This is a genomic window from Streptomyces sp. ISL-100, assembly GCF_018614615.1.
Taxonomy (GTDB): Bacteria; Actinomycetota; Actinomycetes; order Streptomycetales; family Streptomycetaceae; genus Streptomyces.
On record NZ_JAGGOK010000005.1, the window covers coordinates 56,315 to 109,615 of the forward strand.

General features: G+C 71.2%; 49 protein-coding genes (1 of these 49 running past the window's edge). 33 read left to right on the forward strand and 16 right to left on the reverse strand.

The window, feature by feature from the left end:
• The 5 genes from cobN to cobI all read left to right on the forward strand — a co-directional run.
• A protein-coding gene (cobN, locus tag J7E89_RS03700) for a cobaltochelatase subunit CobN (RefSeq protein ID WP_214968250.1) crosses the window boundary here: on the forward strand, positions 1–2,973 show its 3' portion. It extends 693 nt beyond the left edge of the window; only the last 2,973 of its 3,666 coding nucleotides appear in the window; its start codon lies off the left edge, out of view; its stop codon occupies positions 2,971–2,973.
• A gap of 124 nt (positions 2,974–3,097) precedes the next feature.
• The gene (locus J7E89_RS03705; protein WP_214968253.1) at positions 3,098–5,104 is read left to right on the forward strand and encodes a putative cobaltochelatase; all 2,007 of its coding nucleotides are present in this window, start codon (positions 3,098–3,100) and stop codon (positions 5,102–5,104) included.
• Positions 5,104–5,703 carry a cob(I)yrinic acid a,c-diamide adenosyltransferase gene (gene cobO / locus J7E89_RS03710; protein WP_214968255.1) on the forward strand — a complete coding sequence of 200 codons (600 nt, stop codon included), beginning with the start codon at positions 5,104–5,106 and terminating at the stop codon, positions 5,701–5,703. The genes J7E89_RS03705 and cobO overlap by 1 nt, the downstream gene beginning before the upstream one ends.
• Complete coding sequence (locus J7E89_RS03715; protein WP_214968257.1) at positions 5,697–7,124, forward strand: cobyrinate a,c-diamide synthase; 1,428 nt, start codon at positions 5,697–5,699, stop codon at positions 7,122–7,124. The genes cobO and J7E89_RS03715 overlap by 7 nt, the downstream gene beginning before the upstream one ends.
• 5 nt (positions 7,125–7,129) lie before the next feature.
• On the forward strand, positions 7,130–7,867 hold the full coding sequence (gene cobI, locus J7E89_RS03720) for a precorrin-2 C(20)-methyltransferase (RefSeq protein ID WP_214968366.1): 738 nt from the start codon (positions 7,130–7,132) through the stop codon (positions 7,865–7,867).
• Positions 7,868–7,872: 5 nt separating this feature from the next.
• On the opposite strand, the gene J7E89_RS03725 is transcribed toward cobI, so the two are convergent.
• Entirely contained in the window at positions 7,873–8,598 is a 726-nt protein-coding gene (locus tag J7E89_RS03725) for a ZIP family metal transporter (protein WP_214968259.1), read from the reverse strand.
• A 91-nt stretch (positions 8,599–8,689) separates the two neighbouring features.
• Between J7E89_RS03725 and cobM the strand changes: the two genes are divergently transcribed.
• From cobM to cobC, 6 genes are read left to right on the forward strand one after another with little or no spacing between them, the layout of a single operon-like run.
• On the forward strand, positions 8,690–9,553 hold the full coding sequence (gene cobM, locus J7E89_RS03730; protein ID WP_214968262.1) for a precorrin-4 C(11)-methyltransferase: 864 nt from the start codon (positions 8,690–8,692) through the stop codon (positions 9,551–9,553).
• Positions 9,550–10,848, forward strand: coding sequence for a precorrin-6y C5,15-methyltransferase (decarboxylating) subunit CbiE (gene cbiE / locus J7E89_RS03735; RefSeq protein WP_214968265.1), 1,299 nt, complete (start codon positions 9,550–9,552; stop codon positions 10,846–10,848). The genes cobM and cbiE overlap by 4 nt, the downstream gene beginning before the upstream one ends.
• Positions 10,845–12,686: a precorrin-3B C(17)-methyltransferase gene (cobJ, locus tag J7E89_RS03740; RefSeq protein WP_214968267.1), complete on the forward strand. Its 1,842-nt coding sequence runs from the start codon at positions 10,845–10,847 to the stop codon at positions 12,684–12,686. The genes cbiE and cobJ overlap by 4 nt, the downstream gene beginning before the upstream one ends.
• A complete protein-coding gene (locus tag J7E89_RS03745) occupies positions 12,686–13,297 on the forward strand; it encodes a precorrin-8X methylmutase (protein WP_214968269.1) in 612 nt (203 codons plus the stop codon). The genes cobJ and J7E89_RS03745 overlap by 1 nt, the downstream gene beginning before the upstream one ends.
• Positions 13,294–14,214 carry a sirohydrochlorin chelatase gene (locus J7E89_RS03750; RefSeq protein WP_214968272.1) on the forward strand — a complete coding sequence of 307 codons (921 nt, stop codon included), beginning with the start codon at positions 13,294–13,296 and terminating at the stop codon, positions 14,212–14,214. The genes J7E89_RS03745 and J7E89_RS03750 overlap by 4 nt, the downstream gene beginning before the upstream one ends.
• Entirely contained in the window at positions 14,198–15,259 is a 1,062-nt protein-coding gene (cobC, locus tag J7E89_RS03755) for an Rv2231c family pyridoxal phosphate-dependent protein CobC (protein ID WP_214968274.1), read from the forward strand. Before J7E89_RS03750 ends, cobC begins: the two co-directional genes overlap by 17 nt.
• A gap of 652 nt (positions 15,260–15,911) precedes the next feature.
• Here cobC and J7E89_RS03760 read toward each other — a convergent pair.
• A complete protein-coding gene (locus J7E89_RS03760) occupies positions 15,912–16,850 on the reverse strand; it encodes an SCO1860 family LAETG-anchored protein (RefSeq protein ID WP_251060062.1) in 939 nt (312 codons plus the stop codon).
• Between the two features lie 196 nt (positions 16,851–17,046).
• Entirely contained in the window at positions 17,047–18,138 is a 1,092-nt protein-coding gene (locus J7E89_RS03765; RefSeq protein WP_214968279.1) for an amidohydrolase family protein, read from the reverse strand.
• A gap of 106 nt (positions 18,139–18,244) precedes the next feature.
• Between J7E89_RS03765 and J7E89_RS03770 the strand changes: the two genes are divergently transcribed.
• The 5 genes from J7E89_RS03770 (at position 18,245) to thpD (ending at position 22,877) form a co-directional block, all read left to right on the forward strand.
• Entirely contained in the window at positions 18,245–19,351 is a 1,107-nt protein-coding gene (locus J7E89_RS03770; protein ID WP_214968282.1) for an aminotransferase class V-fold PLP-dependent enzyme, read from the forward strand.
• A 304-nt stretch (positions 19,352–19,655) separates the two neighbouring features.
• On the forward strand, positions 19,656–20,189 hold the full coding sequence (gene ectA / locus J7E89_RS03775; RefSeq protein ID WP_214968284.1) for a diaminobutyrate acetyltransferase: 534 nt from the start codon (positions 19,656–19,658) through the stop codon (positions 20,187–20,189).
• 50 nt (positions 20,190–20,239) lie between these two features.
• Complete coding sequence (gene ectB / locus J7E89_RS03780) at positions 20,240–21,508, forward strand: diaminobutyrate--2-oxoglutarate transaminase (RefSeq protein ID WP_214968286.1); 1,269 nt, start codon at positions 20,240–20,242, stop codon at positions 21,506–21,508.
• A 52-nt stretch (positions 21,509–21,560) separates the two neighbouring features.
• Positions 21,561–21,959, forward strand: coding sequence for an ectoine synthase (locus J7E89_RS03785; RefSeq protein ID WP_214968288.1), 399 nt, complete (start codon positions 21,561–21,563; stop codon positions 21,957–21,959).
• A 3-nt stretch (positions 21,960–21,962) separates the two neighbouring features.
• The gene (thpD, locus tag J7E89_RS03790; RefSeq protein WP_214968290.1) at positions 21,963–22,877 is read left to right on the forward strand and encodes an ectoine hydroxylase; all 915 of its coding nucleotides are present in this window, start codon (positions 21,963–21,965) and stop codon (positions 22,875–22,877) included.
• 96 nt (positions 22,878–22,973) lie between these two features.
• On the opposite strand, the gene J7E89_RS03795 is transcribed toward thpD, so the two are convergent.
• Positions 22,974–24,044, reverse strand: a complete 1,071-nt coding sequence (locus J7E89_RS03795; RefSeq protein WP_214968292.1) for an alkene reductase — start codon at positions 24,042–24,044, stop codon at positions 22,974–22,976.
• 118 nt (positions 24,045–24,162) lie between these two features.
• Here J7E89_RS03795 and J7E89_RS03800 point away from each other — a divergent pair, with 118 nt between their 5' ends.
• A complete protein-coding gene (locus J7E89_RS03800; RefSeq protein ID WP_214968294.1) occupies positions 24,163–24,666 on the forward strand; it encodes a MarR family winged helix-turn-helix transcriptional regulator in 504 nt (167 codons plus the stop codon).
• Positions 24,667–24,746: 80 nt separating this feature from the next.
• Here the strand turns inward: J7E89_RS03800 and J7E89_RS03805 are convergent, their stop codons facing one another.
• Both J7E89_RS03805 and J7E89_RS03810 read right to left on the reverse strand, forming a co-directional pair.
• A complete protein-coding gene (locus J7E89_RS03805) occupies positions 24,747–25,808 on the reverse strand; it encodes an aminotransferase class V-fold PLP-dependent enzyme (protein WP_214968296.1) in 1,062 nt (353 codons plus the stop codon).
• A gap of 70 nt (positions 25,809–25,878) precedes the next feature.
• A complete protein-coding gene (locus J7E89_RS03810; RefSeq protein WP_214968299.1) occupies positions 25,879–26,544 on the reverse strand; it encodes a DsbA family oxidoreductase in 666 nt (221 codons plus the stop codon).
• Between the two features lie 194 nt (positions 26,545–26,738).
• Between J7E89_RS03810 and J7E89_RS42000 the strand changes: the two genes are divergently transcribed.
• Complete coding sequence (locus tag J7E89_RS42000) at positions 26,739–27,353, forward strand: MFS transporter (RefSeq protein WP_308315319.1); 615 nt, start codon at positions 26,739–26,741, stop codon at positions 27,351–27,353.
• On the opposite strand, the gene J7E89_RS03820 is transcribed toward J7E89_RS42000, so the two are convergent.
• Positions 27,256–28,785 (reverse strand): aldehyde dehydrogenase (NADP(+)), encoded by a 1,530-nt coding sequence (locus J7E89_RS03820; protein ID WP_214968302.1) that lies wholly within the window; start codon positions 28,783–28,785, stop codon positions 27,256–27,258. The genes J7E89_RS42000 and J7E89_RS03820 overlap by 98 nt on opposite strands.
• 127 nt (positions 28,786–28,912) lie before the next feature.
• Between J7E89_RS03820 and J7E89_RS03825 the strand changes: the two genes are divergently transcribed.
• From J7E89_RS03825 to J7E89_RS03850, 6 genes are all read left to right on the forward strand, one after another.
• Positions 28,913–29,683 carry an IclR family transcriptional regulator gene (locus J7E89_RS03825; protein ID WP_214968310.1) on the forward strand — a complete coding sequence of 257 codons (771 nt, stop codon included), beginning with the start codon at positions 28,913–28,915 and terminating at the stop codon, positions 29,681–29,683.
• Position 29,684: 1 nt separating this feature from the next.
• Entirely contained in the window at positions 29,685–30,176 is a 492-nt protein-coding gene (locus J7E89_RS03830; RefSeq protein ID WP_251060063.1) for a GNAT family N-acetyltransferase, read from the forward strand.
• 79 nt (positions 30,177–30,255) lie between these two features.
• Positions 30,256–31,296 (forward strand): hypothetical protein, encoded by a 1,041-nt coding sequence (locus J7E89_RS03835; protein WP_214968312.1) that lies wholly within the window; start codon positions 30,256–30,258, stop codon positions 31,294–31,296.
• Positions 31,293–32,534, forward strand: coding sequence for a histidine kinase (locus J7E89_RS03840; protein ID WP_308315320.1), 1,242 nt, complete (start codon positions 31,293–31,295; stop codon positions 32,532–32,534). Before J7E89_RS03835 ends, J7E89_RS03840 begins: the two co-directional genes overlap by 4 nt.
• Positions 32,531–33,199 carry a response regulator transcription factor gene (locus tag J7E89_RS03845; protein ID WP_214968314.1) on the forward strand — a complete coding sequence of 223 codons (669 nt, stop codon included), beginning with the start codon at positions 32,531–32,533 and terminating at the stop codon, positions 33,197–33,199. The genes J7E89_RS03840 and J7E89_RS03845 overlap by 4 nt, the downstream gene beginning before the upstream one ends.
• Positions 33,200–33,284: 85 nt before the next feature.
• Positions 33,285–34,736 carry a penicillin-binding protein 2 gene (locus tag J7E89_RS03850; RefSeq protein WP_214968317.1) on the forward strand — a complete coding sequence of 484 codons (1,452 nt, stop codon included), beginning with the start codon at positions 33,285–33,287 and terminating at the stop codon, positions 34,734–34,736.
• 18 nt (positions 34,737–34,754) lie between these two features.
• Here J7E89_RS03850 and J7E89_RS03855 read toward each other — a convergent pair whose 3' ends face one another.
• Positions 34,755–36,113 (reverse strand): S28 family serine protease, encoded by a 1,359-nt coding sequence (locus J7E89_RS03855; RefSeq protein WP_214968319.1) that lies wholly within the window; start codon positions 36,111–36,113, stop codon positions 34,755–34,757.
• Between the two features lie 170 nt (positions 36,114–36,283).
• Between J7E89_RS03855 and J7E89_RS03860 the strand changes: the two genes are divergently transcribed.
• From J7E89_RS03860 to J7E89_RS03870, 3 genes are all read left to right on the forward strand, one after another.
• The gene (locus J7E89_RS03860; protein ID WP_214968321.1) at positions 36,284–36,781 is read left to right on the forward strand and encodes a SigE family RNA polymerase sigma factor; all 498 of its coding nucleotides are present in this window, start codon (positions 36,284–36,286) and stop codon (positions 36,779–36,781) included.
• 141 nt (positions 36,782–36,922) lie between these two features.
• Positions 36,923–37,207, forward strand: a complete 285-nt coding sequence (locus J7E89_RS03865) for a hypothetical protein (RefSeq protein ID WP_214968323.1) — start codon at positions 36,923–36,925, stop codon at positions 37,205–37,207.
• An 88-nt stretch (positions 37,208–37,295) separates the two neighbouring features.
• The gene (locus tag J7E89_RS03870; protein ID WP_214968325.1) at positions 37,296–38,546 is read left to right on the forward strand and encodes a mannosyltransferase family protein; all 1,251 of its coding nucleotides are present in this window, start codon (positions 37,296–37,298) and stop codon (positions 38,544–38,546) included.
• Here the strand turns inward: J7E89_RS03870 and J7E89_RS03875 are convergent.
• From J7E89_RS03875 to J7E89_RS03885, 3 genes are all read right to left on the reverse strand, one after another.
• A complete protein-coding gene (locus J7E89_RS03875; protein ID WP_214968327.1) occupies positions 38,515–39,732 on the reverse strand; it encodes a Cmx/CmrA family chloramphenicol efflux MFS transporter in 1,218 nt (405 codons plus the stop codon). The genes J7E89_RS03870 and J7E89_RS03875 overlap by 32 nt on opposite strands.
• A gap of 81 nt (positions 39,733–39,813) precedes the next feature.
• The gene (locus tag J7E89_RS03880; protein WP_214968329.1) at positions 39,814–40,395 is read right to left on the reverse strand and encodes a TetR/AcrR family transcriptional regulator; all 582 of its coding nucleotides are present in this window, start codon (positions 40,393–40,395) and stop codon (positions 39,814–39,816) included.
• 37 nt (positions 40,396–40,432) lie between these two features.
• Positions 40,433–41,050, reverse strand: coding sequence for a TIGR03086 family metal-binding protein (locus tag J7E89_RS03885; RefSeq protein WP_214968331.1), 618 nt, complete (start codon positions 41,048–41,050; stop codon positions 40,433–40,435).
• A 393-nt stretch (positions 41,051–41,443) separates the two neighbouring features.
• On the opposite strand from J7E89_RS03885, the gene J7E89_RS03890 reads away from it, so the two are divergent.
• The gene (locus tag J7E89_RS03890) at positions 41,444–42,643 is read left to right on the forward strand and encodes an MFS transporter (RefSeq protein ID WP_308315321.1); all 1,200 of its coding nucleotides are present in this window, start codon (positions 41,444–41,446) and stop codon (positions 42,641–42,643) included.
• On the opposite strand, the gene J7E89_RS03895 is transcribed toward J7E89_RS03890, so the two are convergent.
• Both J7E89_RS03895 and J7E89_RS03900 read right to left on the reverse strand, forming a co-directional pair.
• Positions 42,609–43,787 carry a hypothetical protein gene (locus J7E89_RS03895; RefSeq protein ID WP_214968336.1) on the reverse strand — a complete coding sequence of 393 codons (1,179 nt, stop codon included), beginning with the start codon at positions 43,785–43,787 and terminating at the stop codon, positions 42,609–42,611. The two genes, J7E89_RS03890 and J7E89_RS03895, sit on opposite strands and share 35 nt — an antisense overlap.
• Positions 43,784–44,755: a 5-dehydro-4-deoxyglucarate dehydratase gene (locus J7E89_RS03900; protein WP_214968338.1), complete on the reverse strand. Its 972-nt coding sequence runs from the start codon at positions 44,753–44,755 to the stop codon at positions 43,784–43,786. The genes J7E89_RS03895 and J7E89_RS03900 overlap by 4 nt, the downstream gene beginning before the upstream one ends.
• 275 nt (positions 44,756–45,030) lie before the next feature.
• On the opposite strand from J7E89_RS03900, the gene J7E89_RS03905 reads away from it, so the two are divergent.
• From J7E89_RS03905 to J7E89_RS03915, 3 genes are read left to right on the forward strand one after another with little or no spacing between them, the layout of a single operon-like run.
• The gene (locus J7E89_RS03905) at positions 45,031–45,840 is read left to right on the forward strand and encodes an NAD(P)-dependent oxidoreductase (RefSeq protein ID WP_214968340.1); all 810 of its coding nucleotides are present in this window, start codon (positions 45,031–45,033) and stop codon (positions 45,838–45,840) included.
• A 44-nt stretch (positions 45,841–45,884) separates the two neighbouring features.
• Positions 45,885–46,103 (forward strand): hypothetical protein, encoded by a 219-nt coding sequence (locus J7E89_RS03910; protein WP_214968343.1) that lies wholly within the window; start codon positions 45,885–45,887, stop codon positions 46,101–46,103.
• A 43-nt stretch (positions 46,104–46,146) separates the two neighbouring features.
• Entirely contained in the window at positions 46,147–47,364 is a 1,218-nt protein-coding gene (locus J7E89_RS03915) for a TerD family protein (RefSeq protein WP_214968344.1), read from the forward strand.
• Between the two features lie 19 nt (positions 47,365–47,383).
• Here the strand turns inward: J7E89_RS03915 and J7E89_RS03920 are convergent, their stop codons facing one another.
• Positions 47,384–47,611 (reverse strand): hypothetical protein, encoded by a 228-nt coding sequence (locus tag J7E89_RS03920; RefSeq protein WP_028814330.1) that lies wholly within the window; start codon positions 47,609–47,611, stop codon positions 47,384–47,386.
• A gap of 857 nt (positions 47,612–48,468) precedes the next feature.
• Between J7E89_RS03920 and J7E89_RS03925 the strand changes: the two genes are divergently transcribed.
• Positions 48,469–49,356, forward strand: coding sequence for a protein kinase (locus J7E89_RS03925; protein WP_214968346.1), 888 nt, complete (start codon positions 48,469–48,471; stop codon positions 49,354–49,356).
• Here J7E89_RS03925 and J7E89_RS03930 read toward each other — a convergent pair.
• Positions 49,322–50,764 (reverse strand): alkaline phosphatase PhoX, encoded by a 1,443-nt coding sequence (locus J7E89_RS03930; RefSeq protein WP_214968349.1) that lies wholly within the window; start codon positions 50,762–50,764, stop codon positions 49,322–49,324. The two genes, J7E89_RS03925 and J7E89_RS03930, sit on opposite strands and share 35 nt — an antisense overlap.
• A gap of 104 nt (positions 50,765–50,868) precedes the next feature.
• On the opposite strand from J7E89_RS03930, the gene J7E89_RS03935 reads away from it, so the two are divergent.
• Positions 50,869–51,675 carry an SDR family NAD(P)-dependent oxidoreductase gene (locus J7E89_RS03935; RefSeq protein WP_214968352.1) on the forward strand — a complete coding sequence of 269 codons (807 nt, stop codon included), beginning with the start codon at positions 50,869–50,871 and terminating at the stop codon, positions 51,673–51,675.
• 144 nt (positions 51,676–51,819) lie between these two features.
• Here J7E89_RS03935 and J7E89_RS03940 read toward each other — a convergent pair whose 3' ends face one another.
• Positions 51,820–53,256 carry a hypothetical protein gene (locus J7E89_RS03940; RefSeq protein ID WP_214968374.1) on the reverse strand — a complete coding sequence of 479 codons (1,437 nt, stop codon included), beginning with the start codon at positions 53,254–53,256 and terminating at the stop codon, positions 51,820–51,822.
• Between the last annotated feature and the right edge of the window lie 45 nt (positions 53,257–53,301).

The following is a 53,301-nucleotide window of genomic DNA, read 5'->3' on the forward strand; positions in this document are numbered from 1 at the left end:
GCGGGCGGTGACGACGAGGCGTGGGACATCGGTGCCCTCGCGGACCTCGACGTACCGGTGCTGCAAGGGATGTGTCTTACGTCGTCGCGCGCTGCCTGGGAGGCGTCCGATGCGGCGCTGTCTCCGATGGACGCGGCGATGCAGGTCGCCATTCCCGAGTTCGACGGCCGGCTCATCACCGTTCCGTTCTCCTTCAAGGAGCAGGGTGAGGGTGACGTGCCGGTGTACGTCGCGGATCCCGAGCGTGCCTCGCGGGTCGCCGGTATCGCCGTACGGCACGCCAGGCTGGCCCACAAGCCGAACAAGGACAAGCGCCTCGCGCTCGTCTTCACGGCGTACCCGACGAAGCACTCGCGGGTGGGCAACGCGGTGGGTCTCGACACGCCCGCTTCCGCGATCCGGGTGCTCGATGCTCTGCGCGACGCGGGTTACGCGGTGGAGGGCCACCCTGACAACGGCGACGAGCTGATCCACCGGCTCATCAACGCCGGTGGTCATGACGTGGAGTGGCTGACCGAGGAGCAGCTCGCGGCGGCGCCCGCGCGCGTACCGCTCGCCGACTACCAGGCGTGGTTCGACAAGCTGGAGCCCGGGCTCAGGGACGGGATGCTGGAGCACTGGGGCGAAGCGCCCGGGCAGCTGTACGTCGACGGTGACGAGATCGTGCTGGCGTCGCTGCAGTTCGGGAACGTCGTCGTGATGATCCAGCCGCCGCGCGGCTTCGGCGAGAACCCGATCGCGATCTACCACGACCCCGACATGCCGCCGTCGCACCACTACATGGCGGCGTACCGCTGGCTTGAGAATTCGTTTGGTGCCGATGCGATCGTGCACATGGGCAAGCACGGGACCATGGAGTGGCTGCCGGGGAAAGGGCTTGGTCTCTCGGCGGGGTGTGGGCCCGACGCCGTGCTGGGCGAGCTGCCGCTGATCTACCCGTTCATCGTGAACGACCCGGGCGAGGGCACGCAGGCCAAGCGGCGCGGGCACGCGACGGTGGTCGATCATCTGGTGCCGCCGATGGCGCGTGCGGACACGTACGGGGATCTGGCGAAGCTTGAGCAGCTGCTGGACGAGTACGCGCTGGTGAGCGACCTCGACCCGGCAAAGGCGCCCGCGGTGCGGGCGCAGATCTGGACGCTGGTGACGGCGGCGCAGCTGCACCACGATCTGCACCTCGACGAGCAGCCGACCGATGACGACTTCGATGAATTCGTCATGCACATCGACGGCTACCTGTGCGAGATCAAGGACGTTCAGATCCGGGACGGTCTGCATGTACTGGGCGGCGGTCCGGAGTCCGAGGCCCGGGTCAATTTGGTGTTGGCCGTGCTGCGGGCCTCACAGGTGTGGGGCGGGAAGGCCAACGCGCTGCCGGGGCTGCGGGCGTGCCTCGCGGAGCACTTCGGGCTGGTCGAGAAGGAGCTGCTGGGCCAGCCGGGTGCGCCGGTGAAGGTGGCGGACGGGCTTACGGCGCTGGTGGAGGGTCCGGCGCGTACGGGCGCTGACGCGGTGGACTTGCTGGAGCAGCTGTGCCGGCGGCTCGCCGAGGGCATGGAGGAGCGGCGCTGGGACGCGAGGGAAGCGGCCGGGCTGGTCGGTGAAGTACTGGGCGTCGAGCTTCCGGACGCTGTGGCTGTGCTGCGGTTCGCGTGCGAGGAGGTCGTGCCGAGGCTTGCGCGTACGACCGATGAGATCAGCAACATCCTGCACGCGCTGGATGGGGGCTACGTGCCGGCGGGGCCGTCCGGATCGCCGACGCGTGGCTTGGTGAATGTGCTGCCGACCGGGCGCAACTTCTATTCGGTGGACCCGAAGGCGATTCCGTCACGGCTGTCGTGGGAGGTCGGCCAGGCGCTCGCGGACTCGCTGGTGGCCCGGTATCTGACGGACACGGGTGACTATCCGAAGTCCGTGGGTCTGACGGTGTGGGGTACGTCGGCGATGCGCACCCAGGGCGACGACATCGCGGAGATCCTGGCGCTGCTGGGCTGCCGGCCTGTGTGGGACGACGCGTCGCGGCGAGTGACCGGGTTTGAGGTTGTGCCGCTGGAGGAGCTGGGGCGGCCTCGTATTGACGTGACGGTACGGATCTCCGGGTTCTTCCGGGATGCGTTCCCGCATGTGGTGGGGCTCATTGACGACGCGGTGCGGGCTGTCGCTGAGCTGGACGAGCCGGCTGAGCGCAACTTCGTGCGGGCGCACGCGGACGCGGACACCGCCGAGCACGGGGACCGGCGGCGGGCTACGGCTCGTATCTTCGGCTCGAAGCCCGGGGCTTACGGCGCTGGGCTGCTGCCGCTGATCGACGCGCGGAACTGGCGCAGCGATGCGGATCTGGCCGAGGTGTACGCGGTGTGGGGCGGATACGCGTACGGGCGGGGGCTCGAGGGACGGGCGGCCCGGGGGGACATGGAGACGGCGTTCCGGCGGATCGCTGTGGCCGCGAAGAACGTCGATACGCGGGAACACGATCTCGTCGACGCGGACGACTATTTCCAGTACCACGGCGGCATGATCGCCATGGTGCGGCATCTGACGGGTGCGTCGCCCGAGGCGTATGTGGGTGACAGTGCGACGCCTGACCAGGTGAAGACCCGGACGCTGGGCGAGGAGACGCATCGCGTTTTCCGAGCTCGGGTGGTCAATCCGCGGTGGATGGCGGCGATGCGGAGGCACGGGTACAAGGGCGCGTTCGAGATGGCCGCCACTGTGGATTACCTCTTTGGGTACGACGCGACCGCGGGGGTCGTCGACGACTGGATGTACGAGAAGCTCAGCTCCGAGTACGTCTTTGATCCGGAGAACCGGGACTTCATGAAGAAGTCCAATCCCTGGGCGCTGCGGGGCATTACGGAGCGCCTGCTTGAAGCGGCTGAGCGGGGGCTTTGGGCGGAGCCGGAGGCGGAGACGCTGGAGCGGCTTCGGGCTACGTATCTGGAGCTTGAGGGCGACCTGGAGGGGGACGCGTGAGGGCGCCTGCGATGGGCTTTCCCCAACCCGGCCCTTCCCGGCCCTGGGGCTCCGCCCCAGACCCCGGTCCTCAAACGCCGTACAAGCTGGACTGGGCTGCGGTTCGCATAACAAAGGAGGCTTCGTGAGTACCCCTTACCCCTTCACCGCCATCGTCGGAATGGACGACCTGCGGCTCGGGCTGCTGCTCAACGCCGTCTCGCCCGCCGTCGGCGGTGTGCTCGTTCGTGGTGAGAAGGGGACCGCGAAGAGCACCGCCGTGCGTGCGCTCTCAGCGCTGCTGCCCGAGGTGCCCGTCGTCTCGGGGTGCCGGTTCTCCTGTGACCCCGTCTCCCCCGATCCGGCGTGTCCCGACGGACCTCACGAGGTCGCGGGCGGCGTGTCGCGGCCTGCGCGGATGGTTGAGCTGCCGGTCGGGGCGTCCGAGGACCGGCTTGTCGGTGCGCTCGACATCGAGCGGGCGCTGGCCGAAGGCGTAAAGGCATTCGAGCCGGGGCTGCTGGCCGACGCTCATCGCGGGATTCTGTACGTCGACGAGGTCAACCTGCTGCACGACCACTTGGTGGACCTGCTGCTGGACGCCGCCGCCATGGGCGCGTCGTACGTCGAGCGCGAAGGCGTGTCCGTGCGGCACGCCGCGCGGTTCCTGCTCGTCGGCACCATGAACCCCGAAGAGGGCGAGCTGCGGCCGCAGTTGCTGGACCGGTTCGGGCTCACCGTGGAGGTGGCCGCCTCCCGGGAGACCGATCAGCGGGTGGAGGTCGTACGCCGCAGGCTCGCGTACGACGACGATCCTGCCGCCTTCGCCGCGCAGTGGGCCGGCGAAGAGGCGGCGCTGCGCGCGCGGATCGTGGCCGCGCGGGCGCTGTTGCCCGAAGTACGGCTCGGGGACGGCGCGTTGCGGCAGATCGCCGCCACCTGTGCGGCCTTCGAGGTCGACGGGATGCGGGCCGACATCGTGATGGCCCGGACCGCTACCGCTCTGGCCGCCTGGGCGGGGCGTACCGACGTAATCGCCGAAGATGTACGGCAGGCCGCGCTGCTCGCGCTTCCGCACCGGCGTCGGCGCAATCCGTTCGACGCGCCGGGGCTGGACGAGGACAAGCTCGACGACACGCTGGAGCAGAACAGCGGCTCCGAGGATGACGATCCTGATCCGGACGGGCCTGGTGGGGGCGGGCAGCCGCCGCAGGGCGATGGCGACGGGTCGTCCGACTCGCCGGACCAGCCCGGTGAGGCCGAGCCCGAGGCCGGTGAGGGGCAGCAGGCTCCCGCCGGGTCCGGTGGTGAGCAGGCGGCGGCCCGGTCCAGTGAGCCGTTCCGTACGAAGATGCTGAGTGTGCCCGGGCTTGGTGAGGGGGCGGCGGGGCGTCGGTCCCGTGCGCGTACCGAGCACGGTCGTACGACGGGGGCCCGTCGGCCGCAGGGGGCGCTCACCAAGCTGCATCTCGCGGCGACCGTGCAGGCCGCCGCGCCCCATCAGCGGGCGCGGGGCCGCAGTGGGCGTGGGCTGGTGGTGCGGCGGGACGATCTGCGGCAGGCGACGCGGGAGGGGCGCGAGGGGAATCTCGTGCTGTTCGTCGTGGACGCGTCCGGGTCGATGGCTGCCCGGCAGCGGATGAGCGCGGTGAAGGGCGCTGTGCTGTCGCTGCTGCTGGATGCGTATCAGCGGCGGGACAAGGTCGGGCTGGTGACCTTTCGGGGGAAGGACGCGGAGCTTGTGCTTCCGCCCACGTCGTCCGTGGACGCGGCCGCCGCGCGGCTGGAGACGCTGCCCACTGGTGGGCGTACGCCGCTGTCCGCCGGGCTGTTGAAGGCGCACGACGTGCTGCGGGTGGAAAAGATGCGGGATCCGTCGCGGCGTCCGCTGGTGGTGGTCGTGACCGATGGGCGGGCCACCGGTGGACCCGAGCCGCTGGCACTGGCCGCGCGCGCGGCCCGGCTGCACGCGGTGGAGGGTGTCGCCTCGGTGGTCGTGGACTGCGAGTCCGGTCCTGTGCGGCTCGGACTGGCTGGGGATCTGGCCCGGGAGCTGGGTGGTACGGCCGTCTCGCTCGACGAGCTGCGGGCCGACAGCATCGCCGGGCTCGTCAAGGACGTACAGGGAATGAACAGCAGGAGGGCAGCCTGATGCCGCAGGGACAGCCGAGCGTCGTACCGGAAGACGGTCTCACCACGCGCCAGCGGCGCAATAGGCCGCTTGTTGTGGTGCATACGGGGATGGGGAAGGGGAAGTCCACCGCGGCCTTCGGTCTCGCGCTGCGCGCCTGGAACCAGGGGTGGCCGATCGGGGTGTTCCAGTTCGTCAAGTCGGCGAAGTGGAAGGTCGGCGAGGAGAACGCGCTGAAGGTGCTGGGCGCGAGCGGCGAGGGCGGTTCGGTCGCCTGGCACAAGATGGGCGAGGGCTGGTCCTGGGTGCAGCGCGACGCGCAGCTCGACAACGAGGCGGCGGCGCGCGAGGGGTGGGAGCAGGTCAAGCGGGATCTGGCCGCCGAGACGTACAAGCTTTATGTGCTGGATGAGTTCGCTTACCCCATGCACTGGGGGTGGGTGGATGTCGACGAGGTCGTGCAGGTGCTGCGGGACCGGCCGGGGACTCAGCATGTGGTGATTACCGGTCGTAATGCTCCGGAGAAGTTGCTTGAGGCTGCTGATCTGGTGACTGAGATGTCCAAGGTCAAGCACCCGATGGACGCGGGCCAGAAGGGGCAGCGGGGCATCGAGTGGTAGCACCTCTTGCACGTCTTGTCATTGCCGCGCCGTCTTCGGGCAGCGGGAAGACCACGGTCGCGACCGGGTTGATGGCTGCCTTCGCGGCGGCTGGACTCGCCGTGTCGCCGCACAAGGTGGGGCCCGATTACATCGACCCCGGGTACCACGCGCTGGCCACCGGCCGCCCGGGGCGCAACCTCGACGCGTACCTCTGCGGTACGGAACTGATCGCGCCGCTCTTCGCGCACGGTGCGGCGGGGTGCGATCTCGCCGTCGTCGAGGGTGTGATGGGGATGTACGACGGGGCTTCCGGGCAGGGGGAGCTCGCCTCCACCGCGCAGGTCGCGAAGCTGCTGCGGGCGCCGGTGGTGCTGGTGGTGGACGCGTCCTCGCAGTCGCGGTCGGTGGCGGCGCTGGTACACGGGTTCGCGTCCTGGGATCCGGAGGTGCGGATCGGGGGCGTGATTCTGAACAAGGTGGGGTCCGCGCGGCACGAGGAGTTGCTGCGGGAGGCGCTGGATGCGTCGGGCGTGCCGGTGCTGGGGGCGCTGCGGCGGGCCAGGCAGGTGCGGACGCCTTCTCGGCACCTGGGGTTGGTGCCGGTCGCCGAGCGGCGGGCTGAAGCGGTGGAGGCGGTTGCTGCGCTGGCTGAGCAGGTGCGGGAGGGGTGCGATCTGGATGCGGTGCTTGCCTTGGCTCGGAGTGCGCCGGAGCTTGGCGCGGCTGCGTGGGAACCCGGGGTAGCGCTTGCGGAGGGCTCTTTTCCCCACCCCGCCCCTTCCCGTCACTGGGGCTCTGCCCCAGACCCCGGTCCTCAAACGCCGGACAGGCTGGAAAGGCGGCCCGTGGTCGCCGTCGCATCCGGGGCCGCGTTCACGTTCTCGTACGCCGAGCACTCCGAGCTGCTCGCTGCCGCCGGTGCCGACGTCGTGCCGTTCGATCCGCTCCGGGACGAGGCGCTGCCCGACGGGACGCGTGGGCTTGTCATCGGGGGCGGGTTTCCTGAGGTGTACGCCCCGGAGCTCTCCGGTAATGAGCCGTTGCGCAAGGCCGTTGCCGAGCTTGCGTTGTCCGGGGCGCCCGTTGCCGCCGAGTGTGCCGGGCTGCTCTATCTCTCGCGGTCACTCGACGGTCAGCCCATGTGCGGGGTGCTCGACGCCGAGGCGCGGATGTCGGAGCGGCTGACGCTCGGGTATCGCGAAGCCGTTGCCGTGTCGATGAGTTCGCTGGCCGCCGTCGGGACCCGGCTGCGCGGCCACGAGTTTCACCGGACGGTGATCGAGCCCGGTGCGGGTGCGGCTCCCGCGTGGGGGATGCATCTGCCTGAGCGGCGGGTCGAAGGGTTCGTACAACAGGGTGTGCATGCGAGTTATCTGCATACCCACTGGGCTGCCGAGCCAGGCATGGCCAAGAGATTTGTCGAGAGGTGTGCGGGATGAGCGGGATGATCACAAAACTGACCGGTGTCGGCGTCGGGCCCGGGGATCCTGAGCTGGTGACCGTGAAGGGCGTCAATGCCCTTCGGGACGCTGCCGTTGTGGTCGTTCCAGTGATGGACAGTGGCGAGCGCGGGCGGGCCGAGGCGACCGTCCTGCATTACGTCGACGCGGCAAAGGTCGTGCGGGTTGTCTTCGCTCTCAACGAGCGTGAGGACCGGGCACGGCGCGAAGCCGCCTGGGACGCGGCCGGGGCGCGGGTCGCCGAACTGCTGCGGGAGCACGGTTCGGTGGCGTTCGCGACGATCGGTGATCCCAACGTGTACTCGACGTTCACCTACCTCGCGCAGACGATCACGGAGCTGGTGCCGGGGACCGACGTGGTGACCGTGCCGGGGATCACCGCCATGCAGGATCTGGCCGCCCGCAGCGGGGCCGTACTGACGGAAGGGACCGAGCCGCTCACGCTCGTGCCCGTGACCGCCGGGGCCGCTGTGCTCAAGGAGGCTCTGGAGGGTCCTGGGACCGTCGTGGCGTACAAGTTCGGGCGGCTGGCGGGCGAGGTGGCGACCGCGCTGCGCGAGACGGGGCGTACCGAGGACGCGGTGTGGGGGTCGGCGCTCGGGCTGCCCGAGGAATCGATTCGGCCGGCCACCGAGCTGGAGGAGGAGGGCACTTCGCTGCCGTACCTCTCCACGCTCATCGCACCCGCGCGGCGCGACGGCGGTCGCGGGGGCAAGTTGTGAGCTGCTCAGTGCGCGATGCCCACCACCAGCCAGATGAAGGCCACTCCCGCGACCGTGCACAGCAGCGTGGAGCGGGCGGGGTGTTCGTGGTGGGCCTCGGGCAGGATTTCGGCGGCCGCGAGGTAGAGCAGTGCGCCGCCGAAGAAGCCCAGGTAGCTGCCGAGAAGTTCCTCCGGAAGGTTGAACAGGAGAGTGGACGCCGCGCCCGCCACCGGCGCCAGCGCGTCCGCGAACAGCATCGCCACGGCCTTTCGGCGCGCGTTCCCGTAGACGCTCGTGAGCGTGTACGTGTTGAATCCGTCGGCGAAGTCGTGGGTGACGACGGCGAGCGCGACGGTCGTGCCCATGCCCTCGCCCACCTGGAAGGCCGCGCCGATCGCGATGCCGTCCATCAGGCTGTGGCCGACCATCGCGCCCGCCGCCGTCAGCCCCACCTGAGGGACGCGTTCCGCGCTCGTACCGCCGTGCGCCGCCTGGCGTCCGGCGAGCAGGCGCTCCACCAAGTGGGCCACCAGGAAGCCGCCGACGAAGAGCAGAAGTGCCTGCGGTACGCCGAACACTTCGCCGTCCGCGGCCTCCAGCGCCTCCGGCAGCAGATCCAGGCCGACGACGCCCAGCATCAGTCCGCCGGCCAGGCCCAGCACCAAGTGGCGGCGGTCGGTGACGCGCAGCGCCACCCAGCCACCGAAGAGCGTCATGAGGAACGCGCCGAGCGCGACGAACACCGCCATGTGCTCTTGCTAGTCGATTGACCCCCTGCTTCGCACATCCAAGATCAGTTTCAAGTCGATTCACCGTTGATTCCCGAGAGGAACCCCACTCATGGCCGATGCCCCCACCGGCAAGGTGACCTTCGTGGGCGCCGGCCCCGGCGCCGCGGACCTGCTGACCTTCCGTGCCGCGCGCGCGATCGCCGACGCGGATGTGGTGATCTGGGCGGCGAGCCTCGTACAGGCCGAGATCCTGGAGCACGCGCGCGAGGGCGCCGAGATCCTCGACTCCGCCGCGATGTCCCTGGAGGACGTGGTCGCGGTGTACGAGCGGGCCGTGCGGGACGGGTTGAAGGTGGCCCGGGTGCACTCCGGCGACCCCGCGCTGTGGGGCGGCACGCAGGAGCAGGTCGACCGGTGCGACGAGCTGGGTCTGGACGTCGAGATCGTGCCGGGGGTCTCGTCGTTCTCGGCCGTTGCCGCGATCGCGCAGCGCGAGCTGACTATTCCCGAGGTCGCGCAGTCGGTGATCCTCACCCGGCTCGGAGGCGGCAAGACGCCCATGCCGCCCGGTGAGGAAGTGCGGGAGTTCGCTCGGCACGGCACGACGATGGCCGTCTTCCTGTCGGCGGCCCGGTCCGGGCAGCTGACGGCGGAGCTGCTGGAGGGCGGCTACCCGACGGACACGCCGGTCGTCATCGCGTACCAGGTCACCTGGCCCGAGGAGTTGGTGCTGCGCTGCACCATCGCCACGCTGGAGGAGACGGTCAAGGAGCACAAGCTCTGGAAGCACACGCTCTTCCTCGTCGGGCCCGCCCTCTCCGCCTCCGGTACACGCTCGCACCTCTACCACCCGGGGCACTTCCACGGGTTCCGGCGGGCCGACCGGACCGCGCGGGCCGCACTGCGCGCGTCGCAGAAGTCCGCGGATGTGAGTGCGGAGAAGGCGAAGAAGGCGGAGAAGTCCGGGTCATGATCACTGTTGTCGGTACGGGGACGGGCGCCCCGCTCTCCCCCGACGCCCGCGCGGCGCTCGACGCCGCCGGGCTTGTCGTCGGCGGGCGGCGGCATTTGGACGCCGCCGGGCTCCCCGACGGGGTGGCCCGGGTGGTCCTGGGGCCGCTCGCGCCCGCGCTGGACGCGGTCGCGGAGCACCTGGCCAAGCGGGCGGACAGCGCGGATGCCGGGGTTGTGGTGCTGGCATCGGGCGATCCGGGTTTCTTCGGGATCGTACGGGCGCTGGCGGAGCGGTTCGGTGCGGACGCCCTGGATGTACGTCCGGGGGCGCCCTCCGTCGCGGTCGCCTTCGCGCGGCTCGGGCTGCCGTGGGACGACGCGGTCGTCGTCAGCGCGCACGGGCGGGCGCTGCGTACCGCCGTGAACGTGTGCCGCGCGCACCCGAAGACGGCCGTCCTGACCGGGCCCGGCGCCGGGCCCGCCGAACTGGGCGCCGCGCTGGCTCGTACCGGCATCGAACGTACCCTCGTCGTCGCGTCCGCGCTCGGCGATCCGGACGGGGGCGAGAGCGTCGAGCACCTTTCGCCCGGCGAGGCTGCCGCGCGCGACTGGCCGGCGGCGGTCAGCGTCGTCGTATGCCTGGACGAGTCGCGGGCGCTCGCGCCGGCGCAGCGGACGGTCGGGGGGCGGGGTATCGGGCCGGCTCAATGGGCGCTGCCCGAGACCGCGTTCGAGCACCGCGATTCGATGATCACGAAGTTCGAGGTACGGGCGCTGGCGCTCGCCAGGCTCGGCCCGCGCCTGGGTGACCTGGTGTGGGACATCGGGGCGGGGTCGGGGTCCATGGCCGTGGAGTGCGTGCGGCTGGGGGCTGCGGCGATCGCGGTGGAGAAGACCTGCGACGGCGTGGAACGTATCCGGGCGAACGCCGCCGCGCACGGGGTCGACCTACAGACGGTGCACGGCGCGGCGCCGACGGTCCTGTCCCAACTCCCTGAACCCGACGCGGTGTTCGTCGGCGGGGGCGGGCGTGAGCTGCCCGCCATCGTCGCGGCGTGCGCGCGCAGTGCGCGGCGCACGGTCGTGGTCGCCCTGGCGGCGCTCGACCGGGTGCCGGCGGTACGGGCGGCCCTTGCGTCCGCCGGGTTCGAACCCGAGGGCGTACTGCTGCAGTCGTCCCGGCTCGCGCCGCTGCCCGGGGACGTGACCCGGCTGGCGGCCGCCAACCCTGTCTTTCTGCTGTGGGGACATCGCCCCGCGGATCCAGACCCGGATCGAGATCCAGATCCGGCAATTGAAGGAGCAGTTCAGTGATCGGCCTCATCTCCGCCACGGCGGCAGGCGCCGCGGCCCGCGACCGGCTGGCCGCGGCCTGGCCCGGGCGTACGCAGGTGTACGACGGCCCGGTGCGGGAGGCCGTCGGGCGCGCCTTCGCGGAATGCGAGCAGTTGGTGTGCTTCCTCGCGACGGGTGCGGTTGTGCGGCTGGTGGCCCCGCTCCTCGCGGACAAGGCGTCCGACCCGGGTGTGGTGTGCGTCGACGAGGCGCAGCGCCACGCGGTGTCGCTCATCGGCGGCCACGGCGGCGGCGCGAACGAGCTGGCGCTCGCGGTGTCGGCCGTCCTGGGCTGCGCCCCGGTGATCACGACGGCGACGGACGCCACGGACGTACCCGGCCTGGACACCCTGGGCTGGCCCGTCGAGGGCGCGACGGCCGCCGTGACGCGAGCCATCCTGGACGGCACCCCGGTCACGCTGGAAGCGGACACGGTGTGGCCGCTGCCGCCACTGCCGTCCAATGTGGCGGCGACGCATGCGGCGTCCGGCATGGCCGAGGCGGCTGCGGCCGCTGCCGTGCCCGTCGGCGGGCTCCCGGGGGCCATGGCCGCGACTGTTGCGGCCGGTGTCCTCGCCGAAGCCGCCTCGGCCGCCGCCGGGTCGGCGAAGGACGCGGCGCCAACCGCCGTGCTGCGCGTCACCGACCGCGTCGTCGACATCGGCGAGCGGGAGGTCGTGCTGCGGCCGCCGTCGCTCGTCGTCGGCGTGGGCGCCAGCAAGGGCGCGTCCGGCGATGAGGTGTTCGGGCTCGTGGAGGAGGCGCTGGCCTCCGCCGGTCTCTCGGTGCGCTCCGTCGCCGCCCTCGCGACCGTCGACGCCAAGGCCGAAGAGGCCGGGATCGTGGAAGCGGCAGCTCGGCTGGGAGTGCCTCTGCGGACGTACACCGCCGAGGAGTTGGCCCGTATCGACGTACCGAATCCCTCGGGGGCTCCGCTCGCCGCCGTCGGCACGCCGTCCGTCGCGGAGGCCTCCGCGCTCGTCGGCGGGGGTGAACTCCTCGTACCCAAGCGGAAGTCCACGCCCGAGGGGCGTGCGGCGATGGCCACCTGCGCCGTCGTGCGCAAGGAGCCGCGTGGGCGGCTCGCAGTCGTCGGCCTCGGGCCCGGCGCACGCGATCTGCTGACGCCGCGCGCCCGGGACGAGATCCGGCGCGCCTCGGTGCTCGTCGGGCTCGATCAGTACGTCGACCAGATCCGGGACCTGCTGCGGCCGGGGACGCGCGTCCTGGAGTCGGGGCTTGGCGCCGAGGAGGAGCGGGCCCGTACCGCCGTCGCGGAGGCCCGCGCCGGGCACGCGGTCGCGCTGATCGGGTCGGGTGACGCGGGCGTGTACGCCATGGCGTCGCCCGCGCTCGCCGAGGCGAGCGACGACATCGACGTCGTCGGCGTACCGGGGGTTACGGCGGCGCTCGCCGCCGCCGCGATCCTGGGCGCGCCGCTCGGCCACGACCACGTCTCGATCAGCCTCTCCGACCTGCACACGCCGTGGGAGGTCATCGAGCGGCGCGTACGGGCCGCCGCCGAGGCCGACATCGTCGTGACGTTCTACAACCCCCGCAGCCGGGGCCGCGACTGGCAGCTCCCCAAGGCGCTGTCGATCCTCGCAGAGCACCGCGAGCCGACGACGCCGGTCGGTGTCGTACGCAACGCCTCGCGACCGGACGGAACCAGCCGCCTCACCACGATCGCCGCGCTCGACCCGGCGACCGTCGACATGATGACCGTCGTGGTCGTCGGCAACACCGCCGCACGCGAGATCGCCGGCCGCATGGTGACGCCGCGCGGCTACCGCTGGCAGCAGACGGAGGGTTCGTAATGACCACTGACAGGGTTGTGCATCCCATCGAGCAGGAGTCCTTCCGGCGCCTGCGCTCCCGCCTCGACACGTCGCACTTCGCGCCGCTGACGCGGGCCGTCGTGGAGCGGGTCATCCACTCCGCGGCGGATCTGGAGTACGCCACCGACCTGGTCTGCGACGAGCGCACGCTCGAAGCCGCGCACGCCGCGCTGCACGCAGGTGCGCCGGTCGTCGTGGACGTGGAGATGGTCGCGGCGGGAATCACCCGGCGCGAGACCGTGTGCCGGCTGAGGGAGGCTGTGGCGGGGCCGGACCTGACCCGCAGCGCGCACGCGATCAGGCTGGCGTACGAGCAGGTGGGGCCCGGCGCCGTGTGGGTGATCGGCTGCGCGCCCACGGCGCTGGAGGAGCTGCTGGTCCTGGACGCCGAACCCGCGCTCGTCATCGGCCTGCCGGTCGGCTTCGTCGGGGCGGCCGAGTCCAAGGCGGCGCTGCGCGAGAGCGGGCTGCCGGCTGTCAGCAACGTCTCGGAGAAGGGCGGTTCGGCGGTCGCTGCGGCGGCGCTGAACGCCCTGCTCTACACCTCGATCACCCCCCTCACCACCCCCCTCACCAAGGAGAACGCGTGACCACCGCGCCCCCCGCACTGCTCATCGCCGGACACGGCACCCGCGACGAAGCCGGAGCCGGCGCGTTCCGCGACTTCGTCGAGGAGCTGGGCAGGCGTCACCCCGAACTGCCCGTCGCGGGCGGCTTCATCGAGCTGTCCCCGCCGCCGCTCGGCGACGCGGTGACGTCGTTGGTCGAGCGGGGTGTCACTCGCTTCGCGGCCGTTCCCCTGATGCTGGTCTCCGCCGGTCACGCCAAGGGCGACATACCGGCGGCGCTGTCCCGCGAGAAGGAGCGCCACCCCGGGATCTCGTACACCTACGGCCGTCCGCTCGGCCCGCACCCGGGTCTGCTCGCGGTGCTGGAGCGTCGGGTCGACGAGGTGCTCGGCGACCTCGACCGGTCCGAGGTGACCGTGCTGCTGGTGGGCCGGGGCTCGACCGATCCGGACGCCAACGCCGAGGTGTACAAGGCGGCACGACTGTTCTGGGAGGGACGTGGGTATGCGGGTGTGGAAACCGCGTTCGTCTCGCTCGCCGCACCCGACGTGCCGGGCGGACTCGACCGCTGCACGAAGCTCGGGGCCAAGCACATCGTGGTCCTGCCGTACTTCCTCTTCACCGGGATCCTGCCGGACCGGGTGCGGCAGCAGACTCGGGACTGGGCCGAGGCGCACCCCGCGACCGGGGTGACTTCGGCCGATGTGATCGGCCCCACCGAGGAGTTGATGGACCTCGTGATGGAGCGCTACCGGGAGGCAGTGAAGGGTGACCTGCGCATGAACTGCGACTCCTGCGTCTACCGCATCGCCCTGCCCGGCTTCGAGGACAAGGTGGGAGCGCCGCAGCAGCCGCACTTCCACCCGGACGACGACGGCCACCACCATCACCACCCTCACCCTCACCCTCACCCAGGCAGCCATGCACACGCCCACTGACGTCGCCACGCACGACCTGAGTCACCACGGAGACGCCGAGGTCCGCGAGGGTGATCTCACCGATCTCGCGGTCAATGTACGGGCGGACACTCCCCCGGCCTGGCTCAAGGCCCGCATCGCCGCGTCCCTGGACTCGCTCGCGGCCTACCCGGACGGGCGGGCCGCGCGCGCGGCGGTCGCGGAGCGGCACGGGCTGCCGGTGGATCGGGTACTGCTGACGGCGGGCGCGGCGGAGGCGTTCGTGCTGCTCGCACGGGCTCTGGCGGTGCGCCGACCCGTCGTCGTACACCCCCAGTTCACGGAGCCGGAGGCGGCGCTGCGGGACGCGGGCCACGAGGTCGGCCGCGTTCTGCTGCGCGAGGAGGACGGCTTCCGGCTCGCTCCGGCGGACGTCCCCGAGGACGCGGAACTGGTGATGATCGGCAACCCGACCAATCCCACGTCCGTCCTGCACCCGGCGTCCGCCATTGCCGGGCTGGCCCGGCCGGGGCGGACGCTGGTGGTCGACGAGGCGTTCATGGACGCGGTGCCGGGCGAGCCGGAGGCGTTGGCGGGGCGTACGGACGTACCCGGCCTCGTCGTGCTCCGCAGCCTGACCAAGACCTGGGGTCTGGCGGGCCTGCGCATCGGTTACGTCCTGGCCGACCCGGCGACAATCTCCGCGCTGGAGCGCGCGCAGCCGCTGTGGCCGGTGTCGACGCCGGCGCTGACCGCCGCGCAGGCGTGCGTCGGTCCGGCGGCGCTCGCGGAGGCGACGCGGGCCGCGCGGCGGGTGGCCGCCGACCGGGCGCATCTGCTGGCCGGGCTGGCGGAGTTCGACGAGGTACGGGCGGTGGAGGCCGCGGAGGGTCCTTTCGTACTCGTACGGATGGAACGGGCCGACGAGGTACGGGAACGCCTGCGGAGCCTGGGCTTCGCGGTGCGGCGGGGGGACACGTTCCCGGGCCTGGGCCCGCAGTGGCTCCGCCTGGCCGTGCGCGACCGGGCCACGACAGGCCGCTTCCTCCAGGCCCTGGACCAGGCACTGACGCTGGTGAGCCGCTGACACCGGCGGTGCCTGCGGCGCTGCTCCCCTACCCGCCCCTTCCCGAAACCGGGGGCAAGCCCCCGGTCTCCCGACGCCCTACGGGCGTGTCCTCAAACGCCGGACGGGCTGGGCTGGGCGGGCTGAGCGGGCATGTCGCGCGCAGCGACGGACGCCTGCTCCGCGGCCGCATGTCGCTCGGCGGCACATTGCCACCGAGCGACATATCCAGCCCCTCCGGCGTTGCGAGGAGCGCAGCCTGGGGCAGCAGCCCACCCGGCCACTTCAGCCCGTCCGGCGTTTGAGAAGCAGGGCCCGGGGCGGAGCCCCAGCTGCCCGCCCCCGGCGACTCCAGCCTTCCGGCGCTTGAGGACCCGGGCCCGAGGCAGCACCCCAACCGCCCACCCCCGGCAACTCCACCCCGTCCGGTGTTCGAGGACCCGGGCCCGAGGCAACACCCCCACCGTCCACCCCCGCCACTCCAGCCGTCCGGCGCTTGAAGGCCAGGCCAAGGGGCAACGCCCCAACCGCCCGCCCCCGGCCACTTCAGCCCGTCCGGCGTTTGAGGACCGGGTCCGGGGCAGCGCCCCCACGCGGCGGAGCCGCAAAGTGTCACAGCGGGAAGGGGCGGGTCGGGGAAGAGCCCCGCAGGGCACGCCCGCCCCCTTCCGCGTCAGGCCCCGTTACGGGATCGCCGGCTCCTCGCCACCGCCAGCGCGGCCGCGCCGGACGCCAGCAACAGGGCCGCGCCGCCTGCCAGGTAGGGGGTTGTGGAACTGCCGCCCGTCTCCGCCAGGTTCGCCTCCGTCGCCGTCGCCGTCTGCGGCTTTACGTCCGGCTCCGGCGCCGGCGCCGAAGGGGCCTTCGGTTCCTCCTTCGCCGGCGGCGCCTTCGGCGACTCGCATGTCGCGCCCGCCAGCGTCACCGTGCCGTCGACCTCGGCGACGTTCAGCTTGAGCGGGTTCACCGACACCTTCAGTTCGAGGGCCGTGGCAGCCGCTGTACGCGACGTCGTATGCGTCTTCGACAGATCCAGCGTCACCACGCCCACCGCGGGCACATCAACCCGTGTCGGCCCGCCCGCCGACAGGGTGACCTTCTTGCCGAGCACGGTCACCGCACCGAGCACGTTCGACTCGGCCACCGGCTGCTTTCCCGCCTCGCACAGCGCCTTCGACGTGACCTTCTCGACCTCGATGAGCGAGAGCAGCGGCAGCCCCGGCACATGGACCCTGGCGTGCGCGAGGTTGACGTGTCCCTCCGTCTTGTGGGCGTCGGCCGTCGCCTTCGCCGTGGCCACGTCGGCGCGCAGTACGCTGACCGGCTTGCCCTGCTCCACGCCGTCCAACTGGACTGTCAGCGCGGTCTTTTCGGCGCTCGCCGGGGCGTTCACCTCGTTGAGCGCGGCCGTGAGCGGCACGTTGACGGACTTGTTGAGCAGCGAGATGTCAAGACCGGTACGGAGTACGACGGCGTCGGCCCTGCCCTCGCCGCCACCCCCGGTGGCGTGCGCCGCCGGAGCGGCGACGAGCAGAGCGGCAGCGGGGCCCGCGGTCAGGGCGAAGGCAGCCGCGGCGGCTGCGGACCGGCGTGCGGGCCGGCGTGCGGGCATGCTGAAGAAGGTGCTGTTCAAAGCGGTGGAACCCCCACAAGTGACACGGCGCCGCCCGGCGCACTTCACGGGGACACGTGGGCGCCGGGGCGGCTGAGACACAGGAATACTTACGCACTTAGAGTGAACGGTCAGCGACGTGACGTGAGTTCACCCCAAAGTGGGGTTTCCGAGCCCGTATTCGAATCCCTCGCCGTCAGCCGACGATCCGGCCGTTGAGGATGATCCGCTGCGGGGCGGCCAGTACGCGCACATCCGCGCGCGGATCCTCGTCGTACACCACCAGGTCGGCCGGCGCCCCCTCCTCCAGCACCGGCCGCCCGAGCCACTGCCGCGCTCCCCACGCCGTGGCCGACAGAGCCTCGATCGCGGGGATGCCCGCCTTCACCAGCTCCGCGACCTCGTCCGCCACCAGTCCGTGGGCCAGCGAGCCGCCCGCGTCCGTGCCGACGAAGACCGGGATGCCCGCGTCGTACGCCGCGCGGACCGTGTCGTACCGGCGCGCGTGCAGCTCCCGCATGCGCGCCGACCAGCGCGGGAACTTCGCCTCGCCGCCGTCCGCGAGGTGCGGGAACGTCGCGATGTTGACCAGGGTCGGGACGATCGCGACGCCGCGCTCGGCGAAGAGCGGGATCGTGTCCTCGGTGAGGCCGGTGGCGTGCTCGATGCAGTCGATGCCCGCCTCGACGAGGTCGCGCAGCGAGTCCTCCGCGAAGCAGTGCGCGGTGACCCGGGCGCCCAGCCGGTGCGCCTGGGCGATGGCCGCCTCGACCTCGCCGCGCGGCCAGCACGCGCCCAGGTCCCCGGTCTCCCGGTCGAGCCAGTCGCCGACGAGCTTGACCCAGCCGTCGCCGCGCCGCGCCTCCCGGGCGACGTACGCGACCAGGTCGCCCGGCTCGATCTCGTGGGCGTAATTACGGATGTAGCGGCGGGTCCGCGCGATGTGCCGCCCCGCCCTGATGATCTTCGGAAGGTCGTCGCGGTCGTCGATCCAGCGGGTGTCGGACGGCGACCCCGCGTCGCGGATCAGCAGCGTGCCCGCCTCCCGGTCGGTCAGCGCCTGCTTCTCGCTGGTGGCCTCGTCGACGGGGCCGTGCCGGTCGAGTCCGACGTGGCAGTGCGTGTCGACCAGGCCGGGCAGCGCCCAGCCGTGGACGACCTGCTCATCGCGTACGCCCGCGGGCCGTTCGTACGTGATCCTGCCGTCCACGGCCCACAGCTCGTCCCGTACGTCGTCGGGCCCCGCGAGCACCCGCCCCTTCACCCGCAGCACCATGCGCTCACTCATACAGAGCACTCTACGAGGGGGCGACTACGCTCATCCGCGTGAGGCAGCACCACTGATCCACTGACCCACCCTTCAAAAGATCCGAAGATCCGAAGAGAGCTCCACCGTGACACACCCGCTTCTGGACCTGGCCCCACTGACCGCCGCGCACTTCGCGGCCATCGAACGCCGGGTCGCCGCGCTGCTCTCCACCGAGCAGGACGTGGTCATCATGCAGGGCGAGGCGCTGCTTCCCCTCGAAGGCTGCATCCGCGGCGGCGCCCGTCCCGGCTCGGCCGCGCTGAACGTGGTGACCGGGCCGTACGGACAGACCTTCGGCAACTGGCTGCGCGACTGCGGCGCGGCCGTCTTCGATCTGACCGTCCCGTTCCACACGGCGGTCTCCGCCGAGCAGATCGGGCAGGCGCTCGACGAGCACCCGGAAATCGACTTCGTCTCGCTGGTGCACGCGGAGGCTGCGACCGGCAACACCAACCCGGTGGCCGAGATCGGCGAGGTCGTACGGGCCCACGGCGCCCTCTTCATGCTCGACGCGGTCGCTTCGGTGGCCGCCGAACCGCTGCTGCCCGACGCGTGGGGCGTCGACCTGTGCGTGATCGGGGCACAGAAGGCGATGAGCGGGCCGGCCGGCGTCTCCGCGGTGTCGGTCAGCACCCGCGCCTGGGAGCGGATCGCCGCGAACCCCGCCGCCCCGCGCCGCTCGTACCTCTCCCTCCTGGACTGGAAGGAGCGGTGGATCGACGGCGGCCGCAAGGCGCTGCTGCACGCGCCCGCGCAGCTGGAGATGCTGGCGCTGGAGGCGTGTCTGGAGCGTATCGAGGCGGAAGGGCTCGCCGCGGTGGAGGCCAGGCACCTGGCCGCCGCCTCGGCCACGCGCGCGGGCGCGGTCGCGCTGGGCGGGGACCTGGAGCCGTACGTCCACGCGGCGCGGGACGCCGCGCCGGTCGCCACGACGCTGCGCACGCCCGCCGGGGTGGACGCGTCGGAGATCGTCGCGAAGGCACTGGTCGCCGATCCGTCGCTGCCGCTGATCGCGGGCGGCGGGGCGCTGGCCAAGGAGATGATCCGGGTCAATCACTACGGCGTCGATGCCACACGGGGTGTGGTCCAGTCGTCACTCGCCGCACTGGGCGCGGCACTGAGCGAATCGGGTGTGCGTGGGGTCGACACCGAAGCTGCCCGAAAGGCCGTGGCGGAAACCTGGCCCGGCTAATAAATTCCTTGAATTCAGGGAATTAACGGAAAACGGGAAGCCGCTTTATCAGCGCAGCTTCCCGTTTTCTTCTGCCCGGTTTCCCCGACCCTAAACGCCAAGATTTCAACAAGAGATCGAGGCCGTTTCGGGCATGTGACAGACCCCACAGTCAGTGCGATTTGCCCGGATATTTACGGTCAAATCACCCACATTTGCAGTCTGCTCGCGCGAAGCGCGCCCCCGCGCGATAACACAAGAAGGGCTCTCACCCAACCCCTTCCGACGATGCACTTTTTGAATTTGCTCGGTAAATTTCATCCGCATGACCGCCGCACAAGCAGACCTTGCACGTGCCCGAAGCGAATTCCTGCAGATCGAAGCTCCGCGAGTGGAGGACGGAGCCGCGATCTGGCGCATTGCCCGCGACTCCAAGGTGCTGGACCTCAACTCCTCGTACAGCTATCTGCTGTGGTGCCGCGACTTCGCAGCGACCTCCGTCGTGGCCAGAGACAGCCCCGGGGGTGAGCCGATCGCGTTCATCACGGGCTATGTACGTCCCGACCGCCCCGAGACGCTCGTCGTCTGGCAGGTCGCCGTCGACCACGGCCACCGCGGCCTCGGGCTGGCCGGCACGCTCCTGGAGGCGCTGACCGAGAAGGTCACCGCCCGGCAGGGAGTGAAGACGATCGAGACGACCGTGACGCCGGACAACACCGCCTCCGACCGGCTGTTCACCTCGTACGCCGAGCGCCGGGGAGTGCCCCTGGAGCGCGAAGTCCTCTTCGACGGAGGACTGTTCCCCGAGGGAACCCACCTGCCCGAGGTGCTGTACCGCATCGGCCCGATCGCTTCCTGACGCGCCCCCGCCCTCCCCCCATACTTCCCCCTCTCTCCCAGGAGACCGCTGTGACCATCACTCCTCCCGCCCTGAGCGTCTTCGAGACCCTGGAATCCGAGGTACGCAGCTACTGCCGCGGCTGGCCGGCCGTGTTCGACCGCGCGCAGGGCAGCCACCTCCACGACGAGGACGGCCACACCTACCTCGACTTCTTCGCCGGCGCCGGGTCACTGAACTACGGCCACAACAACCCGGTGCTGAAACGCGCGCTGATCGACTACATCGAGCGCGACGGCATCACCCACGGCCTGGACATGGCGACGACCGCCAAGCGCGCCTTCCTGGAGACGTTCGAGAACGTGATCCTGCGGCCGCGCGACCTGCCGTACAAGGTGATGTTCCCGGGCCCGACCGGCACCAACGCCGTCGAGGCCGCCCTGAAGCTGGCCCGTAAGGTCAAGGGCCGCGAGTCGGTCGTGTCCTTCACCAACGCCTTCCACGGCATGTCGCTCGGCTCACTCGCCGTCACCGGCAACGCCTTCAAGCGAGCCGGCGCGGGCATACCGCTCGTACACGGCACTCCGATGCCGTTCGACAACTACTTCGACGGCACGGTCGAGGACTTCCTGTGGTTCGAGCGGCTGCTCGACGACCAGGGCTCCGGCCTGAACAAGCCCGCCGCGGTGATCGTCGAGACGGTGCAGGGCGAGGGCGGCATCAACGTCGCCCGCGCCGAGTGGCTGCGCGCGCTCCAGGAGCTGTGCCACCGCCAGGACATGCTGCTGATCGTCGACGACATCCAGATGGGCTGCGGCCGTACCGGCGGCTTCTTCTCCTTCGAGGAGGCCGGCATCACGCCGGACATCGTCACCCTGTCGAAGTCCATCAGCGGTTACGGCATGCCCATGTCGCTCTGCCTGTTCAAGCCCGAGCTCGACGTCTGGGAGCCGGGCGAGCACAACGGCACCTTCCGCGGCAACAACCCCGCGTTCGTCACCGCCACCGCCACGCTCAACACCTACTGGGCCGACGGCCAGATGGAGAAGCAGACGCTGGCGCGCGGCGAGCAGGTCGAGCGGGCGCTGCTGGCCATCGCCGACGAGAACGACGGCGCCGACGTCAGCTTCCGTGGCCGCGGCCTGGTCTGGGGCATGGAGTTCACCGACAAGGCGCGCGCCACGGCGGTCTGCCGCCGCGCCTTCGAACTGGGCATGCTGCTGGAGACCTCGGGTCCCCAGAGCGAGGTCGTGAAGCTGCTGCCGGCGCTCACCATCTCCCCCGAGGAGCTGGACGAGGGGCTGCGCATCCTGGCCCGCTCCGTCCGCGAGACCGCCTGACCCACGACTGCTCAACGCAGCACCGCAGTAACACAGAAGGGCTCGACTCAACGTGATCGTCCGATCGTTCAAGGACATTGAGGGCACCGACCGCCATGTGAAGGCCGCCTCCGGGACCTGGGAGAGCAAGCGCATCGTGCTCGCCAAGGAGAAGGTCGGCTTCTCGCTCCACGAGACCGTGCTGTACGCGGGTACGGAGACGTCGATGTGGTACGCCAACCACATCGAGGCCGTCCTGTGCACGGAGGGCGAGGCCGAGCTCACCAATGACGAGACCGGCGAGAAGCACTGGATTTCGCCGGGCACGATGTACCTGCTGGACGGCCACGAGCGCCACACTATGCGCCCCAAGACCAACTTCCGCTGCGTATGCGTCTTCAACCCTCCCGTCACCGGACGGGAGGACCACGACGAGAACGGTGTCTACCCGCTGCTGACCGAGGAGGTCTGAACCATGACCGACGTACTCACCCCACGCACCGAGACCCCACGCGCCGACCTCTACCCGACGCGCGGCGCCGCCGAGGTGACCACGCCCCGCCAGGACCCGGTCGTCTGGTCCGCGCCGGGCGCGCCGGGGCCCATCGAGGCCGACGACCTCATGGGCTTCGAGCGGGACGGTTTCCTCGCCATCGACCAGCTCATCGCCCCGGACGAGGTGTCGCTCTACCGGGCCGAGCTGGAACGGCTGGTCAGCGACCCGGGAGTGCGGGCGGACGAACGCTCGATCATCGAGCCGAAGTCGAGGGACGTACGGTCGGTCTTCGAGGTGCACCGCATCAGTGAGGTCTTCGCGAAGCTGGTCCGGGACCCGCGGGTGGTCGGCAGGGCCCGGCAGATCCTCGGCTCGGACGTGTACGTCCACCAGTCCCGGATCAACGTCAAGCCGGGCTTCGGGGCTTCCGGGTTCTACTGGCACTCGGACTTCGAGACGTGGCACGCCGAGGACGGTTTGCCGAACATGCGGACCGTGTCCGTCTCGATCGCGCTGACCGAGAACTACGACACCAACGGCGGCCTGATGATCCTGCCGGGGTCGCACAAGGAGTTCCTGGGCTGCGCCGGCAGAACGCCGAAGGACAACTACAAGCGCTCTCTGCAGATGCAGGACGCCGGCATCCCGTCGGACGGCGCGCTGACGCGCATGGCGGACCGGCACGGCATCAGGCTCTTCACGGGCAAGGCCGGTTCGGCGACGTGGTTCGACTGCAACGCGATGCACGGCTCGGGCGACAACATCACACCGTACGCGCGCAGCAATGTCTTCATCGTCTTCAACAGCGTGGAGAACGCGGCGGTCGAGCCGTTCGCGGCGCCCGTACGTCGGCCCGACTTCATCGGGGCGAGGGACTTCACGCCTGTGAGGTAGGCGCCGGCGTACGAACGACGGCAAGGCGGGCGGGACCGGTTCGGTGGAACCGGCCCCGCCCGCCTTGCGTTTCAGGCTGTCAGGCCGTCAGGCGCTTCAGGCAGCCAGCGCCGGGTAGTCCGTGTAGCCCTTGTGGTCGCCGCCGAAGAAGGAGGCCGGGTCCGGGGTGTTGTACGGGCCCTCGGTCTTCAGCCGGGCCGGCAGGTCGGGGTTGGCGAGGAAGAGCGCTCCGTACGCGACGAGGTCAGCGACGCCCTCCTCGACGAGGCCGAGCGAACCATGGTCCGTGGGGCCCTCGGTCGCCGGGTTGAGGATGAAGGCGCCGGCGAACTTCGCGCGCAGCTCAAGCAGCAGTTCGCGCCGCTCCGGGGCGACCTCGACGGCGTGCAGGTACGCGAGGCCGAGCGGGGCTATGGCCTCGACGAGCGCCGGGTAGAGGGCGTCGGTGTCGGTCTCGGCCATGTCGTTGTACGGGTTGCCGGGCGAGATCCGCAGGCCGGTCCTGTCGGCGCCGATCGCCTCCACGACCGCCTTGGTGACCTCGACCGCGAAGCGGATGCGGTTCTCGACGGAGCCGCCCCACTCGTCGGTGCGCAGGTTGGTGCTGGTGGAGAGGAACTGCGTAATCAGGTAGCCGTTGGCGCCGTGCAGCTCGACGCCGTCGAAGCCGGCGTCGATGGCGTTGCGGGCGGCCGCCGCGAAGTCGGCGACGGTCTCACGGATCTCGGCGCCGGTCAGCTCGCGCGGGGTTTCGAAGTCCTTCATGCCCTCGGCGGTGTAGAGCTGTCCGGCGGAGGCGACGGCGGACGGGGCGACCGGGACCAGCCCGTCGGGGAGGAGGACGGGGTGGCCGATACGGCCGGCGTGCATGAGCTGCGCGTAGATCCGGCCGCCCGCGGCATGCACGGCGTCGGTGACCTTGCGCCAGCCCGCGGTCTGCTCGGCGCTGTGCAGGCCGGGGGTGAACGGGTAGCCCTGGCCGACGACGGAGGGCTGGACACCTTCGGTGACGATCAGACCGGCGGAGGCCCGCTGGGCGTAGTACTCGGCCGTGAGCTCGGTGGGTACGCCGCCCTCACCGGCGCGGCTGCGCGTCATCGGGGCCATCACGATGCGGTTGGCGAGCTGGGTGCCCGAGAGCTCGAACGAATCGAATGCGGTGGTCATGGCAGAAGCCTCCGAAGCAGATATGTGGTCGACCAAGTAATCAGGCGAGAGTTACTGTAGCGCATTACTTGGCCGACCAAGGTAAAGTTGGTGCAGACAGTCCCGACAAGGAGTTCCCATGAAGGCCGACCCCGCCTGTCCCGAGCCGCCCAGCACCGCGAGCGGCGGCCCGGTCAGCCACTCCATCTCCCAGACGGCGCGGCTTCACCGCATCGCGGCGGGCAGGCTGCTGCGCGACCTCGGCCTCTACCCCGGCCAGGAATTCGTGATGATGCACCTGTGGGACGCGGGCCCGGTGCGTCAGTCGGAGCTGATCAAGGCGGTCGGGCTCGACCCGTCGACGGTGACGAAGATGCTCCAGCGCCTGGAGCAGTCGGGCCATGTACGCCGCTCCCCCGACCCCGCCGACCGGCGGGCCGCTCTCGTCGAGGCGACCGGGGCGAGCTGCGGCCTGAAGGCGCAGGTGGAGCAGGCGTGGCGGCAGCTGGAGGAGATCACGCTGGCAGGCCTCGACGAATCCGAGCGCAAGGAACTGCTGAGGCTGCTGGGCCACGTGGAAGGCAACCTCTGCCCGCAGGCTCGCGAGGCGGCGGCGGACGGGGCGTGCGACGCCGAGGCGTAGCCGCGGGGCGCGGGGCGCGGGCGGGCTCAATCGCCGGACGAGCGTGAACGTACCCGCCCGCCCGTCCGGCGACGGCGCGCTCAGCCCGCGAGCACGTCCAGCACCCGGTCCACGTCGGCGCTGGTGTTGTAGAGGTGGAACGAGGCCCGCAGGTTGCCCGCCCGGACCGAGGCGACGATGTCCGCCGCCGTCAGCGCGTCGAGCCGGTGCGCGAGGCCGGCAGTGGCGACGACCACAGAGTCGGCGGGCACCGAAGGGTGGCCGAGGGAAGCGAGTCCTTCGCGGTAGCGCGCGGCGAGCGCGAGGTTGTGGTCCCGCACGTTCTCGATGCCGACCTCCTCCAGGAACGCGAGGGACTGCTCGACACCGACGTACGGCAGGAAGGGCGGCGGCTCGTCGAACCGGCGGGCGCTGCGGGCGAGTTCCCGCACGGGACCGTAGGTGCTGGCCCAGATGTCCTCGCCGGACATCCACCCCGCGTGGAGCGGTGTGAGGGCTTCCTGCGCGTCTTCGGCGACGGTGAGGAACGACACGCCGCGCGGCGCCATCAGGTACTTGTAGCCGCCGGCGACGGTGTAGTCGAAGCTGCCCGCGTCGAAGGGCAGCCAGCCCACCGCCTGGGTCGAGTCGACGAGCGTACGGGCGCCGTGGGCGGCGGCAGCGGCCCGTACGGCGGACAGGTCTGCGACACGGCCGTCGGCGGACTGCACCGCGGAGAAGGCCACCAGCCGGGTCTCCGGGCGCACGGACTCGGCCAGGTCCTCCAGCGGCACGTACCGCACCTTGAGGTCCCCGCGGACGACGAAGGGGTTGACCACCGAGGCGAACTCGCCCTCGGGGCACAGCACTTCGCCTCCGGCAGGCAGTGAGGCCGCGATCAGCCCGACATGGACGGCCACCGAACTTCCGACGGCGACCCGCTCCGCACAGACGCCGACGAGCCGCCCGTAGGAGGCGCGGGCGGCGACCACGGCGTCGAAGCCGTCCCCGCCGCCGGGGCTGCCGGTCGCGTTGAGCTCGGCCGCGGCCTTGACGGCCTCGACGCCACGCCGGGGCAGCAACCCACAGCTGGAGGTGTTGAGGTACGTGGTCTCCGGCGCGAACTCCGCGCTCACGGCTTCGGTGAGAGTAAGGGGCTTCATGCCCCCTACTCTGCTACCTCCTCAACTCCCCGTCCATTGCGTATATTTGGCGCGCACCTCTAAGCAATGCTTATGCGTTGCTCGCGCTGCGGTCGGCGACGTGGCTCGCCCAGGCCTGTTCGAGCGCCTGGGAGAAGACCTCGGCGGGCTGGCCGCCGGAGATCCCGTAACGCCTGTCGAAGACGAAGAACGGCACGCTGGTCGCCCCCAGCTCGGCCGCCTCGCGCTCGTCGCCGCGCACCTCGTCGGCGTACGCGCTCTCGTCGGCCAGTACCGCTCGTGCCTCGTCGGCGTCGAGTCCGGCCTCCACCGCCAGATCCAGCAGCACCCGCGAGTCGAAGACGGACCGCTCCTCGGCGAAGTTGGCGCGGAAGACAAGGTCGAGCAGCTCGTCCTGGCGGCCGCGCGCCTTGGCGAGGTGCAGCAGCCGGTGGATGTCGAAGGTGTTGCCGTGGTCGCGGCCCTCGGTCAGGAAGCCGAGCCCTTCGGCGTGCGCGTGGGAGGCGACCTGCTGCTCCATGGCGGCCACTTCCTCGTGCGTACGCCCGTACTTCCTGGCCAGCATGTCGGTCACCGAGTCCGTGACGCCCTTGGGGCTCGCCGGGTCGAGCTCGAAGGAGCGGTGCACCACCTCGACGTCGGCGCGGTGCGAGAAGGAGGCCAGCCCCTTCTCGAAGCGGGCCTTGCCGATGTAGCACCAGGGGCAGGCGATGTCGCTCCAGATCTCGACGCGCATGTGGTTCTTCACTCCAGGTGAGAGGGGATGCGGAGGGCGCGGAGGCAGCCTCCGCTCGGGCCACAACGCGTTCGGGGCGCGGCGCATTCCCGGCGGAAGCTCGGGGAGCGGCGGTCGCGGGCAGGCGGCTGAAGGCCGAGCGGTAGGCGCGGGGGGGGGGGAGAGAGACCGACCTCGGCTGCGGCGTCGGGCCGGTGTTCCTGGCGGTGGAGGCGTGGGAGCGGCATCCGGTCGTCTCGCTCGGCTTGTTCCGCGGCCCACGCCGTCCAATGCTCATCGGCCAGTCGGTCGCCGTCGCGGGCCTGCTCCTCCTGCTGCTCGTCGGCCCGGGCACTCCCCTGCCGGTGATGGCCCTGCTGCTGATCCCGATGGGGCTCGGCATCGGCCTCGCGCTGCCGCCGCTGACCGCCGCCATGATGGAGGCGGTGCCCGCCGAACGGGCGGGGCTCGCGGCCGGTGTGCTCAACGCCGCCCGGCAGGTCTCGGGCGGGCCCGGCGTCGCCGCGTTAGGCGCGCTGGTCGTCGGGGATTTCGCGACCGGTCTGCGTACTGCAGCGCTTTTCCCCACCCGCCCCTTCCCGAAACTGGGGGAAGGCCCCCAGGCCCCGGGGACGCCCTGCGGGCGTGTCCCCACGCGGCGGAGCCGCAGGATGTCACAGCGGGAAGGGGCGGGGCGGCGAAAGTCCCGCAGGGCCACCCGCCCCCGCACCCCTACTCCTGGCGGTCGTTCACCCGCCGCGGCAGCCCCTGCGGATTCGCATCCCGCAATTCCACCGGCAACAACGCCTCCGGCGTCGACTGATAAGTGACCGGCCGCAACCACCGCTCGACCGCCGTCGCACCCACCGACGTAGACGTCGAAGTCGTCGCCGGGTAAGGCCCCCCATGGTGCTGGGCCGGCGCCACCGCCACACCCGTAGGCCACCCATTGACCAGCACACGCCCCGCCAGCGGTGTCAGTTCCGCCAGCAGGTCCGCCCCCGTGCCCCCGTCCCCCGCCAGCTCCTGCGTGGAGAGCTGCAGCGTGGCGGTGAGGTTGCCCGGCAGCCGGGAAAGCACCGCGCCGATCTCCGCCGGGTCCTCGTAGCGCGCGACGACCGTGACCGGCCCGAAGCACTCCTCCAGGAGCAGATCGTGCGGCCCCTCGGAGGCCAGCACCTGCGCCGGTACGGTCAGGAACCCCGCGCTCACGGTGTGCTCGCCGCCCGCGCCGGGGGTCACCGGGGCTTCGGTGTCCGGGAGGCCGGCCCGTTCCCGTACACCTTCCACGAACGCGTCCCGCATCCGGTGGTCGAGCATGACGCCCGGGTCGGTTTCACTGATGGCCGCCGTGAGGGACTTCACCACCCGGTCGCCGGCCCCGCCCGCAGGGGCCAGGACGAAGCCCGGCTTCGTGCAGAACTGCCCCGCGCCCAGCGTCAGAGAGCCCGCCAGACCGGCTCCGATCTGCTCTGCCCGCTCCTCCGCGGCCGCCGCGGTGATCACGACCGGGTTGAGGGAACCGAGTTCGCCGTGGAAGGGGATGGGTGCGGGGCGGGCCGCCGCGGCGTCGAAGAGCGCTCGTCCGCCGCGCACCGAGCCCGTGAAGCCCGCGGCCGCGACCAGCGGGTGCCGTACCAGCTCGATGCCCGCGTCGAAGCCGTGAACCAGGATCACCACGTCCTCCGGCAGGCCCACTTGGGCCGCCGCCCTGCGCAGCACGGACGCGCAGAGCTCGGAGGTCGCCGGATGGTCGGGGTGCGCCTTGACCACGACCGGGCAGCCCGCCGCGAGCGCGCTCGCCGTGTCGCCGCCGGGTACCGAGAAGGCGAGCGGGAAGTTGCTGGCGGCGTAGACGGCGACAACGCCCAGCGGGATCTTGTAGCGGCGCAGGTCGGGCCAGGGCGGGGTCTTCGTACCGTCCTCGTGGTCGATCCTGATGTCGAGGAAGGCGCCCTCGTCGACGATGTCCGCGAACGCCCTGAGCTGGGCCGTGGTGCGCGCGAGTTCGCCGGTCAGCCGCGTCGGACCCAGCGCGGTCTCCGCGTCGGCCGCCTCGACGACGTGCTGCACGGCTTCGTCGAGGAGCCCGGCGGCGGTACGGAGCAGGGCGGCCCGCACCGTACGGTCGGCGAGCGCGGTGCGAACGGCGTGCGCGGCCCGTACCGCGCGGTCGACCTCCTCCGCCGTGGCCTCGACCGCGACCTGCTCACGCGGCTTCCCCGTTCGGGGGTCGACACTCCAGACTGGTGTTGCTGCCACCGTGGGGTCCTTCCAGCCGTTCAAGCCGTTCGATATTCTGAACAGAGTTCCTGATACTGAATATGCTGGGGACTCTATTAACGGACGATCCGAGCGGTCAAGAGTGGCCAAGAAGGGGCGAGGCTCAATGTCTACTGCCGATACGGGCGGTGCGCAGGTCAAATCGGCGGTGCGGACCGTGGAGTTGCTCGAATTCTTCGCCGGCAGCCCCGGCATGCACTCCCTGGCCGCCGTCCAAGAGGCCGTCGGGTACCCGAAATCCAGTCTCTACATGCTGCTGCGCACGCTCGTCGAGCTCGGCTGGGTGGAGACGGACGCGACGGGCACGCGGTACGGCATCGGCGTACGCGCCCTGCTCGTCGGTACGTCGTACATCGACGGGGACGAGGTCGTGGCCTCCGCCCGCCCCACCCTGGACCGGCTCTCCGACGACACGACGGAGACGATCCACCTGGCCCGCCTCGACGGTACGAACGTCGTGTACCTCGCGACCCGCCAGTCCCAGCACTATCTGCGCCCCTTCACCCGCGTCGGCCGCCGGCTGCCCGCGCACTCGACGTCGCTCGGCAAGGCGCTGCTCGCGACGCACACCGACGAGCAGGTGCGCAAGCTGCTCCCGGAGACTCTGCCGGCGCTGACGGAGCACACCATCACCGACCGCGAGAAGCTCATCCAGGAGCTGCACGTCGTCCGCGAGCAGGGGTACGCCGTCGACCGCGAGGAGAACACGCTGGGCCTGCGCTGCTTCGGGGTCGCGATCCCGTACCGGACCCCGGCCCGCGACGCCATCAGCTGCTCGGTGCCCGTCGCCCGGCTCACCCCGGCGCACGAACAGATGGTCAAGGACGCGCTGTTCGACGCACGTGACCGGCTGACGCTCGCCACCCGCAGGCTTTGACATGACCGCTGACATGACCGCCCCGGCCGTGACGCTGCGGGAGGTGGCCGACAGTGATCTGCCCGTCATCTTCCGGCACATGAGCGACCCCGAGTCCAACCGGGTCGCCGCCTTCACCTCCAAGGACCCCACCGACCGCGCCGCATTTGACGTGCACTGGGCACGGATCCGCGCCTCGGACGCCGTCATACGGACCGTTCTGGCCGACGGCGACATCGCCGGCCACGCCGCCGTGTACGGGCCGCCGCAGGAGCGTGAGGTCACGTACTTCATCGACCGCGCGTACTGGGGCCGCGGGGTGGCAACCGGCGCACTGCGCGCGTTGCTCGAACTCGTCCCGGAGCGCCCGCTGTTCGCCCGTGCCGCCGCCGACAACACCGGGTCGCTGCGGGTCCTGGCGAAGTGCGGGTTCACGGTCACAGGGCACGACCGGGGGTTCGCGAACGCCCGGGGGGCGGAGATCGACGAGCTGGTCCTCGCCCTCACCGGCTGAGCGCTCTCCCCCGTCCGGGGGAGACGGTTCACCTTTGAGCGGGAGGTGCGGCGGCGGCTGGTGCCGGAGCGTGGGTGTCATGACAGAGACCGCGCTCGTCCCCACGCCCCAGGGCCTCCACCGGGCCCCCGCCAACCGGCTGCGCAAGGTGCTGCGCGCCGCCGCCGTCGTCTCCTGCGTTCCCTACGTCGCGCTCAAGATCGCCTGGATCGCCGGCAGCCGCGCCGGCATCCCCGAGGGCAGCGTGATCCTCGACCACCCGGGTCTGATGGCTGTCGCCAACAGCGTCACGATCCTGATGGACGCGACCGTCGTCGTCCTGGCCCTGCTGCTCACGCAGGACTGGGGCCGTCGCGTCCCGGCCTGGCTGCTCGCCCTGCCCATGTGGGCGGCGACGGGGCTGCTGACACCGATCATGACCGGGTTTCCGCTCCAGCTGCTGGTGAAGGTGTTCACCGGTGAGAACAGCGCACCGAGCGGCGACGAACCGTTCCTGGCCGACTGGGTCTTCAGCGTCGTCTACACCGGCTTCATCGTTCAGGGGCTGGCCCTGGGCACCCTCTTCGCGCTGTACGCCCGCGAGCGCTGGGGCCACCTGTGGCGGGGCGCGGTCTCGGAGCTGCCCGGCTCCGCCGTCGGGCCCCGGCTGAAGGCGGCCGCAGTGGCCGCGTCCGTACTCGCGGCGCTCTCCGCCGTTCCGCATGTGATGTGGGCCGCCGGTTCCACCACGGGGCTCAACCAGAGCCGGATCGAGCAGCGTTCGGCGGACTTCCATCTCCTCGAAGGCACCTACGTCCTGTTCGCGGCCCTCACCGTGGTGGGAGTCCTGACGCTCGCCCTGCGGCGCGGTCGCGGCCTGGCTCTGAAGACGCCGCTGGCGCTCGCCTGGCTGGGCTCGGGCGCGCTCGGCTGCTGGGGAGCCTGGCTGCTCGCCGCCTCGGCCATGCCCGCGGCCGATGCGGCCGATCAGGCCACCGCGTTGATGCTGGTGACCTACGCTGTCCAGATGATCGCCGGTCTCGTCGCCCTCGCCGCGGGCACCTCCTTCCTGCGGCGGCGCGTGCGGGACGCGGGGGTCGAGGGGCGGGGAGAAGGACAGATACGGGGACGCGCGGCGTGAAGCAGTTGTTCGGGGCGCGGGCCCGGCTGCGCTGGATCCATCTGATCCTCGGCGGCGCCCTGTCGATGCCGTACTTCCTCCTCGGAAGCGTCTTCGTCGGCCCGTTCATCGGCAACCAGAACGTCTTCACCTCGGCCTCCCTGCAGTTCGCCGCCTTCGGCGTCGCGCTCCCGATGGCCACCCTCACCGCGTTCTTCCCGCTCGTCAGGCCCCTGTCGGTGGGCGCGGTGCGGGCGTTGTGCGGGGTGCCTCGTGAGGGGCTGGCCGACGGGCCCGCCCGGTCCGGGCCGGCGCGGGTGCGGACCGCGGGCTGGTTCACGCTGCATCTCGGGCTCGGCGGCATCATCAGCGGCATGACGCTCGCGGTGCCGCCGTTCGCCGCCACACTGATCATCCTGCCGCTGCTGACCCGGCTGCGTGACACCCCGCTCGCGTTGCCCGAAGTGTTCGACCACACCTGGGCGCTGGCCCTCGCCCCGGTCGCCGGGGTGGCGATCCTGGTGGCGCTGGCGGCGTGCGCGGCACTGGCCGGGGCTCTGCTGGCCCGCTGGGCGCCGGTGCTGCTCGGGCCGACACCGGCCGACCGGCTGGCGGCGGCCGAGCGGCGGGCCGCGGACCTGGCCGTGCGCAACCGGCTGGCCCGCGAGCTGCACGACTCGGTGGGACACGCGCTGAGCGCGGTCACCCTCCAGGCGGGCGCGGCGCGCAGGGTGCTGGACAGCGATGTGGAGTTCGTACGGGAGGCGCTGACCGCGATCGAGGAGACGACACGCCGCACCGTGGGCGAACTGGACGCCGTGCTGGGCCTCTTGCGGCAGGGCGAGGACAGTCCCGGTGAGCTGCCGGGGCCCACGCTGGACGTACTGGACGACCTGCTGGCCCGCAGCGGCGTGAAGGTCACGTACGCGCAGGACGGCGGTCCGGCCGCCCAGGCCCCCGGACCGGTGTCCCGCGAGGCGTACCGCATCGTCCAGGAAGGGCTGAGCAACGCCCTTCGGCACGGCGGCGCCGCACCGGTGTCGCTACGGATCGCCCTGAGCGGCGAGGAGTTGGAGATCGTGATGGAGAACCCGCTGCCCGACAGGGTCCCGGTGGTACGCCCCGGGGGCGGCCGGGGGCTGCCCGGCATAGCGGAACGGGCCACCCTGCTCGGCGGCCACGCCGAAGCGGGCCCGTACGGCGACGTGTGGCGGCTCACGGCCCGCCTGCCGGTCGGCGGCGGGGGCGACGCGCGATGAGCACGCCGACGTCAGCGGTCAGGGTCGTGCTCGCCGACGACGAGCGCATGGTCCGCACCGCGCTGCGCGTCATCCTGGACGCCGAACCCGACCTGGAGGTCGTCGGCGAGGCGGCGACCGGCGCGGAGGCCGTCTCGGTGGTCCGCGAGCTGCGACCCGACGTGGTGCTGATGGACGTACGCATGCCGGAGATCGACGGCATCCGCGCCACCGAGCAGATCCTCGGCGGCATGGAGGCGCCCCCGCGCATCGTCGTGGTCACCACCTTCGAGAACGACTCCTATGTGTACGACGCGCTGCGCGCCGGCGCCGCCGGGTTCCTGCTCAAGCGTGCCGCCGCCGAGGACCTGGTCCAGGCGGTCCGGATGGTCGCGCGCAGCGACTCACTGCTCTTCCCGTCGGCGGTGCGCGGTCTGGCCGCCGAGCACGCCAAGCGGCAGCCCGCCCCGCCACCGCCGTGGGCGGCGCGGCTGACCGAGCGCGAGGCGGAGGTGCTGCGGCTGATGGCGACGGGCCTGACAAATGCGGAAATAGCGGACTGGTTGCGGGTCGGCGCGGCGACCGCGAAGAGCCATGTGGCGGCCGTGCTGGCGAAAACGGGCGCGCGCGACCGTACCCAGGCGGTGATCGCGGCGTACGAGTCGGGCTTCATCAAGCCACGCTGAGCGTGCCGCCGCTCCCGATGAGGATTTGGTGAGAAGCGCGACATAGGGGAACGTCACCGGCCGCCCCGTTCGTCTTCCGTACGGGATGAACAAAACGATCAGGCGCGCTTCGGTCTTCTGCCTGCTGATGGTGCTCGCCCTGCTGGTGCGGGTCACCTGGGTGCAGGCGTACGAAGGCCAGGCCCTCGCGGACGACAAGCACAACCGGCGGAACGTGATCGCGCAGTACGCGCAGCCGCTCGGGAACATCATCGTGGCCGGTTCGCCGGTCACCGGATCGAAGAGGACGGAGGGAGGCGATCTTGAGTACAAGCGGACGTACAAGGACGGCGAGCTCTACTCGGCTGTCACCGGTTACAGCTCGCAGGCGTACGGAGCCACCCAGCTCGAGGGCATCTACAGCGACGTCCTCGACGGGACCGACACCCGGCTGAAGAACCCGGCCGACATCATCATGGGCAAGCAGAGCGACCCCGGTGATGTCGTGACGACCATCGACCCGGGCGTACAGAAGGCGGCCTACGAGGCTCTGGGTGACAAGAAGGGCGCGGCCGTCGCGATCGACCCGAAGACCGGGCAGATCCTCGGCATGGTCTCCACACCTTCGTACGATCCGTCGAAGATCAGCGGTACGACCGACGGCGACGCCTGGCAGTCGCTGACCCGCGACAAGGACAAGCCGATGGTCAACCGGGCGCTGCGGCAGCCGCTGCCGCCTGGCTCGACGTTCAAGCTGGTGGTCGCCGCGGCGGCGCTGGAGGACGGGCGCTACGGGTCGGTCGACGAGCCGACGGACAGCCCGAACCCGTACACGCTGCCCGGCACGCGGACGGTTCTTGAGAACGAGAACAAGTCCGCGCCCTGCGAGAACGCCACGCTGCGCACAGCGCTGAAGTACTCCTGCAACAACGTCTTCGCGAAACTGGCCGTCGACCTCGGCCAGGACAAGGTGAAGGCGATGGCCGAGAAGTTCGGCTTCAACACCGAGAAGCTCGATGTGCCGGTCCGGGCCTCGGAGAGTGTGTACCCGTCCGGCATGGACAAGGCGCAGACGGCGCTGACGGGCATCGGCCAGTTCGATGTGACGGCCACCCCGCTCCAGATGGCCATGGTTTCGGCGGCCCTCGCCAACGGCGGTGAGCTCGCGTCGCCGCACATGGTCTCCAAGGTGACGGACGCGGACGGCGACACGCTGGAAGACCTCGGAAACGCGGGCAGTGAGCGGGTCGTCTCGTCGTCCACCGCCGAGCAGCTGCGGAGCGCGATGGTCACGGTCGTCGAGGACGGCACGGGGACGAACGCGCGGATCGGCGGCGCCGAGGTGGGCGGCAAGACGGGCACCGCACAGCACGGCGTCGACAACAGCAAGACGCCGTACGCCTGGTTCACGTCGTACGCGAAGGACAGGACCAGCGGCAAGGAGGTGGCAGTCGCGGTCGTCGTCGAGGACTCGGGCGCGGCGCGCTCTGAGGTCAGCGGCAACGGCCTGGCGGCCCCCATCGCCGAGAAGACGATGAGGGCGGCGCTCAGCCGGTAGGGGTTACTGGCCTGAGGGTTACTGGCCGGCCCAGCGCTTGACCGTGGCCTCGGCCTGGGCCCGCTCGGTGGGTGTCAGCTTGGAGATGAGCGCGCCGTGGTTGGTGTTCGGTGCGACGTAGAGGTGCGAGTCGTGCTTGCTGGGCTTGAACTGCTCGGCGCTCCACGGGTCGTTCTGCCCGTACACGAACATCATCTGCTCGCCCCGCGTGGCCACCCAGCGGTCGACGTCCTTGATGACGCGGCCGTCGTAGGACGTCCGCATGTCAGCGGGCAGCACCGAGTTGGGCTGGTAGATGTCCGGGTAGTTGCGGACGTCGCGCAGGTGCTTGAACTTCAGGTCCGCCCAGCCCAGCTGGGAGGCGGCCTGCCGGTAGTACGGGCCGCTGCCCTCGGCCCCGTTGCCCTGGTCCGAGTAGATGCTGAGGCCGTGGTCGAGCGACCACTTGTACAGCTCGTCGTCGGTCGCCCTGCTCGCGTCGGGGACCGCCGGGCAGTCGGTGTACGTGCCGCTCTGCCAGAAGTTCCACACCTGGTCGAGCACCGAGAACTCGAAGGCGCGGTCGGCCGAGCCGAGGTACTTGAAGGTGAGGCCCTGCTCCTTGGACGTGGCCTCGAAGCGCGGCAGCATGGCGCCCCGCCGTACGAGCATTTCGCGCTGTACGGCGTCCAGGGCGTTCCGGCATTCGGCCGTGCCGACCGTCTTGAAGAAGCTCTCGTAGACGCTGTCGTCACGGTTGCTCGCGTCGTTCGGGGCGACGTACGCGACGACCGCGTCCAGGTCCTGGGGGTAGAAGCGCTCGTGGTAGACCTGCGTCATTCCGCCCTTGCTGGCGCCGGTTCCGAGCCACTTCGCCTTGTAGATGCTCTTGAGCGCCTGGACGATCGCGTGCTCGTCGCTCGCCTGCTGCCAGACGTTCAGGTCGTCCCAGTCGACGTCGGCGGCCGCGGGGCGCGAGGTGTTGAAGTAGCGGTGCTCCACGCTGACCTGGTTGGCGCCGAGCAGCGTGGTGATCTCGCGGGTGCCCGAGGAGAGCCCGTATCCGCCGGTGTAGTGCACGACCGGCGCCGTCTCGGTCTTGTGCCAGAGCGTGAATCTCTGCTGGAAGGTGCCGCTGCCGGGGTCGCGGTGGTCGACGGGCTGGGCCAGCGTCAGGGTGAAGAAGGGGAATCCGCCCTTGTCGGACACCGAAACAACCGTCAGCCCTGGGATCCGCTCCAGCCTTTCGCGGATGTCGGCTGCCGCGGCCGCATCGACCGCGGCGTCGGAGGAGGCGCGGGCCGCCGGTTCGGCGGCGACGGCGGGCGAAGAGGCCAGCAGACCGGTTGCCGTTATGAGGCCGGCACAGAGCAGAGAAGGCAGGACCTTGGTGCGCACGCTGAAGTCCCCTCGGTCGGAGGTGATGCTGCGATGGATACAACGCGCCGCATGGTATGCGCTTTCGTACTGTGACTGGCCTCACTCCGAAGCTTTGCGTTCCGTGTCAACCGGATGCGGGCTCCCGGGCGTATGCCTGGTGAGACCGAAGAGAGATCCAGGAGTGGTTGTTGACCGTCGAGGAGTTTGAAGAGTTCTACGCGCATACGGCGTCCCGCCTCATCGGGCAGCTGTATGTGATGCTCGGCGATCTGCACGAGGCCCAGGACGTCGTACAGGAGGCCTTCGTCCGGGGCTGGAGCCGGCGGCGTCAGCTTGACGGCGGCGGCGAACCCGAGGCGTGGATCCGCACGGTGGCCTGGCGTCTGGCGGTGAGCAGATGGCGGGTGCGCCGCCGCTCGGCGGACGCCTGGCAGCGGCGCGGCAGTCCGTCGGCCGACCCGGGGCCCGGCCCCGAGCAGGTCGCGCTGGTGTCGGCGCTGCGCGAGCTGCCGCCCAAGCAGCGGCGGACGGTGACCCTGCACTACCTCTGCGATCTGACGGTTGTCCAGATCGCCGCCGAGACCGGCCTGTCCACGGGCACGGTCAAGACGCACCTGGCGCGGGGCCGGGCCGCGCTCTCCCATCTTCTGCAGGATCCGCGTGCTGAGGAGGCCTCCGGTGCCTGAGCCCCATGACCCTTTGAGGAACGCGTTCAAGAAAGCCGCGGCTGCCGGGCAGGCCCACGCGCGGCCGGTGCCCGCCTCGGTGATCGCCGGGCGCGGCGAGCGACGCCAACGGCGGCGGCTGGCCCTGGTGGCCGCCACCGCGTGCCTTGCCTTCGCCGGTACGGGCGCCGCGGCGGTGACGGCATTGCTGCCGGGCGGCAGTACGGGCACCACCGTCCCCGCTTCCACTCCGTCCGGCCTCCCTTCGTCCTCGCCCTCCCCCTCCTCTTCGTCGTCCTCGTCGCTTACGCGCACCACTCCCCCGGTGTCCTCGCCGCCACCCGGGACACCGACCGGAACACCATCGGGGACACCGTCGAGTACGGCGCCGGAGCAGCCACCGAGCACGTCACTGCCTCCGGGCTGACCCGCACCAGGCTCCGCTAACCGCCCCCCCTGCCCGCCGCATCGCCGAATCGCCGAATCGCCGCAGGGCGATCCCGCATGCCCCGATGCCCGCACCAGGAGTACGACCATGGCCACCTCGACCCCTCTGCGGCCCCCCGCACAGCCCGCCCGTACTCCCGCGTGGGAAAGAGCGACTGCCACCGGCCCCCGGCCCGGGCCCCACCGACGGCTCGGGCTCAGGCTCGGGTTTGGGCTCGACGACCGGAACGTCCTGCTGCTGTACGTGCTCACCCGGGTCGGCATCTGGACCACCGCGTACTGCGCGCGGTGGCTGTTCGCCGAGGACCGCAAGGCCCGCGACGTAGAGCCCGCGCTGTCGTCGTGGGACCAGTGGGACTGGTGGCACTACCTGCACATAGCCCAGGACGGTTACTTCCCGGGCGGGGCCGGGCCGTGGACGGACGACTGGGACAACAGGGAGGCATTCTTCCCCGGCTTCCCTCTCGTCCTGCGCGCCGTGCACGTAGCGATCCCGGACTGGACCGTCGCGGGCCTGCTGATCTCCTTCGTCTCGGGGGCAGTCGCCGTCCTGGCCCTCGCCCGTACAGCCCGCCTCCACCTGCCAACCACCAACGGCGCCCCGGGGCAGCGCACCGTGCTCTTCTTCCTGCTCTCTCCGTGCGCGGTGTTCCTGGCCGCCGGCTACACCGAGTCGCTCTTCCTCGCCCTCGCCCTGCCCGCCTGGCTCGCCGCCCGACGCCGCAACTGGCCGCTCGCGGGCATACTGGCCTGCCTGGCCACCGGCGTCCGGGTCAGCGGACTGTTCCTCGCGGCGGCGATCGCGGTCCACTTCATCGCCACCACAGACCTCCGCAAGCAGTGGCGTTCGCTTCCGTGGATCGCTCTGCCCGCTCTGCCCGCCGCCCTGTACGCATGGTTCCTGCACGCGCACACCGGCGACTGGATGGCATGGAACCACGCCCAGGAGCGCGGCTGGTACCGGAACTTCCACGCCCCCTGGGAGACGTGGCAGAACACCTGGAATGCCGCCTTCGCGCACACCCACTCCACCGGTTACGCCATCATGTTCCAGGCCGAGCTCGTCACCATGGTCGTCGGACTGCTCCTGTTTGCGGTGCTGCTGAGACGGCGGCGGTGGCCCGAAGCGGTCTACGTCGGGCTCAGCCTGTGGGCGCTGGGCACCTCGTACTGGTACACGTCCATCCCGCGCGCCACGCTCCTGTGGTGGCCGATGTGGATACTGCTCGCCACGTGGAGCCTGCGCCGCCCCTGGGTGAAGAGCGCCTACCTGTGCGTCGTCGCGCCCCTCTCGACGATCCTCACCATCACTTTCCTGACGGGACGCTGGGCGGGCTGACAGCCAACAGAGCGACATCTGCGGGCACTTGGGCCGCCACGCGCCGCGCGAGCGAAGCCGCCCAGGCCGTCGCCGCGACGGCCAGCGCGCCGACACCGGCGCCGACCCAGGCGACCGAGGCGTAGCCGAAGCCCGCGTCGATGGCCATGCCGCCCAGCATGGGCGTGAGCGTGATGCCGACGTTGAAGGCGGAGGTGCTGACGGCGGGTACAAGAGTCGGTGCGTCGGGCGCGATGGTGAACACCCGTGACTGGAGTACGGGGTTGGTGACGTAACCGGCCACGCCCAGGACGAGGACCAGCACGACGGTCAGGGTCAGGTTCGGCGCGGCGAGCGCCACCGCCGCCGAGGCGAGGGTGAGGGCTCCGATGCCGAGGTAGAGGGTGCGGATGGGGGCGCGGTCGGCGACGCGCCCGCCGATCGTCATGCCGATGAGCCCGCCGACTCCGTACAGCGACAGAACGGCCGGCACCCAGCTCTCCGGCACGCCGCTCACGTCGGTCAGCAGCGGCGCCAGGTAGCTGAAGGTGACGATGGCGGCGCCGAAGGCCAGTACGGTCACGGCGAAGGAGACCCACAGCTCGGGCCGCGCCAGCCCCTTCAACTCGCGTCGTACGGAAGGAACTTCTCGCCCGGCGGGATGACCGCCCGGCAGCACGGCCACGATCGCGACCAGACTCACGGCGGTGAGGGCCGCCACTCCCCAGAACGCCGCGCGCCAGCCCACATGCTGGCTCATCAGTGTCCCGGCGGGTACGCCGACGATGGTGGCCAGGGTCAGACCAGTGGCAACGACGGAGAGCGCCCTGCCCTTGGCCGTAGCCGGCACCAGACTCACGGCGGCCGCGGCGGCCACGCTCCAGAACCCGGCGTATGCGACCGCCGTCACGATGCGGCTCGCGAACACTACGGCGTACTCCGGGACAAGGGCCGCGACCACATGCCCGGCGATGAACACGGCCTGGAACGCGACGAGCGCGCTGCGGCGCGGGACGCGCAGGGTGAGCACGCTCATCAGCGGCGCGCCGACGACCATGCCGATGGCGAAGGCGGAGATGAGCAGCCCGGCGTCGGGGATGGAGACGCCGAGGTCGTCGGCCATGGTGGGCAGCAGACCGGAGAGCATGAACTCCGAGGTTCCCTGGGCGAAAATGCCCAGGCCGAGTATGTAAACGGCGATTGGCATGAGTCGATGCTCCGTTGTTTTGGACTGTACGTTTCAAAATAAGCCCATGGAAAGGCCCGCAGTGGCTGCCTGTCATTGACCTCAGAGGGCCGCGAGGGCGGCGTCCGCGACGCTTTCCAGCACGGACCGCTGCGGGGTGACGCGCGCCGAGACCTTCAGGCCGGCGATGGTCGCGATGACGAAGTGCGCGAGCGCGGCGGGGTCCTTGTCGCGGGCGATGTCGCCGTCCCGCTGCCCCGACTCGATCGCGGCACGGATCAGCGCGAGGCGCAGCCGGTAGTCGCGGGCCAGGTCGTCCGCGACCTCCCGGTCACGGGCGGCCACCTCGACGGCCGTATTGACGACCAGACAGCCTCGGCCTTCCGGACCACGCTCGAACTCCTCGTCGATCACCCGCTGAAACTGCGTACGGATCTTCTGCCGGACCGGGAGATCGATCTCCATCAGGGCGGCCAGCTCGGCGTTCTTGTACTCCATGTAGCGGGCGAGGGCGCGGTCGAAGAGGTCGCGCTTGCTCTTGAAGGTGTTGTAAATGCTGCTGCGCCCCAGGCCGGTGGCGTCGCACAGGTCCTGGGTGGACGTCGCTTCGTAGCCGGCGGTCCAGAACGCCTCCATCGCGGCGTCGACCGCCCGCTCCTCGTCGAACTTCCTCGGCCGGGCCATGCCCTGGACGCTAACACGTTTTGGAACGTACGGTCTATTACTTGTTCGCCGGCGTCCAGGACGGGCTGCGGCCCGCGCGCCCGACGACCCGGTCGAGGAGCGGTGCGTCCTCCGGTGCGTCGACGGGGGTTCCGAAGATCCCGTCATCGCCCGGGCTGTCGTCCGTCGGCTCCAGCAGCTCGTACGACGACCGAAGGCTCGCGGCGTCGGGCGCGTACGGCTGGCCGGTGGCACGGGCCAGGTCCCAGCCGTGCACCACGATCTCGTTGAGGGCGACCTGCCCGGCGACCGCACCAGGCAGCGTGACGCCGCCCGCGCGGGTCATGCCCTGCCAGGCGTCCGGGCTTCGCCAGGCGACGATGAGCTCGTCGAGCTGCTTCGGGAGGCGGGTGCGCCAGTCGTCTTCGAGTACGGGCAGGGCGGAGCCGGGGTCGGTGTCGGTCGTCGGGCCCAGCTCCTTCTTCGCTGCGTCGCGGAAGGCGGCGGTGAGGCCGACCAGGTGGGCCGGGAGGTGGTGTACCGCGTACTTCTCGCAGGGGGTGGGCGCGGCGAGCTGGTCGTCCGTGACCCCGTCGAGCAGTCGGGCGAGCTGCCGGGCGGCCGGTTCGAAGTCGAGGGTGCCGGGCGTGTCGAGCTTGGGGTCATTGAGTGTCATGACGCTGCCTCCGATGAGCGGACGATGCCTGCGCAGTAGTGACCGCCGCCCCCGCCGAAACTCATCGGCGCGTCCCAGCCCCGGACGCCCTACTGGCGTGTCCTCAAACGCCGGACGGGCTGGATCTTGCGGTACCGGCGGCACATTCCCACTCAACACCGGTCCGGGGCGAAGCCCCAGCGCCCACCCCGGCGACCTCCAGCCCGTCCGACGTTTGAGGACCGGGGCCTGGGGCGGAGCCCCAGTTGCGGGAAGGGGCGGGTGGGGGAAACAAGCCCCGCAGGGCTCCGGGTAAGGCAACTGCCCGATCCGCCGCCCCCTCCTCAGATGCCACGCTGGCCGCCCACCAGCCCACCCGGCAAGACAAGAACCGCATGCGAGGCAGACACACCAGTGGCATCACCCACGGCACACCGGCTCCTGCGAAACCGCAACGCGACCCTCTACCTCGGCGGCGCCATCACCTCCAGCTTCGGCACATCCGCGATGTGGCTCGCAGCCGGCATCTGGGTCAAGTCCCTCACCGGATCGGACAGCCTCGCCGCCCTGACCACCTTCTGCCTGTGGGCCCCGACCCTCGCCGGCCCACTCCTCGGCACAGTCGCCGACCGCGTACGCCGCAGGCAGCTCCTCATCCGCACCAGCGCCGCCATGGCCGCCCTGCTCACCACCCTCCTCCTGGTCGACTCGGCCGCCCGCGTCTGGATCCTGTTCGCCGTACTCCTCCTGTACGGCGTGAATTCCGTCGTCCAGGACGCGGCGGAGGCCGCTCTCGTCGCCCGCGCCGTCGACAAGCAACTGCTCGGCGACTTCAACGGCCTGCGTATGACCGCCACCGAAGGCACGAAACTGATCGCGCCGCTCGCCGGCGCCGGGCTCTTCGCTCAGTTCGGCGGGGCATCGGTGGCGCTCCTCGACGCGGCGACGTTCGCGCTCGCCGCCGCGATCTTCACGCTGCTGCGGGTCGAGGAAGAGCCACCGCCGCCCACCACGAGCAACTGGCGTACGCAGACAGCCGACGGCGCCCGTTTCCTCTGGCGCACAGCCGCCCTCAGGCCGCTCGTCCTGGCCGGCTCGGCCACCATGCTGCTCGCCGGACTCAACGGCGCGGCCGTTTTCGCCGTCGTCGACCGGGGCCTCGGCCACTCCCCCGCCTACGTCGGCGTGCTCTACGCGGTGCAGGGCGCCGGTTCCGTGCTCGCCGGGCTGCTGGCGGGCCCCCTGCTGCGGCGGCTGCCGGAGCGGGTCTTCGCCGCCGCCGGCATCGCGCTGTTCGCGCTGGCCGTCGCATCGCGTGCGCTGCCGTACGACGCTGTGGTGCTCGCGAGCGCCGCGGCCGTGGGCCTTGGACTGCCCTGCGTCCTCGTCGCCACGCTGACGGCGGTCCAGCGCGAGACGCCGGACGCGCTTCTCGGCCGTACCGCCGCCACCGCCGGCACCCTCGTCTACGCACCGAACGCGGTGGCCCTCGCCCTCGGCGCGGGCCTGATCGCGGTCGTGGACCACCGGGCACTGCTCGCCGCGACCGGCGCGGCGGGTCTGCTGACCGCCTGCGCGCTCATGGCTGCCGCAGGGCGGCGCGTACGAGCCTGAGGTCGGCGTCGGACGCCAGACCCGCGTGGTAGAGGCGCAGCTCGCTCGCTCCGAGCGCCGCCGCACGAGCCGCGTCCCCGGCGAGCGTGGCCGGGCTGCCCCCCATGCCGGAGACGACACCGAGATTCGCGGCGACAACGCTCGCGGCGTCCGGGCGGCGGTGCTCCGCGAAGGGTGCGAGCAGCTCCGGGCCACCCGCGCACGGCACCACCACACCGTCCGCGACCCCGAGGATGTGCCGGGGATCGACACCCGCGTTCGCCCCGCAGTGGTACGCCGACGGATCGGCGTGCAGCAGCACTTGGAAGCCGGGGGGCGCGGCTGCCCGTACCGCCGCGACGGCCGCTTCCTGGAGCGTACGGGCGGCCCGGGTACGCCAGGCGAGGCTCGCGGCGGCGAGTCCGGGGCCGAGGAGCTTCTCGACGGCCGGCCACCCGGTCTCGGACGAGGACCCGGCGGCCCAGGCAGGATCGAGGGCGCGGCGTACGGCCTGCCTCAACTCGCCCGCCTCCACGCCGAGTTCCTCGTAGCCAGTCCGACAGTTCCGGCAGAAGCAGAGCGACATCAGGTACTGCGCCGCGTCGCCGAGACCCACTCCCGCGATCTTGTCGTGCGCGTGCAGATGCGCCAGGCCGTACCAGCCGCAGGACTCCAGCTCGGTGCCGCGCGCCCCGGGGCGTACGGCCGCTTCCGCCGCCAACGCTGTCAGGTAGGTGCGTACGGCGGGCTGGGCGATGCACGGCGCCCAGAGGTAGCGGTCGCCGTACGCGTTGACGACGGAGGTGTCCGGATGGTCGGCGCCGAGGCGGGAGTTGTGCGCGAGGACGACCCAGGAGTGGACGTCGAGCCCGGCGGCCGCGAGCGCTTCGGCCGCCTCACCGTACGGATCCGCGGTGGGCGCCCAGTCCCCGGCGGCGTACGGTCGCAGGCTCCGCCCCGCCCAGCGGTCCTCGTCGACGGGGTAGAGCACGGCGGCGTGTTCGGCGGTCACAATGCGGTGGCCGGGGTGGCGCGGGGTCAAGGCGCGGGTCGAGTGGTAGGCGGAGGCGAGGGTGACCTGCTGGACGCCGAGGTCCGCGATGCGGTCGGCGGCATCCGGGTCGCCGACAAAGTCCCAGGGGTAGAGGAAGGCGGCGGCCTTCACGCGCGCTCACCGCCGGCATCGCCGGCACCGCCGGCACCCCCGCCGATCAGGGCCCGGCCGCGCTCGATGAGCTCGGCCAGCATCTTGACGTGTACGGGGTCCGGTTCGCTGAGCGGCGGCCGTACTTCACCGACCTCCAGGCCGGCGAGACGTACGCCCGCCTTGACGAGCGAGACCGCGTACCCGCGGCCGAGGTTGCGCAGTTCGACGAGCGGGGCGTAGAAGCCGTCGAGCAGGCGGTTGACTGTGTCGTCGTCGCCCGTGTTCAGAGCCCGGTGGAAGGCGAGCGCGATATCGGGCGCGAAACAGAAGACGGCGGAGGAGTAGAGGGTGACGCCGATGCCCCGGTAGGCGAGGCCGGTGAGTTCGGCGGTGGGCAGGCCGTTGAAGAACAGGAAGGGGTGGCCGGGCGGCAGGTCGCGGCGTACGGCGCCGACGATGCGCTGCATCAGGTCGAGATCGCCGTAACCGTCCTTGAGCCCGATGATGCCGGGCACCCGCGCGAGTCCGACGACGGTTTCGGGGGTGAAGACGGCGTTGTCGCGCTGATAGACGATGACGTCGAGGGCGGTGGCGGCGGCCAGTTCGGTGTAGTGGCGCAGCAGCCCCTCCTGGTCGGCGACGACGAGGTACGGCGGCATGGCGAGCAGTCCGTCGGCGCCCGCTTCCTCGGCGGCCTTCGCGTACTGGACGGCGAGCGCGGTGCCGTAGCCGGCTCCGGCGACGACGGGGACCCGGCCGGCCGCCTCTTCCACGGCGGCGGCCACGCAGGTGCGGAACTCCTCCGGCGTCAGGGCGTGGAACTCGCCGGTGCCGCAGCAGGCGAAGACGGCGGCGGCGCCGGCCTCGATGCCGCCGCGTACATGTGCGCGGAAGGCGTCGACGTCGAGGCCGCCGTCCGGCCCGTACGCGGTGACGGGGAAGAAGAGCAGGCCGTCGAGTCGGCCGGCGAGCGGGGCTGAGGTCACGGGCGCTCCCTGTGCGTGCACAATTATGATCCGCGTCTATATCCCTGAACGTCGTCACGCTAAGGCAGCCACCTGGGGGCGGTCAAGACGAGAAACACCAATGCAGAGGCGGATTCAGCGCCTCCGCGCGACACTTGACGGGGTTCGGGGCCACTCCCTAGCGTGTCCACGCATGTGAATTCGGTCCACGCACGCGTCCAAGCCTTGCGCTCCACTGCTCTCACCGCTCTCACCGCTCTCACCGCTCTCACCGCTCTCACCGAGGAGACCCGCCGATGCCCGCACCCCGCACCGTCCTGCTGACCGGCGCCGCCGGAGGCATGGGCACCCTGATGCGCGGCCTCCTTCCGGCGTACGGCTATGAACTGCGGCTCTTCGACGCCACCCCCATAGAGGGCGAGCCGGACGCGATCACAGCCGATCTGGCGGACAAGGAGGCGCTGCGCCAGGCCGTACGCGGCGTCGACGCGGTCATCCATCTCGCGGGCATCTCACTGGAGGCGTCCTTCGAGAAAATCCTGCGCTCCAACATCGAGGGGACGTACAACCTCTACGAGGCGGCCCGCGAGGAGGGCGTCGGCCGGATCGTTTTCGCCTCGTCCAACCACGCGGTCGGCTTCACCCCCGTCCCCAGTGAAGGCGCCCCGCTCATCCCCGTCGGCACTCCGCACCGCCCCGACACGTTCTACGGCCTCTCCAAGGCATTCGGCGAGGACCTGGCACAGCTCTACTGGGACCTGCACGGCGTCGAGACCGTATCGATGCGGATCGGCTCCTGCTTCATGGAGCCCACTTCGGTGCGGATGCTGTCGGTCTGGATGAGCCCGGGAGACGGCGCCCGCCTGCTGCACGCCGCGCTCACCGCCGAGGACGTCGGCCACACCGTCGTCTACGGCTCCTCCGCCAACACCCGCCTGTGGTGGGACCTGACGTCCGCGCGGGCCATCGGGTACGAACCGCAGGACGACTCCGAGCAGTACGCCGAGAAGCTCATCGCGGACCAGGGCGAACTCGACCCGGCCAACCCGGACCACGCGAACCTGGGCGGCCACTTCTGCACCAACCCGCCCCAGTGGCCGTACTGATAATCGCGCGACCCGGCGGGCGGGCGGCGGGCATGATGCGCTCCATGCCAAGACCTCATGGATTCAGTTACGAGCGGTTCGGCGACGGCCGCGTCGCCATCACCCACCAGGGCCGGCCCGCCGGCACCCTGCGGGGCGCCCGCGCCGAGAAGTTCCTGGCCGAAGTGGGGGCCGGCGACGGCCAGCTGGTCATGGCCCGCTGGACCGGGGCGTACAAACACGGCAACGAGCGGGCTGCGAAGAATCACCCGCGCAACGGGTGACGGGTAAGGGAACGGCAAAGGGGCGTCGGTCGTTAGCTTTGGCATGACCGCAATGACCCCCGGCTCGAATATCCCGCTCTCCACCGCCCGCGTGGCCGTGGACGTTGCCGCCCCGGTGCGGCTCGACGTATCGGGCCTGCTGCTCACCGCCGACGGCAAGGTGCGCTCGGACGACGACTTCATCTTCTACAACCAGCCCTCCGGCCCCGGTGTCACCTACCGCTCCGGCGGCGGCACCGCCCCCGACGCGATCGTGGTGGACACCTCGGCGGTCCCGCCGGGCATCGAGAAGATCGTGGTCACGGCGAGCCCCGACGCCGCGGGCCAGACCTTCCAGGGCATCGAGCCCACCGCCACGGTGCGGGGCGCAGACGACGGCGTCACGATCGCCACGTTCACCCCGCCGCAGCTCGGGTCCGAGACGGCGCTGGTGATCGTGGAGATCTACCTCCGCAACGGCGCGTGGAAGGTGCGCGCGGTCGGTCAGGGTTACGCCAACGGGCTGGCCGGCATCGCCACGGACTTCGGCGTCTCGGTGGAGGAGCCCGCCGCCCCGGCCGCTGCCGCGCCCGCTCAGGCGCCCGTGGCGCCGCCTGCGGCTCCGACGGCCGACCCGCGGATCGCGGCCGCCCCTGCGGCTCCTGCGGCGCCCGCCGCCCCGCCCGCGGCCCCCGCCCCGAGCGGAAAGATCAACCTCGACAAGGGCCGGGTCAGCCTCCAGAAGAACCAGACGGTCTCCCTGGTCAAGGGCGGCCGCCCGCTGCTCTCCCAGGTCAAGATGGGCCTCGGCTGGGAGCCGGCGTTCCGGGGCAAGGACATCGACCTCGACGCTTCCGTCATCGCGTACGACGGGAATCGCAAGCACCTGGACAGCTGCTACTTCGGCAAGCTGTCGATCCTGAACGGTGCGGTCAAGCACTCCGGTGACAACCTCACCGGCGAGGGAGCCGGCGACGACGAGGTGATCACCGTCGACCTCGGCCGCATCCCGGCGGAGGCGACCGGCCTGGTGTTCACGGTGAACTCCTTCACGGGACAGAAGTTCACCGAGGTGGCGAAGGCCTACTGCCGTCTGCTGGACGCGGCGACCGGTGAGGAACTGGTCCGCTTCGACCTGACGGGCGCCGAGCCGCAGACGGGGGTAATGATGGCCAAGCTGATCAAGCAGTTCTCTGGAGAATGGGAAATGACCGCGATGGGCGACTTCGTGAAGAGTCGCACCGTTCGCGGCATGGTCAAGCCGGCAGCCCAGGCCCTGTAGCGCTCGCGCGCCGCAGGGACTAGAGCTTGGTCAGCTTGGTGAAGGGGCTCAGGATGCGGCCTTGCCGTCCTGCGAAGTCGATGAGAACGGCGGCTTCGCCTTCGACTGCGATGACCCTCCCGAGTCCGAACTGATCATGCGAGACCCGGTCGCCCACCTCGAAAACCTCGATCGGGGGGGCGTCCGCGGCGGGGACGTTGAAGGGACTGGACGGCAGGTAGCGCCGGGCTCCGGCTGACTTTGTCATTAGTTGAGAGTATGCGCCCCGGGAGGCCGCCACGCCATGCCCGCCCATGATCACTTCGCCAGGGGCCGGTCGGCGGCCCTGCCGGCGGCCGGCCGCGGGCCCCTGCGGAAGGCCGCTCCCGCAAGGCATCCGGAGGTACGGCGACCAGGCGTTGCGGACGGAGGGTGACCGGGCCGGTACCCGGTGACGTTCCAGGGGCGGACTGGAAAATTCTGCGGCACACGGCCGGTCGGACCGCGCCGCGCGCCGGGCGCGGCCGACGCGCAGTGACGATGAGCACGCGGGGCTCCACACGCTCGCAAAAGGTCTCCTGCGAAACGAAATTGGCGACATCGAGCAAAAACGGCCTGGACCGCGCATCCGAATGGTGGCCGCCGGCCCCTGCGGCCCCTTCGTGGGGGACAGGCGATTAATTTCCCCGCAGTGATGCGGGGCGCACAGCACAAACGGGTGCCCGAGGCCGTTCCGAGAAGCCGGTGACGCACTGAACGACCGCTCTGACCGCCGAGTTGTACCGCCTGTAGCCCGTGGGCGGATGCGAATCCGCGACGCAACTGTGCCGAAGAAATAACCGTTGTCCGTGCGCCGGACACCCCATTGCTGCGCCTCACAGCATCAATGGCGGCAAGGCTTAAGAGGCGTAATCATCCCGGGCGCCAGAAGTTTTTGCCGGAAACACGAGCCGGAAACACGAGAGAGCGCGAGGGGCGCAACCGCCCGGCCGCCGTGAGCGTCGCAGAAGACGTCCGGGACACTGGATCGCGATCACGATCAAGATCGCCCTAAAGATCACTGGACGGGCCGGATCACCGGCGACCGTACGACCGTACGACCGCACGAGCGGAAGGGACCACGGCATGGCCGAGCGCGCGGAGTACCGCATCGTCTCGCTGATCGGTGAGGGCGGTACGGGCCGTGTCCAGCTGGCGTGGACGCCCGCCGGCCGGCTGGTCGCCCTCAAGACCGTCCATGAGCATCTGACCGCCGCCCCGCGCTTCCGCGAGCGGTTCCGGCGCGAGGCCGCCGCCGCGCTCCGCGTCCGCGGGCCCTTCACCGCCACGGTGCTCGACGCCGGCCCGGAGGACCAGCAGCCCTGGCTGGTGTCCGAGTTCTGCGTGGGGCCGCCGCTCGTGGAGGCGATCACCACGGTCGGTCCGCTCGGGCCCGCGGACCTCGGCACGTTCGGCTCCGCGCTCGCTGTGGCCCTGTCCGCGATCCACGGCGCGGGGCCCGCGCTCCTCGAACTCAAACCGGCCCATGTCCTGATCACCCGCCGGGGCCCCAAGATCATCGACTTCGGCACGGTCGGCCGCTCGGCGGGGCTGGACCCCGCCGGCTCGGGCTTCAGCGGCTTCATCGCCCCCGAGGAGCTGACGCCGGGAAGCAGGGCGGACACACCGGCCGATGTGTTCGCACTGGGTGCCCTCCTCGCGCTGTCCAGTACGGGACGCAATCCGTTCGGGTCGGGCAGCGCCGCGCAGGTGACCCACCGGACCCTGCACGACGCCCCCGACCTCGTCGGCGTGCCGGGGGCCGAGTGGCCCGGCTTCCTGGCCGCCTGCCTGGCCACCTCCCCGGCCGACCGGCCGAGCATGCCCGAAGCCCTCGCCTGGTGCGCGGAGCGCGCGGCCACCGTGCCGTGGTGGGAGCAGGAGCCGCTGACCGACCTCATTCGCGAGCACGAGGACGCCCTGGCCGAGCTGCTCGCGGTCAGCGAGGGCGACGGCGCCGCCACGGACCGGTGATCGCGACCATGATCCCCGGGTCCTGGATATTGGCGTAGAGCGTCTTCCCGTCGGGCGAGAAGACGACCCCGGTGAGCTCACTGAACTCCGGCTCGGCGTCCGTCCCCACGTTGAGGTCATTGCGGGCGATGGGGTACGTACGGCCGCTCTCCGTGGCACCGAAGAGGTGCTGGCCGCCCTCGCCGTCCTCCGCGATGACCAGCCCGCCGTACGGCGAGACGGTGATGTTGTCCGGCCCGTCGAACTGCCCGCCCGTACCGAGCAGCACCTTCAGCGTCAGCGTGCGGCGCTTGGGATCGTAGAACCACACCTGCCCGTCGTGCGGCTCGCCGGGGCTCTCGTCACGGGCGTACGAGGAAACGATGTACGCGCCGCCGTCGGCCCACCACATGCCTTCGAGCTTCCGGGCCCGTGTGATGTCCCCGTCGTCGAACTGCTCGCGCACCGGTGCCGTCCTGCCGTCACGGTCCGGTACGTCGATCCAGTCGACGCCGTAGACCGTGCCGATGCGCGTGGCGCGCGACAGGTCGTCGACGAACCGGCCGCCGGAGTCGAAGCACTTGGTGGCCTGGAGGGTGCCGGCGTCGTCGGCGAGCTTGCGCAGCTGTCCGCGGCCGTGCTTGAAGCCGTGCGGCGGGACCCAGCGGAAGAGCAGCCCGTTGGGCTCCGAGTCGTCCTCGGTGAGGTAGGCGTGGCCGCGCTTCGGGTCGATGACGACGGCCTCGTGGTCGAAGCGGCCGAACGCCTTGACCGGCTTGGGGTTCAGATTGGCGCGGCGGTCGTACGGGTCGACCTCGAAGACGTAGCCGTGGTCCTTGGTCATGCCGTTCTCGCCGGCCCGGTCGGAGTTCTCCTCGCAGGTCAGCCAGGTGCCCCAGCTGGTGCTGCCGCCCGCGCAGTTGGTGGAGGTGCCCGCGACGGCGACCCACTCGGCGACCTCGCCGCCGCGGTGCACCTCGACGACCGTGCAGCCGCCGGACGCGGCCGGGTCGTACACGAGGCCCTCGGCGAGCGGCACGGGGTACTGCCACTTCGACCGCACGCCCTTGAGCTCGTGGTTGTTGACGAGGAGCGTCGTGCCGCGCGGGCCTTCGAAGGCGGCGGTGCCGTCATGGTTGGACGGCGTGTACTCACCCGACTCCAGCCTGGTGACACCGGAGTGCGTGATGATCCGGTACGAGAAACCTGCGGGGAGGGCCAGAATGCCCTCGGGGTCGGGAACGAGCGGTCCGTAGCCGGGACCGTGCCCGCCCTTTCCGGCCTCGTCACCCGCTCCTTCGGTTTCCGCCGCGTCGTCGGCGGCGAGGGCCCCCGGTGCGGTGGCGAGCGCGTCGACGCTGCCGACGAGCGCGACCGAGGCACCGGTGAGCGCGGAGCGTCTGGCGAAGTCCCTGCGGGTGATCGACATTCGTACCTCCTGAGGCCCTTGAGGGGCACGTGTTTTCGGGCCCAGGCTCGCGCGCGCGTATAAACGAGGGCTGAACAACGCCCGACATCCGAGAGGCCACCGTCATGCACCTGCCCCCGCCCGTGCCGCACCCGTCCGTGCCGCCGCAACTGCCCGCCACCGGCCGCCGTGTCCTCGTCAGCGGTGCGTCGCGCGGTCTGGGCCGCGCGGTCGCGTACGCCTTCGCGGCGGGCGGCGACCGTGTCGCGGTCCACTACGGTTCACGTCGCGAGGACGCCCTGCGGACCCTCGACGGTCTCCCCGGTACGGGCCATGTGCTGGCCGGCGGCGACCTGTCCGACCCGGCGGGCGCGGTCGCGGTGGCGGATGTGGCGGCGGAGGGGCTCGGCGGCATCGACGTACTGGTGAACAACGCGGCCGTCAACGAGCGCCACCCGCTCGCCCGGACGCCGTACGACGAGTGGGCGGACGTATGGCAGCGCCATGTGGCCGTCAACCTGCTCGCGACGGCCAACCTCAGTCATCTCGCGGCCCGTCGCATGATCGACCGGGGTACGGCGGGCCGGATCGTCAACATCGGCTCGCGCGGCGCGTTCCGCGGGGAGCCGGACCACCCGGCGTACGGAGCGACGAAGGCGGCGGTGCACGCGCTCGGCCAGTCGCTGGCGGTGTCCCTCGCGCCGTACGGCATCGGGGTCGCGTCGGTCGCGCCCGGGTTCTTCGAGACGGAGCGGGTGGCGGACCGGCTGAGCGGCGCGGAGGGCGAGGCGATCAGGGCGCAGAGTCCGTTCGGCCGCGTGGCCACGGCCGAGGAGATCGCGGGCGCGGTGGTGTGGCTGGCGTCGCCGAGTGCGGAGTGGGCTTCGGGGACGGTGCTGGACATGAACGGCGCGTCGTATCTGCGGACTTGAGGGGCGGGTACCTGCGGCGCTGTCCCCGCCCCGCCCCGCCCCTTCCCGAACGCCGGACAGGCTGGACAGTGCCTCCTGGGCACCTTTCAGCCTCTCCGGCGTTTGAGGGAGCGGGGCCTGGGGCCGGGCCCCAGTTCGGCCCACTCAACCCGCCCTGCGCGACCTCGCCTTGAACGCCGCCTTCCGCGCTTCCTTCGCCGCCTTCTTGTCCGGATGCAGCCGCCCCATCGCCTCCAGGACATCCGCCGTGGCCGGGTGATCCACCCGCCACGCCGCGTCGAAGAAGCCACTGTGACGGCCGGTCAGCCCCGCTACCAGGCCCTGGAGCTCGTCCGGTTCACTGTCCACGTCGAGCTGCGCGGCAATGGTGTCGATGGCCAGCCAGAAGATCATCGACTCGGGCGGCGGCGGCACGTCCGAAGCACCGTGCTCGGCGAGCCAGACCCGGGCCAGGCCGCCCAGTTGCGCGTCGTCGAGCACCTCGCGCACCGCGTCCTCCGCCTCCGGGCCGACGAGCGACAGCGCCTGCTGGCTGCGGAGCCTGCGCAGCGGCGCGCCGCGGTCGGTGCCGCGCGCGGCGGCAAGCAGCTCCCGTGCGGCGGCGGCTGGTTCGCGCCGGGCGAGCCAGAGCTGCGTCTCGGCCCCGGCGGACGACTCGGGGAAATACGCGATGCCGTCGAGCAGCGCCTCGGCGCCCTTGTCCGCGAGGTCGCCGACCGCGGGTGCGTCGACGCCCGCTTCGAGCATGCGGGCCCTGACCCCGTACAGGCCGAGCGGGGTCAGCCCCACCATTCCGTACCGCGTCACGTCCTCGTCGTCCACGGGCGGCTCGGGCTCCGCGCCCTCCTCCGCCATCAGCGCCTCGTCGACCGGCTGGTAGGCGACAAGCCCGATCGGCTCCAGCACCCTGAACTGCTCGTCGAGCCGCATCATCGCGTCCGACACCTGTTCCAGTACGTCGTCGGTGGGCTCGCCCATGTCGTCGGGCACGATCATCGAGGCGGCGAGCGCGGGCAGCGGCACCGGGCCTTCGGCCGCGCCCTCGGAGACGGTCAGCAGATAGAGATTGCCCAGTACGCCCTCCAAGAACTCGGCCTCCGCCTCCGGGTCCCACTCCAGCGCCCCGAAGTCGATCTGCCCCTCCTCGTCGATGGCCTGCGCGAGGTCGTCCAGGACGGGCGCGGTGGCGTCGGCGAAGACGGCGTCGAAGGCGTCGAGCCAGATGGCGAGTACGTCCTGCGGGCTGCCGGAGGTGAGCAGCGCCAGGTTCTCGCCGGCCGTGGCGGTGCCGAAGGCTTCCTCTTCGCCCTCTTCACCCTCGGCGGGATCGGTGACCTCGACAAGCCCCGCGTCAACGGCGAGACGCCAGGCCTCGCTCGCCTCCGCCGCGCCGTCCTCATCGGCGGCGAGACCGAGGTGCTCGGCGGCCTCGGGCAGTTGCTCGTCGACGAGTTCGCCGCCCGCGCCGACCCGGGTCGCGGGCCCCGCCCACCGGGCGAGCCGCGCGGCGCGTGCGAGCAGCGGCGAGGTCACGCCCCCAACGCAATGGGCAACTTCTGCTTCGAGGTGACGCTCGGCTATCGGCGCTTGGAACTCCTTCCTCGCACGGAGGGTAAGGAGCGTCAC

What these genes read in the sequence shown, in the direction of transcription:
- J7E89_RS03875 (WP_214968327.1), bottom strand. Translation starts at nt 39,732, where the DNA reads ATGCCAATCGCCGTTTACATACTCGGCCTGGGCATTTTCGCCCAGGGA.
- cobI (WP_214968366.1), top strand. Translation starts at nt 7,130, where the DNA reads ATGATCACAAAACTGACCGGTGTCGGCGTCGGGCCCGGGGATCCTGAG.
- J7E89_RS03825 (WP_214968310.1), top strand. Translation starts at nt 28,913, where the DNA reads ATGTCTACTGCCGATACGGGCGGTGCGCAGGTCAAATCGGCGGTGCGG.
- J7E89_RS03870 (WP_214968325.1), top strand. Translation starts at nt 37,296, where the DNA reads ATGGCCACCTCGACCCCTCTGCGGCCCCCCGCACAGCCCGCCCGTACT.
- J7E89_RS03850 (WP_214968317.1), top strand. Translation starts at nt 33,285, where the DNA reads ATGAACAAAACGATCAGGCGCGCTTCGGTCTTCTGCCTGCTGATGGTG.
- J7E89_RS03915 (WP_214968344.1), top strand. Translation starts at nt 46,147, where the DNA reads ATGACCGCAATGACCCCCGGCTCGAATATCCCGCTCTCCACCGCCCGC.
- cbiE (WP_214968265.1), top strand. Translation starts at nt 9,550, where the DNA reads ATGATCACTGTTGTCGGTACGGGGACGGGCGCCCCGCTCTCCCCCGAC.
- ectA (WP_214968284.1), top strand. Translation starts at nt 19,656, where the DNA reads ATGACCGCCGCACAAGCAGACCTTGCACGTGCCCGAAGCGAATTCCTG.
- cobC (WP_214968274.1), top strand. Translation starts at nt 14,198, where the DNA reads ATGCACACGCCCACTGACGTCGCCACGCACGACCTGAGTCACCACGGA.
- cobO (WP_214968255.1), top strand. Translation starts at nt 5,104, where the DNA reads ATGCCGCAGGGACAGCCGAGCGTCGTACCGGAAGACGGTCTCACCACG.
- J7E89_RS03920 (WP_028814330.1), bottom strand. Translation starts at nt 47,611, where the DNA reads ATGACAAAGTCAGCCGGAGCCCGGCGCTACCTGCCGTCCAGTCCCTTC.
- J7E89_RS03845 (WP_214968314.1), top strand. Translation starts at nt 32,531, where the DNA reads ATGAGCACGCCGACGTCAGCGGTCAGGGTCGTGCTCGCCGACGACGAG.
- J7E89_RS03925 (WP_214968346.1), top strand. Translation starts at nt 48,469, where the DNA reads ATGGCCGAGCGCGCGGAGTACCGCATCGTCTCGCTGATCGGTGAGGGC.
- J7E89_RS03760 (WP_251060062.1), bottom strand. Translation starts at nt 16,850, where the DNA reads ATGCCCGCACGCCGGCCCGCACGCCGGTCCGCAGCCGCCGCGGCTGCC.
- J7E89_RS03805 (WP_214968296.1), bottom strand. Translation starts at nt 25,808, where the DNA reads ATGAAGCCCCTTACTCTCACCGAAGCCGTGAGCGCGGAGTTCGCGCCG.
- J7E89_RS03910 (WP_214968343.1), top strand. Translation starts at nt 45,885, where the DNA reads ATGCCAAGACCTCATGGATTCAGTTACGAGCGGTTCGGCGACGGCCGC.
- J7E89_RS03905 (WP_214968340.1), top strand. Translation starts at nt 45,031, where the DNA reads ATGCCCGCACCCCGCACCGTCCTGCTGACCGGCGCCGCCGGAGGCATG.
- J7E89_RS03765 (WP_214968279.1), bottom strand. Translation starts at nt 18,138, where the DNA reads ATGAGTGAGCGCATGGTGCTGCGGGTGAAGGGGCGGGTGCTCGCGGGG.
- thpD (WP_214968290.1), top strand. Translation starts at nt 21,963, where the DNA reads ATGACCGACGTACTCACCCCACGCACCGAGACCCCACGCGCCGACCTC.
- cobM (WP_214968262.1), top strand. Translation starts at nt 8,690, where the DNA reads ATGGCCGATGCCCCCACCGGCAAGGTGACCTTCGTGGGCGCCGGCCCC.
- J7E89_RS03830 (WP_251060063.1), top strand. Translation starts at nt 29,685, where the DNA reads ATGACCGCTGACATGACCGCCCCGGCCGTGACGCTGCGGGAGGTGGCC.
- J7E89_RS03800 (WP_214968294.1), top strand. Translation starts at nt 24,163, where the DNA reads ATGAAGGCCGACCCCGCCTGTCCCGAGCCGCCCAGCACCGCGAGCGGC.
- J7E89_RS03935 (WP_214968352.1), top strand. Translation starts at nt 50,869, where the DNA reads ATGCACCTGCCCCCGCCCGTGCCGCACCCGTCCGTGCCGCCGCAACTG.
- J7E89_RS03930 (WP_214968349.1), bottom strand. Translation starts at nt 50,764, where the DNA reads ATGTCGATCACCCGCAGGGACTTCGCCAGACGCTCCGCGCTCACCGGT.
- J7E89_RS03835 (WP_214968312.1), top strand. Translation starts at nt 30,256, where the DNA reads ATGACAGAGACCGCGCTCGTCCCCACGCCCCAGGGCCTCCACCGGGCC.
- J7E89_RS03795 (WP_214968292.1), bottom strand. Translation starts at nt 24,044, where the DNA reads ATGACCACCGCATTCGATTCGTTCGAGCTCTCGGGCACCCAGCTCGCC.
- J7E89_RS03810 (WP_214968299.1), bottom strand. Translation starts at nt 26,544, where the DNA reads ATGCGCGTCGAGATCTGGAGCGACATCGCCTGCCCCTGGTGCTACATC.
- J7E89_RS03745 (WP_214968269.1), top strand. Translation starts at nt 12,686, where the DNA reads ATGACCACTGACAGGGTTGTGCATCCCATCGAGCAGGAGTCCTTCCGG.
- J7E89_RS03880 (WP_214968329.1), bottom strand. Translation starts at nt 40,395, where the DNA reads ATGGCCCGGCCGAGGAAGTTCGACGAGGAGCGGGCGGTCGACGCCGCG.
- J7E89_RS03725 (WP_214968259.1), bottom strand. Translation starts at nt 8,598, where the DNA reads ATGGCGGTGTTCGTCGCGCTCGGCGCGTTCCTCATGACGCTCTTCGGT.
- J7E89_RS03885 (WP_214968331.1), bottom strand. Translation starts at nt 41,050, where the DNA reads ATGACACTCAATGACCCCAAGCTCGACACGCCCGGCACCCTCGACTTC.